The 57,671-nt window shown below is 40.1% G+C and carries 60 protein-coding genes and 1 tRNA gene (2 of these 61 only partly in view); 39 read left to right on the top strand and 22 right to left on the bottom strand.

The features are described from left to right. Positions 1-796 carry the 3' portion of a LytR/AlgR family response regulator transcription factor gene (locus ISP07_RS04025; protein ID WP_054554883.1) on the top strand. 29 nt of this gene lie to the left of the window's left edge, so only the last 796 of its 825 coding nucleotides appear in the window; the start codon falls outside the window, past its left edge; the stop codon is at positions 794-796. Between the two features lie 244 nt (positions 797-1,040). Here the strand turns inward: ISP07_RS04025 and pyk are convergent, their stop codons facing one another. Then, positions 1,041-2,474 (bottom strand): pyruvate kinase, encoded by a 1,434-nt coding sequence (gene pyk / locus ISP07_RS04020; RefSeq protein WP_138601084.1) that lies wholly within the window; start codon positions 2,472-2,474, stop codon positions 1,041-1,043. Between the two features lie 424 nt (positions 2,475-2,898). Between pyk and gndA the strand changes: the two genes are divergently transcribed. Next, a complete protein-coding gene (gene gndA / locus ISP07_RS04015; RefSeq protein WP_209326870.1) occupies positions 2,899-4,272 on the top strand; it encodes an NADP-dependent phosphogluconate dehydrogenase in 1,374 nt (457 codons plus the stop codon). A 54-nt stretch (positions 4,273-4,326) separates the two neighbouring features. Here the strand turns inward: gndA and ansA are convergent, their stop codons facing one another. Together ansA and sppA are read right to left on the bottom strand one after the other, a co-directional pair. Continuing rightward, a complete protein-coding gene (gene ansA, locus ISP07_RS04010; protein WP_054561413.1) occupies positions 4,327-5,337 on the bottom strand; it encodes an asparaginase in 1,011 nt (336 codons plus the stop codon). 59 nt (positions 5,338-5,396) lie between these two features. Beyond that, the gene (sppA, locus tag ISP07_RS04005) at positions 5,397-7,262 is read right to left on the bottom strand and encodes a signal peptide peptidase SppA (RefSeq protein ID WP_209326869.1); all 1,866 of its coding nucleotides are present in this window, start codon (positions 7,260-7,262) and stop codon (positions 5,397-5,399) included. A 199-nt stretch (positions 7,263-7,461) separates the two neighbouring features. On the opposite strand from sppA, the gene ISP07_RS04000 reads away from it, so the two are divergent. The 7 genes from ISP07_RS04000 to ISP07_RS03970 all read left to right on the top strand — a co-directional run bounded on the left by ISP07_RS04000 (position 7,462) and on the right by ISP07_RS03970 (position 12,693). Next, a complete protein-coding gene (locus ISP07_RS04000; RefSeq protein WP_209326868.1) occupies positions 7,462-9,423 on the top strand; it encodes an FAD-dependent oxidoreductase in 1,962 nt (653 codons plus the stop codon). A 61-nt stretch (positions 9,424-9,484) separates the two neighbouring features. Continuing rightward, on the top strand, positions 9,485-10,195 hold the full coding sequence (locus ISP07_RS03995) for a DoxX family protein (protein WP_209326867.1): 711 nt from the start codon (positions 9,485-9,487) through the stop codon (positions 10,193-10,195). A 63-nt stretch (positions 10,196-10,258) separates the two neighbouring features. After that, a complete protein-coding gene (locus ISP07_RS03990) occupies positions 10,259-10,807 on the top strand; it encodes an NAD(P)H nitroreductase (RefSeq protein ID WP_209326866.1) in 549 nt (182 codons plus the stop codon). A 199-nt stretch (positions 10,808-11,006) separates the two neighbouring features. Continuing rightward, complete coding sequence (locus ISP07_RS03985; protein ID WP_054553932.1) at positions 11,007-11,384, top strand: hypothetical protein; 378 nt, start codon at positions 11,007-11,009, stop codon at positions 11,382-11,384. 73 nt (positions 11,385-11,457) lie between these two features. Further along, positions 11,458-11,548, top strand: a tRNA-Ser gene (locus ISP07_RS03980). A gap of 52 nt (positions 11,549-11,600) precedes the next feature. After that, positions 11,601-12,002: a hypothetical protein gene (locus ISP07_RS03975; RefSeq protein ID WP_228290505.1), complete on the top strand. Its 402-nt coding sequence runs from the start codon at positions 11,601-11,603 to the stop codon at positions 12,000-12,002. Positions 12,003-12,075: 73 nt separating this feature from the next. Further along, positions 12,076-12,693 (top strand): FKBP-type peptidyl-prolyl cis-trans isomerase, encoded by a 618-nt coding sequence (locus tag ISP07_RS03970; protein ID WP_054561418.1) that lies wholly within the window; start codon positions 12,076-12,078, stop codon positions 12,691-12,693. 68 nt (positions 12,694-12,761) lie between these two features. On the opposite strand, the gene fur is transcribed toward ISP07_RS03970, so the two are convergent. The 5 genes from fur to ISP07_RS03945 all read right to left on the bottom strand — a co-directional run bounded on the left by fur (position 12,762) and on the right by ISP07_RS03945 (position 15,304). Beyond that, positions 12,762-13,205, bottom strand: coding sequence for a ferric iron uptake transcriptional regulator (fur, locus tag ISP07_RS03965; RefSeq protein ID WP_054561419.1), 444 nt, complete (start codon positions 13,203-13,205; stop codon positions 12,762-12,764). 190 nt (positions 13,206-13,395) lie between these two features. Then, positions 13,396-13,923, bottom strand: coding sequence for a flavodoxin FldA (fldA, locus tag ISP07_RS03960; RefSeq protein ID WP_054553928.1), 528 nt, complete (start codon positions 13,921-13,923; stop codon positions 13,396-13,398). 14 nt (positions 13,924-13,937) lie between these two features. Continuing rightward, positions 13,938-14,216, bottom strand: a complete 279-nt coding sequence (gene ybfE, locus ISP07_RS03955) for a LexA regulated protein (protein WP_004586673.1) — start codon at positions 14,214-14,216, stop codon at positions 13,938-13,940. Positions 14,217-14,218: 2 nt separating this feature from the next. After that, positions 14,219-14,440, bottom strand: a complete 222-nt coding sequence (locus ISP07_RS03950) for a DUF2788 domain-containing protein (RefSeq protein WP_036968243.1) — start codon at positions 14,438-14,440, stop codon at positions 14,219-14,221. A gap of 99 nt (positions 14,441-14,539) precedes the next feature. Then, positions 14,540-15,304 carry an alpha/beta fold hydrolase gene (locus ISP07_RS03945; RefSeq protein ID WP_209326865.1) on the bottom strand — a complete coding sequence of 255 codons (765 nt, stop codon included), beginning with the start codon at positions 15,302-15,304 and terminating at the stop codon, positions 14,540-14,542. A 131-nt stretch (positions 15,305-15,435) separates the two neighbouring features. Here ISP07_RS03945 and seqA point away from each other — a divergent pair, with 131 nt between their 5' ends. The 6 genes from seqA (at position 15,436) to ISP07_RS03915 (ending at position 22,868) form a co-directional block, all read left to right on the top strand. Continuing rightward, positions 15,436-16,038, top strand: a complete 603-nt coding sequence (gene seqA / locus ISP07_RS03940; RefSeq protein WP_054553926.1) for a replication initiation negative regulator SeqA — start codon at positions 15,436-15,438, stop codon at positions 16,036-16,038. A gap of 16 nt (positions 16,039-16,054) precedes the next feature. Next, the gene (pgm, locus tag ISP07_RS03935) at positions 16,055-17,692 is read left to right on the top strand and encodes a phosphoglucomutase (alpha-D-glucose-1,6-bisphosphate-dependent) (RefSeq protein ID WP_209326864.1); all 1,638 of its coding nucleotides are present in this window, start codon (positions 16,055-16,057) and stop codon (positions 17,690-17,692) included. A gap of 79 nt (positions 17,693-17,771) precedes the next feature. Further along, positions 17,772-18,827, top strand: a complete 1,056-nt coding sequence (gene astE, locus ISP07_RS03930) for a succinylglutamate desuccinylase (RefSeq protein WP_209326863.1) — start codon at positions 17,772-17,774, stop codon at positions 18,825-18,827. Positions 18,828-19,096: 269 nt separating this feature from the next. After that, positions 19,097-20,311, top strand: coding sequence for a thiamine pyrophosphate-dependent dehydrogenase E1 component subunit alpha (locus ISP07_RS03925; RefSeq protein ID WP_209326862.1), 1,215 nt, complete (start codon positions 19,097-19,099; stop codon positions 20,309-20,311). Then, on the top strand, positions 20,311-21,288 hold the full coding sequence (locus ISP07_RS03920) for an alpha-ketoacid dehydrogenase subunit beta (RefSeq protein WP_058584964.1): 978 nt from the start codon (positions 20,311-20,313) through the stop codon (positions 21,286-21,288). Before ISP07_RS03925 ends, ISP07_RS03920 begins: the two co-directional genes overlap by 1 nt. Positions 21,289-21,296: 8 nt before the next feature. Then, a complete protein-coding gene (locus ISP07_RS03915) occupies positions 21,297-22,868 on the top strand; it encodes a dihydrolipoyllysine-residue acetyltransferase (RefSeq protein WP_209326861.1) in 1,572 nt (523 codons plus the stop codon). Between the two features lie 60 nt (positions 22,869-22,928). On the opposite strand, the gene ISP07_RS03910 is transcribed toward ISP07_RS03915, so the two are convergent. After that, entirely contained in the window at positions 22,929-24,101 is a 1,173-nt protein-coding gene (locus ISP07_RS03910; protein ID WP_209326860.1) for a putative manganese transporter, read from the bottom strand. Positions 24,102-24,172: 71 nt separating this feature from the next. Then, positions 24,173-25,798 (bottom strand): M28 family metallopeptidase, encoded by a 1,626-nt coding sequence (locus tag ISP07_RS03905; protein ID WP_199529105.1) that lies wholly within the window; start codon positions 25,796-25,798, stop codon positions 24,173-24,175. A 110-nt stretch (positions 25,799-25,908) separates the two neighbouring features. On the opposite strand from ISP07_RS03905, the gene ISP07_RS03900 reads away from it, so the two are divergent. The 3 genes from ISP07_RS03900 to ISP07_RS03890 are packed head-to-tail and all read left to right on the top strand — an operon-like array spanning position 25,909 to position 28,707. Then, positions 25,909-26,721, top strand: coding sequence for a DUF3025 domain-containing protein (locus ISP07_RS03900; RefSeq protein ID WP_054553918.1), 813 nt, complete (start codon positions 25,909-25,911; stop codon positions 26,719-26,721). Then, positions 26,718-27,506, top strand: a complete 789-nt coding sequence (locus ISP07_RS03895; protein ID WP_054561430.1) for an ABC transporter ATP-binding protein — start codon at positions 26,718-26,720, stop codon at positions 27,504-27,506. The genes ISP07_RS03900 and ISP07_RS03895 overlap by 4 nt, the downstream gene beginning before the upstream one ends. Further along, entirely contained in the window at positions 27,499-28,707 is a 1,209-nt protein-coding gene (locus tag ISP07_RS03890; protein ID WP_209326859.1) for an ABC transporter permease subunit, read from the top strand. Before ISP07_RS03895 ends, ISP07_RS03890 begins: the two co-directional genes overlap by 8 nt. 49 nt (positions 28,708-28,756) lie before the next feature. Here the strand turns inward: ISP07_RS03890 and ISP07_RS03885 are convergent, their stop codons facing one another. From ISP07_RS03885 to ISP07_RS03860, 6 genes are all read right to left on the bottom strand, one after another. After that, a complete protein-coding gene (locus ISP07_RS03885; RefSeq protein ID WP_209326858.1) occupies positions 28,757-29,590 on the bottom strand; it encodes a UDP-2,3-diacylglucosamine diphosphatase in 834 nt (277 codons plus the stop codon). A 141-nt stretch (positions 29,591-29,731) separates the two neighbouring features. After that, positions 29,732-31,456 (bottom strand): proline--tRNA ligase, encoded by a 1,725-nt coding sequence (locus ISP07_RS03880; RefSeq protein WP_209326857.1) that lies wholly within the window; start codon positions 31,454-31,456, stop codon positions 29,732-29,734. A 113-nt stretch (positions 31,457-31,569) separates the two neighbouring features. Continuing rightward, complete coding sequence (gene tsaA / locus ISP07_RS03875; RefSeq protein ID WP_054553913.1) at positions 31,570-32,274, bottom strand: tRNA (N6-threonylcarbamoyladenosine(37)-N6)-methyltransferase TrmO; 705 nt, start codon at positions 32,272-32,274, stop codon at positions 31,570-31,572. A gap of 99 nt (positions 32,275-32,373) precedes the next feature. After that, positions 32,374-32,946, bottom strand: coding sequence for an outer membrane beta-barrel protein (locus ISP07_RS03870; RefSeq protein ID WP_055198360.1), 573 nt, complete (start codon positions 32,944-32,946; stop codon positions 32,374-32,376). Positions 32,947-33,177: 231 nt separating this feature from the next. Continuing rightward, complete coding sequence (locus ISP07_RS03865; protein ID WP_054561436.1) at positions 33,178-33,642, bottom strand: acyl-CoA thioesterase; 465 nt, start codon at positions 33,640-33,642, stop codon at positions 33,178-33,180. A gap of 103 nt (positions 33,643-33,745) precedes the next feature. Next, positions 33,746-35,392, bottom strand: coding sequence for an electron transfer flavoprotein-ubiquinone oxidoreductase (locus tag ISP07_RS03860; protein WP_209326856.1), 1,647 nt, complete (start codon positions 35,390-35,392; stop codon positions 33,746-33,748). A gap of 193 nt (positions 35,393-35,585) precedes the next feature. On the opposite strand from ISP07_RS03860, the gene ISP07_RS03855 reads away from it, so the two are divergent. Both ISP07_RS03855 and ISP07_RS03850 read left to right on the top strand, forming a co-directional pair. Next, on the top strand, positions 35,586-36,335 hold the full coding sequence (locus ISP07_RS03855; RefSeq protein WP_063705098.1) for an electron transfer flavoprotein subunit beta/FixA family protein: 750 nt from the start codon (positions 35,586-35,588) through the stop codon (positions 36,333-36,335). Continuing rightward, positions 36,336-37,262 (top strand): FAD-binding protein, encoded by a 927-nt coding sequence (locus ISP07_RS03850; protein WP_209326855.1) that lies wholly within the window; start codon positions 36,336-36,338, stop codon positions 37,260-37,262. A 69-nt stretch (positions 37,263-37,331) separates the two neighbouring features. Here the strand turns inward: ISP07_RS03850 and ISP07_RS03845 are convergent, their stop codons facing one another. Further along, positions 37,332-38,261: a PstS family phosphate ABC transporter substrate-binding protein gene (locus ISP07_RS03845; protein ID WP_209326854.1), complete on the bottom strand. Its 930-nt coding sequence runs from the start codon at positions 38,259-38,261 to the stop codon at positions 37,332-37,334. 150 nt (positions 38,262-38,411) lie between these two features. Then, the gene (asnS, locus tag ISP07_RS03840) at positions 38,412-39,809 is read right to left on the bottom strand and encodes an asparagine--tRNA ligase (protein ID WP_054553906.1); all 1,398 of its coding nucleotides are present in this window, start codon (positions 39,807-39,809) and stop codon (positions 38,412-38,414) included. 259 nt (positions 39,810-40,068) lie between these two features. On the opposite strand from asnS, the gene ISP07_RS03835 reads away from it, so the two are divergent. Beyond that, positions 40,069-40,503: an ATP-binding protein gene (locus ISP07_RS03835; RefSeq protein WP_054553905.1), complete on the top strand. Its 435-nt coding sequence runs from the start codon at positions 40,069-40,071 to the stop codon at positions 40,501-40,503. A 308-nt stretch (positions 40,504-40,811) separates the two neighbouring features. On the opposite strand, the gene bioA is transcribed toward ISP07_RS03835, so the two are convergent. Then, the gene (gene bioA, locus ISP07_RS03830; RefSeq protein WP_209326853.1) at positions 40,812-42,104 is read right to left on the bottom strand and encodes an adenosylmethionine--8-amino-7-oxononanoate transaminase; all 1,293 of its coding nucleotides are present in this window, start codon (positions 42,102-42,104) and stop codon (positions 40,812-40,814) included. A gap of 98 nt (positions 42,105-42,202) precedes the next feature. Between bioA and bioB the strand changes: the two genes are divergently transcribed. The 5 genes from bioB (at position 42,203) to htpX (ending at position 46,904) form a co-directional block, all read left to right on the top strand. Beyond that, positions 42,203-43,243 carry a biotin synthase BioB gene (bioB, locus tag ISP07_RS03825; RefSeq protein ID WP_054553903.1) on the top strand — a complete coding sequence of 347 codons (1,041 nt, stop codon included), beginning with the start codon at positions 42,203-42,205 and terminating at the stop codon, positions 43,241-43,243. A gap of 7 nt (positions 43,244-43,250) precedes the next feature. Continuing rightward, positions 43,251-44,384, top strand: coding sequence for an aminotransferase class I/II-fold pyridoxal phosphate-dependent enzyme (locus ISP07_RS03820; protein ID WP_209326852.1), 1,134 nt, complete (start codon positions 43,251-43,253; stop codon positions 44,382-44,384). Beyond that, entirely contained in the window at positions 44,381-45,172 is a 792-nt protein-coding gene (locus tag ISP07_RS03815) for a methyltransferase domain-containing protein (RefSeq protein ID WP_209326851.1), read from the top strand. Before ISP07_RS03820 ends, ISP07_RS03815 begins: the two co-directional genes overlap by 4 nt. Positions 45,173-45,185: 13 nt before the next feature. Further along, complete coding sequence (bioD, locus tag ISP07_RS03810) at positions 45,186-45,869, top strand: dethiobiotin synthase (protein WP_054553900.1); 684 nt, start codon at positions 45,186-45,188, stop codon at positions 45,867-45,869. A 174-nt stretch (positions 45,870-46,043) separates the two neighbouring features. Further along, positions 46,044-46,904, top strand: a complete 861-nt coding sequence (gene htpX / locus ISP07_RS03805) for a protease HtpX (RefSeq protein ID WP_135924457.1) — start codon at positions 46,044-46,046, stop codon at positions 46,902-46,904. Positions 46,905-46,944: 40 nt separating this feature from the next. Here htpX and ISP07_RS03800 read toward each other — a convergent pair whose 3' ends face one another. After that, complete coding sequence (locus tag ISP07_RS03800; RefSeq protein ID WP_054553898.1) at positions 46,945-47,145, bottom strand: hypothetical protein; 201 nt, start codon at positions 47,143-47,145, stop codon at positions 46,945-46,947. 80 nt (positions 47,146-47,225) lie between these two features. Between ISP07_RS03800 and ISP07_RS03795 the strand changes: the two genes are divergently transcribed. From ISP07_RS03795 to ISP07_RS03760, 8 genes are all read left to right on the top strand, one after another. Continuing rightward, positions 47,226-47,705: a GNAT family N-acetyltransferase gene (locus ISP07_RS03795; RefSeq protein ID WP_166340085.1), complete on the top strand. Its 480-nt coding sequence runs from the start codon at positions 47,226-47,228 to the stop codon at positions 47,703-47,705. An 82-nt stretch (positions 47,706-47,787) separates the two neighbouring features. Beyond that, positions 47,788-48,219 carry a DUF3859 domain-containing protein gene (locus tag ISP07_RS03790; RefSeq protein ID WP_209326850.1) on the top strand — a complete coding sequence of 144 codons (432 nt, stop codon included), beginning with the start codon at positions 47,788-47,790 and terminating at the stop codon, positions 48,217-48,219. Between the two features lie 21 nt (positions 48,220-48,240). After that, positions 48,241-48,651, top strand: coding sequence for a GFA family protein (locus ISP07_RS03785; RefSeq protein WP_138599572.1), 411 nt, complete (start codon positions 48,241-48,243; stop codon positions 48,649-48,651). Between the two features lie 5 nt (positions 48,652-48,656). Then, on the top strand, positions 48,657-48,968 hold the full coding sequence (locus tag ISP07_RS03780) for an antibiotic biosynthesis monooxygenase family protein (protein WP_209326849.1): 312 nt from the start codon (positions 48,657-48,659) through the stop codon (positions 48,966-48,968). Between the two features lie 287 nt (positions 48,969-49,255). Then, positions 49,256-49,615 (top strand): group I truncated hemoglobin, encoded by a 360-nt coding sequence (locus ISP07_RS03775; protein WP_063529751.1) that lies wholly within the window; start codon positions 49,256-49,258, stop codon positions 49,613-49,615. Further along, the gene (locus ISP07_RS03770) at positions 49,606-49,965 is read left to right on the top strand and encodes a hypothetical protein (RefSeq protein ID WP_209326848.1); all 360 of its coding nucleotides are present in this window, start codon (positions 49,606-49,608) and stop codon (positions 49,963-49,965) included. The genes ISP07_RS03775 and ISP07_RS03770 overlap by 10 nt, the downstream gene beginning before the upstream one ends. A gap of 17 nt (positions 49,966-49,982) precedes the next feature. Beyond that, positions 49,983-50,489, top strand: a complete 507-nt coding sequence (locus ISP07_RS03765; protein ID WP_209326847.1) for a GGDEF domain-containing protein — start codon at positions 49,983-49,985, stop codon at positions 50,487-50,489. 318 nt (positions 50,490-50,807) lie between these two features. Further along, positions 50,808-51,191 carry a nuclear transport factor 2 family protein gene (locus tag ISP07_RS03760; RefSeq protein ID WP_209326846.1) on the top strand — a complete coding sequence of 128 codons (384 nt, stop codon included), beginning with the start codon at positions 50,808-50,810 and terminating at the stop codon, positions 51,189-51,191. Positions 51,192-51,254: 63 nt separating this feature from the next. Here the strand turns inward: ISP07_RS03760 and ISP07_RS03755 are convergent, their stop codons facing one another. Beyond that, complete coding sequence (locus ISP07_RS03755; protein WP_209326845.1) at positions 51,255-52,463, bottom strand: porin; 1,209 nt, start codon at positions 52,461-52,463, stop codon at positions 51,255-51,257. Between the two features lie 171 nt (positions 52,464-52,634). Beyond that, the gene (locus ISP07_RS03750; RefSeq protein WP_054553889.1) at positions 52,635-53,156 is read right to left on the bottom strand and encodes a TetR/AcrR family transcriptional regulator; all 522 of its coding nucleotides are present in this window, start codon (positions 53,154-53,156) and stop codon (positions 52,635-52,637) included. Between the two features lie 205 nt (positions 53,157-53,361). On the opposite strand from ISP07_RS03750, the gene ISP07_RS03745 reads away from it, so the two are divergent. The 5 genes from ISP07_RS03745 to ISP07_RS03725 all read left to right on the top strand — a co-directional run. Continuing rightward, positions 53,362-54,948 carry an ABC-F family ATPase gene (locus ISP07_RS03745; protein WP_209326970.1) on the top strand — a complete coding sequence of 529 codons (1,587 nt, stop codon included), beginning with the start codon at positions 53,362-53,364 and terminating at the stop codon, positions 54,946-54,948. Positions 54,949-55,211: 263 nt separating this feature from the next. Then, on the top strand, positions 55,212-55,694 hold the full coding sequence (gene purE, locus ISP07_RS03740) for a 5-(carboxyamino)imidazole ribonucleotide mutase (RefSeq protein WP_054553887.1): 483 nt from the start codon (positions 55,212-55,214) through the stop codon (positions 55,692-55,694). A 1-nt stretch (position 55,695) separates the two neighbouring features. Next, the gene (locus tag ISP07_RS03735; RefSeq protein ID WP_209326844.1) at positions 55,696-56,844 is read left to right on the top strand and encodes a 5-(carboxyamino)imidazole ribonucleotide synthase; all 1,149 of its coding nucleotides are present in this window, start codon (positions 55,696-55,698) and stop codon (positions 56,842-56,844) included. A 144-nt stretch (positions 56,845-56,988) separates the two neighbouring features. Beyond that, positions 56,989-57,219, top strand: a complete 231-nt coding sequence (locus ISP07_RS03730) for a DUF2798 domain-containing protein (RefSeq protein WP_209326843.1) — start codon at positions 56,989-56,991, stop codon at positions 57,217-57,219. After that, on the top strand, positions 57,216-57,671 hold the 5' portion of the coding sequence (locus tag ISP07_RS03725) for a YeiH family protein (RefSeq protein WP_166340101.1). It continues 477 nt past the right edge of the window; 456 of the gene's 933 nt are visible here — the first part of the coding sequence; the start codon lies at positions 57,216-57,218; its stop codon lies off the right edge, out of view. Before ISP07_RS03730 ends, ISP07_RS03725 begins: the two co-directional genes overlap by 4 nt.

The raw sequence follows: 57,671 nt of genomic DNA, 5'->3' as shown, positions 1-57,671 counted from the left end.
CGATGAACCGCTAGCAAGAAAGGGCTTAGCTGTTCGACTTTCTGAATTTGACGATTTAGAAGTCATTCGTTTATGTAGCAATGGTCAAGAAGCAATTGATGAATGCTTATCGGGCAATATTCAATTGGTTTTCTTAGATATTCAAATGCCAAATATGAACGGTTTTGAAGTGGCAAGAGCACTTAGCGAGAGCGTTAATCCATTACCCGCTATTGTGTTTGTCACGGCTTTTGACCAGTTTGCAGTTAAAGCATTCGAGATTCATGCGTTGGATTATATTCTTAAACCAGTCGATGACAACAGACTAAAACAGGCGGTAGAAAAAGTGCATACCTATTTAAAAACGCAACAAGATAACGCCCATAAGAAAAAACTAGCGAGCTTTGTTGCAGGTATTACAGGCAATAATTGCGAAGAAATTTTAAAGAAGTTAGCAACGGGCGATAGCCTTGCTGACCGTCGTTATCCAGAATCATTAGCTGTAAAAGAGCAGGGGGAGATTGTTCGTGTGCCTGTTATTACAATTCAATGGGTTGATGCGGCTGGTGATTATATGTGCCTTCATTGCCAAGATGGGCAAACGCATATCCTTCGTAAAACAATGAAAGAGCTTGAACAAGAGCTTGATCCACAACTATTTGTGCGAGTTCATCGCAGTGCCATTGTGAATACTAAGCAAATTAGCAAACTTGTAACTCAAGTAAGTGGTGAGTATCTTTTAGTGCTAGATAACGGCCAAGAACTAAAAGTAAGCCGTAGCTATCGCGATAAAGTGAAAGCTGCTCTGGCGAGCTAATACCAACCCGCAATAATACTTAATCATTTTGAGGGATCAAACCTGTCGCTAACTGCGTTAAAAATTTCTCATTTAGAACAACTAAATAACGAAATTTTTGCCTTGTAATCAACGAGGTTTTATTGCCTCAAAATAGACTACTTAATTAAGCGTATTGGTATAATAGCTATTCAAAATTTAATAAGTTAAAAACAAAAAAGGCGCAATTATTAATTGCGCCTTTTTAATGAAAATTTGTAATAGTTTAAACTGTTACAATCTTCATAGTGTTAGTTGCACCAATCGTTTCCATTGCATCACCGTGAGTTAAAATCACAGTATCACCTGCTACTAGTGAGCCTTGCTCAACAAGAGTGTTTAATGCATCACGTACCATGCTTTCGTCTTCACACTTCGTTGAATCAAAGAATACAGGATAAACACCACGGTAAAGTGCTGTTTGGCCCAGCGTACTTGGATGACGTGATAATGAATAAATTGGTAAACCAGAGCTGATGCGTGACATCAATTTAGCTGTACTACCTGATTCAGTCAGAGTCACAATAGCTTTAACAGAATCTAAGTGGTTAGCTGCATACATCGCAGATAATGCAATTGATTCAGCATTTGATGAAAAACGGCTGTCTAAACGGTGTTTAGAAACGTGAGTTTCTTTTTGTGATTCAGCACCTAAACAAACGCGAGCCATAGTCGCTACTGTTTCTTCAGGGTAGTCACCAGCGGCTGTTTCAGCAGATAACATAACTGCATCAGTACCATCTAATACGGCGTTTGCTACGTCCATAACCTCTGCACGTGTTGGCATTGGGTTATCGATCATAGATTCCATCATTTGTGTTGCAGTAACAACAGTACGGTTAAGTGAACGAGCACGGCTAATGATAAGCTTTTGTTTACCAACAAGCGCTGCATCACCAATTTCAACACCTAAGTCACCACGCGCAACCATCACTGCGTCAGAAGCAAGTACGATATCATCAATTGCTTCAACAGTTTCAACGGCTTCTGCACGTTCGATTTTTGCTAATAGTTGTGCGTTTGAGCCAGCAGCTTCTGCTAAAGAGCGAACATAACGCATGTCATCACCACTGCGTGGGAACGAAACGGCAATATAATCAACACCGATTTCAGTCGCTGTGATTAAATCTTCTTTATCTTTATCAGTGAAAGCAGGGGCTGTTAAACCACCGCCTAAACGGTTGATACCTTTGTTATTTGAAAGTACGCCACCAACAGTAACAGTTGTGTGCACTAGGTCACCGTCAACGCTATCTACTGTCAATTGAATTAAACCGTCGTTTAATAACAGTAAGTCGCCTGTTTTAACGTCGTTAGGTAGCTCTTTATAGTCGATACCTACTGCATTAACGTCGCCTTGGCCTTTTTCCATTTTTGCATCAAGGGTAAATTTTGCGCCAACTTCTAGGTTTACTTTACCGTCTTTGAAGGTTGATACACGAATTTTAGGACCTTGTAAGTCTGCAAGGATAGCAACGTGTTTGCCTAAACGCTTAGCAATGCTGCGTACCGCTTCAGCGCGGTCTTTGTGATCTTGTGCTACGCCATGTGAGAAGTTCAAACGAACCACATTTGCACCTGCACGAATAATTTTTTCTAGGTTGTTATCGCGATCGGTTGCCGGTCCAAGGGTCGCAACAATTTTTGTGCGTCTTAGCATCAAATTCTCCTGTGCGCTCAAATATATTAAGCGAATTGATGGTTATCTATTAAAATGTCGTGCTACAAACCTTTAATATAGGCTTATACATAAGCACAATGTAGAACTCATAAGTAAAAAATGATTGTTTTTACTTATGAGAATCTGGCTCTTTGTATTAATTATAGAGTATACAAAGTGTGAATGACGTTATTATGACACCGGTGTCAGGTAGCGTCAATACACATACCTTTTTAAAGGGTATTATAAAAATCTGGTCCGATGCCTTGGTTATTTTGATATACTGGGGGCCAACGTCGCTTCATGATTTCGATGATTTATCTCAAGTTGGCTGTCAAGCTCGCATTTTTGGGCTGCTTGGGTATAATGCGCGCGTAATTATTTTGATTAACTAACCAATAGTTGTTACCGAGGAGGACACTAAATGCAAGTTGCATTAGTAGGGTTAGGCGTTATGGGTAAAAATCTTGCCCTCAACCTGATTGAAAAAGGGCTGACATTAGTAGCTTATGATAAAAACCCAGATGCGGGTGCCGAGTTACTAAGCTGTGCGAAAGCACTAGGTTTGGCAGACCGTTTACATATTGTGTCTGATTTAAATGATATGGTTAGACGCTTAGAGCCGCCTCGTTCGATTCTTCTTTTAGTTCCTGCTGGTGAATTGGTTGATAAAGTATGTACAGAGCTTGCAGAAGCTGGTGTTGACTGTGATGACATTATCGTAGATTGCGGCAACAGTAACTACAAAGATGGCATTAGCCGTAAACTTAAATATCAAAACAAATTTGAATTTGCCACTATGGGTATTTCTGGCGGTGCAGAAGGCGCACGTCACGGCCCTGCAATGATGGCAAGTGGTTCAGAAGGCGGCTGGGAGCGTGTTGAGCCGTGGTTTGAAAAAGTAGCGGCAAGCTACAAAGGTGAGTCGTGTTTTGCACGTGTAGGCCAATCTGCAAGTGGTCACTTTGTGAAAATGGTTCATAACGGTATTGAATATGCGTTAATGCAATTAATTGCAGAAATGTATCAACTATTACGTTTAGGTACTAATCGTTCACCAAAAGAAGTGGCTGACATTTTCAATGAATGGTCTGAAGGCACTTTAAATAGCTACTTACTGTCAATTTCAAGCCATATCTTAAGCCTTGAAACGACAGAAGGCGAGCCGCTAGTTGATTTAATCGACAATAAAGTTGGCGCGAAAGGCACGGGTTTATGGACTGCACAAAATGCTCTAGAGCTTGGTATTGCAGTGCCATCACTCGTTGCGGCTGTTCAAGCACGTCACTTAACAAATACCTGTGATACGCATGCTGCTAAAGAAATGACTTACGCTGCTAAAGCAACTGATACCGTTGATTTAGACTTAGCAGAGCTAAAAGATGCATTCACATTGGCAAGTTTACTTGCTTACCGTCAAGGTTTAGCCCTTATCAAAGGTGCATCTCGTGCGCATCAGTGGAAAGTAGATCTTTCTAAAACGCTACAAACGTGGCGCGCAGGTTGTATCATCCGTGCAGATTACTTAGACAATGTCGCTGAAGGTGTAGAATTTATTGATTCTATGCAGCGTGAATCAGCAGCATTACGTAAGGTAACGGGTGCAGCAGTTGCATCTGGTCTTGCATTCCCAGTGTTAACAGCAACGCAAACTTACATTGCGACGTTAACAACACCAAGTAATGGTCACCTTGTTCAAGCACAACGTGACTACTTCGGTGAGCATGGTATTAAAACTCACAGTGGTGAGCAATGCCACTTAACAGACTTAGTTGAGATTGACGAAAAAGTTCGTTAATTATCAAAAAGCATAAAAAAGGCACCAATTGGTGCCTTTTTTGTATTTGCTGCATTAACGACTTAGCTCACCGCGCAGGTTGTCTTGCATCAAGTGACGAATTGTTTCTACTTCAAGCTTTTGACTAAATAAGTAGTGTAACTTGGTCAAACAGGCTTCTAATGTCATATCGTAGCCACTGATCACACCACAATTCAATAAGGCATTACCGGTTGCATAACCGCCCATATTAACTTGGCCTTTTAAGCACTGTGTTAGATTAACAATCACCATACCGCGTTTACTTGCATCATTAAGTATGTCTAAGAACGCCGGATCTTGCGGGGCATTACCCACGCCAAAACTTAATAACACAAGAGCTTTGATGTCGTCATTAACTAGACTTTTCACCACTTTTGGGCTGATCCCAGGATAAAGATAAAGCACACCAATAGGTTGTGGCGTGATATTCGATACCTGTAGTTCGTTATCAACATATGGGCTAAGTTGCCCTTTGATCAGTTGAATATTAATTCCTGACAGTGCTAATGGTTCAAGGTTCGGTGATGCAAAGGCATCAAAGCCATCAGCATGGGCTTTTGTTGCACGGTTACCACGGAATAACTGGTTATTAAAAAACAGGCTTACTTCAGCAATTGGGTAATTTGCGGCTAAATACATGGCATTAAGTAAGTTTACTTGGCCATCAGAACGAAGTTGCGACAATGGAATTTGTGAGCCTGTCACAATCACAGGTTTTGTCAGGTTTTCGAACATGAAAGACAAAGCAGAAGCTGTATAGGCCATAGTATCGGTACCATGCAGAACCACAAAGCCATCATAGTCTTGGTATTTACTCTTAATATCGTCAGCAATTAATTGCCAGTGGGCAGGGGACATATCTGAAGAATCAATGAGCGGGCAATATTCGTGAATATCAAACAAAGGCATTTCATCACGATTAAACTCTGCATTATTGACCACTGTTTCGGTTAAAAAACCTTCTGCCGGAACATAGCCACGGCTCGATTTTTTCATACCGATAGTACCACCCGTATAGGCGATATATATACGTTTACGTTTCATAAAAAAAGCCCAGTTAAATAACTGGGCTTAGTATACCTAAAATCGCTTAGCTAAGTAACTTATTGAATTACATTACACACTAAACAACGAGCGTAAACGCCTTGTGGATCGTTGTAATCTTTTAGATTATCGATCTCACTACTTAACTGATTAATAAGGCTTTGTAAGTTAGCTTGTGTTGCGAGTACTGAGTGTGATGAATCAGACTTAGCAAAGAAGCTCTTAACAGCCGCGGTGCCAAAGATATCTTGCAGCATTTGCTCTTGTGGTGTTAATGACTGTTTGATGGTCTTAACATCATAATGATTAAGCTTAGCAAGCTCAGCTGCCGCCTTAATTGCATCTTGCTTATCGCCAAGCTTATCAACTAAACCTAGTTCTTTTGCTTGAGTTGCAATCCATACACGGCCTTGGGCAATTTTATCAACTTGCTCAGGCGTCATGTTACGTGCTTCAGCCACTACATTTAAAAAGCGTTTATATGCATTTTCAACGCTCATTTGAATGATGTCTGACATTTTCTCGTCAAGTGGGCGTGCAATAGAGAAGCCAGCAAGATCAGTTGTTGCAACACCATCTGAGTAAATACCTAATTCAGCCATGGTATTCTCAAACGTCATGAAAGTACCGAATACACCAATTGAACCTGTAATTGTGCTAGGGGCTGCCCAAATTTCATTGGCTGCAGATGCAATCCAGTAACCACCTGATGCTGCCACTGAGCTCATTGAAGCGATAACCGGTTTACCCGCTGCCTTAAGTGCTAATACTTCAGCGCGGATAACTTCAGAAGCAAACATACTACCGCCACCTGAATCGATGCGTAGTACAACGGCTTTCACTTTGTCATCAAGACGCGCTTTACGAAGTAGGGCTGCAGTAGAGTCACCACCAATTTCGCCCGCTTTACGCTCGCCATCGACAATGGTGCCTTTAGCTACAACGACAGCTACTTTTTCAGTAATTGGGTTATCGAACTCAACAGGCGGTTTTACCAGCGATAAATACTCACGGAAGCTTACTTGCTTAAAGGTTTTACCTGTTTCTTCTGCACCGACTAACTCAATAAGTTGTTGGCGAATTTGTTGTGATGTTTTTAAAGAATCAACCCACTGATTATTTAGCGCGTACTGACCCGAGTTACCATCCACTGCTTGCATTTTTGCAAGATAAACATCCATATCTTCATCGAAATTACTTTCATCGAATGGACGGCTTGCTGCAACGTCAGTTTTGTACTCGTTCCAAAGTGCAGTTAACCAAACACTATTCGCTTCTTTTGCCGCATCTGACATATCATTACGAATGAATGGTTCAACCGCTGATTTATAAGTACCCACACGGAAAATATGTTGAGTCACTTTTAACTTTTCAAGTGCATCTTTGAAGTAAAGCGGGAACATACCGTAGCCTTCAATGCTCACACCACCATATGGGTGCATAGACACTTCATTGGCATGGGCAGCAATATAATATTGTGCTTGTGTATAGTAGTAGCCCGTTGCAATAACTTGCTTGCCTGCATCTTTAAACGCATCAATTGCTTTCGTTATTTGTTTTAGCTTATTAATGTGCGCGCTTGGCATTTTTTGTAGGTCAAGAAGCATAACAGTGATGCGATCATCTTTAGTTGCTTCGTTGATCACTTCAATGACATCATCAAGAAGAATTTCTGATGGTGCTTCTTTACCCATAGTTGCATCGTTGATTGCTGCTTCTACAGGATCAACATAGGTTTTTTCTTCAACAATAGGGCCATTTAAGTTTAGGCGTAGCACGGTTCCGTCTGCTACTTTTACTTGGTCTTCTTCACCTGTGATGGCAACAAAGAAGAGTATTACTAGTAATAGAAATAATATGTTTAGGACCAAACGGCGGGAAAAATTAATCCCGGTCCAAATGCCTTTAAATATCTTTGCTAGCAAAATAAATCCTTAATTCAGTACAGCTTAGTAGTGATCTCATCTTAGCTTAGAATAACTTTAAAATTAACTGTTAAATAGTAACAGAGTGTTTAAAACGATAATTTGCTACCGATTAATTAGCAGTGAAAAGTTGATTATTCTAAGTTATTGCCGCAGAATCTATTTCAAATAGAGGTTCGACCAGTTAACGGGGCACACAATGTTAGAACAAAAATTACAATTACCGCATACCGAACTTCGTAATCGTTTGGTTATGGGATCAATGCATACTGGCTTAGAAGAAGGCTGGCATAACCGCAAACGCTTACGTGCATTCTACGAAGCACGTGCCAAAGGCGGCACGGGTTTAATCATTACAGGTGGCTACAGCCCAAATATTCGTGGCAAGCTATCTCCGTTCGCATCAACATTTAATTCATTTTATGATGTGATCAAACACAAAGCATATACTGATGCAGTGCATCAACATGGCGGAAAAATTTGCTTACAATTATTGCATGCAGGTCGCTATGCATATCATCCATTCAATCAAGCGCCAAGCTCAATTCAGGCACCTATTAATCCGTATAAACCTAAAGAAATGTCGTTTGGTTCAATCAAAAAAACCATCAAAGACTTTGCTAACTCAGCAAAAATGGCTGAAAAAGCAGGTTATGACGGTGTTGAAATCATGGGTTCTGAAGGTTATTTGATTAATGAATTCATGGCTAACCACACTAATAAAAGAACAGACAACTATGGCGGTAGTTTAGAAAACCGCATGCGCTTGGCTGTTGATATTGTTAAAGCTGTACGCGCTAAAGTCAGTCAAAAGTTCATTATTGTATTTCGTTTGTCTGTGATGGATTTAATTCCTAATGGATCAACGCCTGATGAAGTAAAACAACAAGCCCTAGCACTTGAACAAGCTGGCGTTGATATCTTTAATACCGGTATTGGTTGGCACGAAGCTCGTGTACCAACGATTGCCAGTATGGTACCACCAGGTGCATTTAAAGAAGCATCAAAACGCTTAAAAGATACGGTATCAGTGCCAGTTATCGCGGTTAACCGTATTAACACGCCAGAAATTGCCAATGGAATTTTAGAAGCAGGCGAGTCTGATTTAATTTCGATGGCACGTCCTTTATTAGCAGATCCAGAGTTTTTCAATAAATACGTTAATAATAAGTCTGAACAAATCAATATTTGTATTGGTTGTAATCAGGGCTGCTTAGACCATGTGTTTAAAAATAAACGTGCCACCTGTTTAGTTAACCCACAAGCGGCTTTTGAGTTAGATTACAGCCTTGAAAAAGCTCCATCTTCTCGATTAGTCCTGGTTGTGGGGGCTGGCCCTGCTGGCCTTGCTGCAAGTTGTTACTTAGCAGCGAAAGGTCATAAAGTAACCTTAATTGAACGTAAAGAACAAATGGGTGGCCAATTTAATTTAGCCATGCAAGTACCGGGTAAAGAAGACTTCAACCATACCCTTAACTACTTTACCAATGAGCTAAAGCGCTTAAATGTCGATTTACAGCTTGGTACTGAGTTTACCGACAATATGCTAAATCAATACGATGATGTGGTGTTTGCAACCGGTGTACGTCCGCGCGAAGCTAAAATCGAATGCAGTGATGGCAAACGTGTATTTGCTTACGATGAGGTCATTCGTGGTGAAGTAGAACTCGGTGAGAAAATTGCGATTCTAGGTGCCGGTGGTATCGGTTTTGATATGGTTGCCTTTTTAAGTGAACACAAAGGCCAAACAATTGAGCAATTCAAAACTCAATGGGGTATTGAATGCGAAGCTACGCCTGAAAAAGACCATCGCCAAATTTATATGCTTAAGCGAAGTGCAGGGCGTTTTGGTAGTGAACTGGGTAAAACAACGGGTTGGATCCACCGTCAAGTTGCCAAACAACACGGTGTTAAACAAATCGCTGAGTGCCAATATCTAAGCTTTGATAAGCAAGGCTTGAAGATAACGGTAAAAGGTGAAGAGCAAACTCTCGATGTTGATACTGTGATTGCTTGTATTGGTCAGGTGTCAAATACTGAAACGTTCGACAATCAAACCGAAAACGCTAAAGTACATGTTATTGGTGGCGCAAAACTAGCTGCTGCTATCGATGCTAAACGTGCGATTTTTGAAGCGTTACAAGTCGCTCGTAAAATTTAATTGAAAGAAAACTAGAAAACGTGCGGTCTATGTGATTAATCTATTTAGTCACGAGACCGCTATGTTGAACACACACCTAATACCCCTTTACCAACACACCTTAAAGAAATTGCAGTTTTTAGATGGACTACCGAGTCTATTAATTCGCTTGATTTTAGCCCCCGTGATGATCATTGCAGGCTTTAATAAGCTTGCTTTAAGCGGTGATGTTACTCATTTTTATCAATACTTTTTAGCATCTGAAGATATTGTTGCATGGTTTGGAAATAGTGACTGGGGTTTAGGCCTACCCATGCCCTCTGTATTAGCCTTTTTAGCTGCATGGACTGAGTTTTTAGGGGGGATCCTTATATTATTGGGTTTATTTACTCGTTTAACAGCAATCCCTTTAATGATCACCATGCTGGTTGCAGCAACAACAGTGCATGCCAGTAATGGCTGGTTTGCTGTAACACCTACCGATGCCAGTACCAGCCCAGCGAGAGTACTCAATTGGCTTGCAATACCTGGTAGTGAAGCTAGTCTAGTTAATTCTGATGAAGCCAGTGAGAGGTTAACCAAAATGCGTGAGTTGCTAGAAACGCATGGTTATACAGAGTACCTCTATGCGAAAGGAAAACCTGTGATCTTAAATAATGGTATTGAGTTTTCCGCAATATACTTTGTTATGTTATTGAGTTTATTTTTTGTAGGGGGCGGTCGTTACGTTAGTTTAGATTATTGGTTAACTAGAAAAGTATCGAATAGCTTTCTTGCTCATAAAGATAAATGATAAGCTTGGGTTTTCTGCCCCGACTATTAAGGGGCGTCGTACTTAAGCATTTACGGAATATTCATGGACGCTTTAACGTTATTACAAACTCGACAATCAGATCCTCGCCTTATCGCACCTGGACCTACTGCAGAACAACTTGAAATTATTAAGCGAGCGGCCATTAAAGTGCCTGATCATGGCTGTATTGCTCCTTGGCGATTTATTGTCGTTGAAGGCAATGCACGTAATATATTAGGCGATATCTATCATCAGGCCGCTGTTGCTGAAAACCAAGATGATAGAACCATTGAGCGCGCTAAAGAGCTACCGCTGCGATCTCCGATGATGATCATTGCCATTGCAGATGTAACTGAAAACCCAAAAGTGCCACGTATTGAACAAGTACAAAGTGCAGGCTGCGCTGTACTTGCAATGCAACAAGCGGCATTCGCCCAAGGTTTAGGGGGTATTTGGCGCACAGGTTATTTTGCACAGAGCCCTGCTGTTAAAGCGGCACTCGGTTGTAAAGAACAAGATGAGATTGTTGGTTACCTCTATTTAGGTACGCCAGAAGTAGACATTAAAAAACCAATCAGACACAAGCCAGAGACATTTTTTGAGAATTTATAAATAGTAGGAACTTTTTTGCAGTTAAGCAGTCAGACACTATTAAGCTTACTTATGTTAGTTTTTTTAGATTTAGCTTAGCTGTAAGAAGCGCACGGATGCAAAAAACAAAATAATTCTTCTTCAGTGTGTTTTTTAATCGGTTATTTTTTGTTAACGTATGGAAAGTCTTAAAAAAATAACGATAAAGAAGACGAGAACAATGGGAAACTTATTTTTACGTGAAAAAGAAAATTGGTTCGCTTGGTCAATTTGGGGCTTAGTTGGCGCTGTTGTCACATTTTTTGTTGCCATGTCTACAAAACAACCTCATTACCTTGGCTTGTCTGCTGTAGTGGTATTACTTCTATTGACATGGTGGATGCAAAGCACTAAACGTTTCGATTTCGGCCGCGCTTTTAAAATTTGTTGCTACGTTTTAACGATCACCTGCTTACCCGCCTTCGCATTAGTTATTGTACCGAGTTATAACCTCAATAAAATAGACGTAATAGTGCAGGGCTCAGGTTTTGCAATTGTTAGTTTAATTGTTTGTTTAGTTTGCTCTTTAATCGCAAAGCGTCCGAAGCAGTACTATTAAAAATACTTTTTTAAAGTTTTTTACATTTAAGGCTTTACAACGAACGCAGTAAACACTATTATGCGCGCCGTACGGAGAGATGGCAGAGTGGTCGAATGCACCGGTCTTGAAAACCGGCAGGGGTTTGTAGCCCCTCTAGGGTTCAAATCCCTATCTCTCCACCATTATTTAGAAAAACCGCCTTTAGGGCGGTTTTTTGCTATCTGGAGATAAGTAATGTCAGCAAGCGAGTCTTCTTCTACACTAATGCGCATTGTTAAACATGTTCTGCTTTGGTGTATCTTTTCTTATTTTTATCACAGCGGGATCAATGTACTTGTAGCTATGGCTCATGATGCCCAGCCTGATTACGGGCTAATATCTTCAATCGCTTATGGTATTGGGTTTAATGTGTTAGTAGGGCACCTTATTGGCAAATACGACAAGCATTGGCCTGTCATTGCTGCATGTGTGATTTCGATTGTGGGTCTTATTGCTGTGCCTTTAATTATGTTAGGCAAAGATGGTTTAATGAGCGGCTTTTTTATTGCTTCGATGATCGCTACATTACCTGTTGCGACATTTGTAATTGATAAAATAAAGCAGCGAATTAGTGCAAACACTGAGCAAACCCAGTAAAACTAGGCGATATTCGTTGTTTTTTTATGTTAGTATGAGCACGTCTTTTAACTAAATAAACGTGAATTAAAACATGTCAGATAATTTTACAACAGACGCTGAAAAAGCAAGTTACGGTATTGGTTTACAAATGGGTGAGCAATTAAAAGCGAATCCATTCGAAGGTTTAAACTTAAATTCTGTATTTGAAGGTATGAAAGACGCATACACTGGTAATGATTTCCAAGTTGAAATCCCAGAAATTCAAGCAGCTTTTGAGAAAATCAACGCTGAGATCCAAGCTCGTCGTGAAGAAGAAGCTAAAGTCCTTGCAGCTGAAGGTATTGCATTCTTAGAAGAAAATGCAAAACGTCCTGAAGTAACAGTAACTGAATCAGGTCTTCAATACGAAGTACTGACTGCAGGCGACGGTGAAAAACCAACTGCAGATTCAACAATCCGTGCACACTATCACGGTACACTAATCAACGGTACAGTATTTGACAGCTCATACGAGCGTGGTCAACCAGCTGAATTCCCAGTTGGCGGTGTAATCAAAGGTTGGACTGAAGCAGTGCAAATGATGGGTACTGGTTCTAAGTGGCGTTTATACGTACCACACGAACTTGCTTACGGTGAGCGCGGTGCTGGTGCAGCAATCGCTCCTTTCTCAACGTTAATCTTTGACGTTGAGCTATTAGAAATCATCTAATCGATTTCAAATAGACATAAAAAAACCTGCTTTAAGCAGGTTTTTTTATGTCTGAACCAAATAGCTAATTAGCTATTTGATTCAGCGTATTCTTTACACGCAGCAGTGTCTTCACATTCACCATATAGGTAAAGAGAGTGGTTCGTCAGTTTAATACCATTCTCAGTTGCGATTTCTTCTTGACGACGTTCAATAGTGTCGTCTTCAAACTCAACTACCTTGCCACATTTTAGGCACACTAAGTGGTCATGGTGAGTGCTACCTGATAATTCAAATACTGACTTGCCGCCTTCGAAGTGGTGGCGAGATACAATACCTGCATCATCAAATTGGTTAAGAACACGGTAGACAGTTGCAAGACCAATCTCTTCGCCTTTGTCTAAAAGAATTTTATAGACATCTTCAGCGCTGATGTGTTGGTTGTCTGGAGATTGTAGAATCTCTAAAATTTTAATACGTGGCAAGGTTACTTTTAACCCTGCTTTTTTTAATTCCAAGTTGTGATCAGTCATTCAATCTGTCTCAATTTTATTTAGTTATACTAGGCATCATCAAGATGCACACGACACATTAGCAACTATTAGAATAACGTGCCTAGTTACTAAGTGCAAAGAACAATTCGTCTATTTGCCGATTTTTCAAACAAAAATGAACTGGTTGTGCATCTTTACATCAGCTAGTAAATGCGAGTAGTACTTGTTATTAATCAGCAAGTTCCGCTAAACACATTTCGTCATAAACCTGAGCACACCAGTCTTTAACACGCTTTTCAGTAAGCTCTGGTTGACGGTCTTCATCAATACCAAGGCCAACAAAGTTGCTGTCATCTACGAGTGCTTTTGAAGCTTCAAAGTCGTAGCCTTCAGTTGACCAATGGCCCACTACGATTGCGCCACGCTCAGTAACGATATCGTTGATCATGCCCATTGCATCTAAGAAGTACTCTGCATAGTCTTCTTGGTCACCGCAGCCGAAAATAGCAACAAGTTTACCTTCGAAGTCAACTTCTTCTAATTCAGGGAAAAAATCATCCCAGTCACATTGAGCTTCACCGTAGTACCAAGTTGGAATACCGAATAACAATAAATCGAATTCAGCAATCTCTTCTTTAGAACTTTTTGCAATGTCGTGAACAGCTACAAGCTTTTTACCTAATTCTTTTTGAATCATTTTAGCTACGTGTTCAGTATTGCCTGTGTCACTTCCGAAAAAAATACCTACGCTTGACATGGATTTAAAACCTTCTATCTATCAATAGCCAATCTTTCTTGTAAAATTGTTTCAATCAACGCGCTACGGCTAATATTCTGCGCATCTGCCATATCGCTTAATGCTTGATATAACTGTGATGAAACCTTAAATTCTACACGCTTTAAACCACGTGCTTTATCTCGTTTTATTTGATTACGTTTATTTACTTTTAATTGCATATCGCGAGGTAGGGGATTTGTTTTCGGCCTACCAGGACGCTTTTCGTATTCAAATAAATCGGGTGTTGTTCTATCTGTTTCTGACTTTGCCATGTCTAGCCCACACCTGCGCCTTGCCAGAAGACTTGAATAAGTCCTTTCGCTATAAACCCAGAACAGCCTAAAAATAGCACTAACCAAACGATGTATCGGCCAAATCGTGGTACATCACCTTTTTTAAGGACGTCTTGAATTGCCATTCCAATAAAAAAGAAAATACCGGCTAAGCCAAAATACAACCCTAAGGTATCAAATTCGTTAATTAACTGACTGACCATCAACGTATAAACCTTTAAATTAAACGGCGCGTACTATATCACACAAATTTGTAATAATTTAGTGCGCACGATCAAAAACAGCGAATTTAATCAGCCCTATTAATGAGCTAAAAAATCGCTGATTGCTTTATTAACAGCAAGTGGTTTTTGGGCATGTAGCCAGTGACCAGCACCATGAATAATTTTTGCTTTTGCATTAGGGAACAACGCCATAATAGCAGGGCGGTGCTCTGCTAAAATGTAGTCAGAATCATTACCTTTAATGAACAAAGTATCACATAAACAAGAATCATTTTCACTAACTTGCGCTAAAATATTTTCATATTGCTGGTATAAAACAGCTAAATTAAAGCGCCATTTATAGTGACCTTCATCATTTTTAGCAAAGCTTTTTAATAAAAATTGACGTACGCCCATTTCATTAATGTGCTTGGCAAGTATTTCATCAGCCGCTTTTCTATCTGTGATATTAGACTGTGCAACTTCGTTTAGGCCTGCAAAAATGGCACTGTGGCGAGGGTTATTAGCGACAGGAGAAATATCTAACACGACAAGCTTATCGATAAGTGAAGGGTGATTAAGTGCTAATTGCATGGCCACTTTGCCACCCATTGAATGACCTATGATGTGCGCTTTACTAATAGTTAGATGTTCAAGTAACTCACTGACATCTTTAGCCATAGCATGATAATTCATGGTATCGCTATGGAATGATTTACCGTGGTTACGTAAATCGATATTCGTTACACGATAATTTTCAGCTAATGCTTTTGCGATTACATTGAGGTTTTCAAGTGAGCCAAACAAACCGTGGATCAATACAACGTCTGAACCTTGACCCATTTGTTGGTAGTTTAATAGCATTTTCAACTCCTATTTTTAATGGCAGTATTTTGCCTAGTGAAATTACAAAATGCAAAACATAGAGAATTGCTGCGAGCTTAGGTATAATCATTGAGAACTTTTAAAATGTGACCCGTAAAGACAGGAATAACATGAAAAAAATCGACATAGACGACGAGTTATATCAATACATTGCAAGCAACACGCAAAGTATTGGTGAAAGTGCATCAACCATTTTGCGTCGTTTATTAAACCTCTCTGATGGCACCAATGCCCCAGTTGAAACAACTACTAAAACTGAACAAGAAACCCCAGTTGTTGAAGTACAAGAACAAGCAGAACAAGAATCAAGCCCTGAACCTAGCAACGAAAATGTTGAAGAGGCTGCAGAAACTGTCACAGCATCGACACAAGTGAAAGGTAATGTGTTTAATGTATTAAACAAAGAAGAGCTGGCAATGCAAAAAGGTGTTGTTGGTCGATTCTTATTTATACTTGCTGCTTTATATAGAACGCATAAAAAAGATTTTGCTAACGTGCTTGAAATTAAAGGCCGTGATCGAGTTTATTTTGCCACAAGCAAAGAAGCACTTCTGGAAAGCGGTAGCAGCATGAATCCAAAAAATATCACTGATACTGAGTATTGGGTGATGACAAATTCAAATACAACCAGAAAAAAAATGATGCTTCACGAAGTAGCACTGTGCTTAGGTTACAGCGCAGATGAAGCAGAAAAAATTCGTGATTACTTATAATCCATAAGGAAATAATATGGCGATTCATCCAGATGCAGGTAAACCTGCACCGCAATCAAGCTTAGTGAATGTACCAAAACTGATCTCGGCTTATTACTTAAATGAACCAGACCTAGAACAAAACCCAGAGCATTGTGTTGCTTTTGGTACATCTGGCCATCGTGGTTGTTCGTTCGATGTAAAATTTAATGAATCGCATATTTTAGCGATCACTCAAGCAATTTGTGATTACCGTAAAGAAAACAATATTTTTGGCCCACTTTTCTTAGGTAAAGATACACATGCATTGAGTGAAGCGGCTTTTAACTCTGCTATTGAAGTACTTGTTGCAAACGAAGTGCAAGTCATTGCACAAGAAAATGACGATTACACGCCAACGCCGGTAATCAGTCATGCTGTTGTTTGCCATAACAAAGAAAATCCAAATGAACTTGCTGATGGTATTGTGGTAACACCTTCACATAACCCGCCAGAAGACGGTGGTTTTAAATATAACCCGCCAAATGGTGGCCCAGCAGATACTGATGTTACTAAGTGGATTGAAGACAGAGCAAATCAATTACTTTTAGAAGACTTAGTTGAAGTAGAGTTATTTCCATATGCTAAAGCATCACGTTCTGGTTTTATTAAGTACCAAGACTTAATTACCCCTTATGTTGATGACTTAGTTAATATCGTTAATCTAAAAGCAATTAGCGATGCGAAAATCAAAATTGGTGTGGATCCACTGGGTGGCTCTGGTATCAACTTTTGGCCAGTCATTGCAGAAAAATATAATTTAGACTTAACGGTCGTAAATAAATCTGTTGACCCAACATTTTCGTTCATGCCTTTAGATAAAGACGGCAAAATCCGTATGGATTGTTCATCTCCTTATGCAATGACAAACCTTATTGCATTAAAAGATGACTATGATATCGGTATTGGTAACGACCCTGATTATGACCGCCATGGTATTGTTACGCCTGACGGCTTAATGAATCCAAATCACTTTTTAGCAGTTGCAATTGACTACTTGTTAAATAACCGCGAATGGTCAAAAGAGGTCGAAATTGGTAAAACGCTGGTATCAAGCGGCATGATTGATAAAGTAGTTGCACGGAATAACCGCGAAGTAAAAGAAGTACCGGTAGGCTTTAAATGGTTTGTTGAAGGCTTAAGCAAAGGTACCCTTGCTTTTGGTGGTGAAGAAAGTGCAGGGGCGTCATTCTTACGCTTTGATGGTACAGTTTGGAACACTGATAAAGATGGTTTCATCTTAGGTCTACTTGCTGCAGAGATTTTAGCTGTAACAGGTAAAACACCATCACAGCTTTATAAAGAACTTGAGCAAGAGTTCGGTGCGCCTATTTATAAACGTATTGATGCGCCAGCTAATGCAGAACAAAAATCACGTTTAAAAGCGTTATCAGCGGATGATGTAACTGCAAGTACCTTAGCGGGTGATGCCATTACGCAAAAACTAACCCATGCTCCTGGTAATAACGCTGCTATCGGCGGTTTAAAAGTTGTTACTGAAAATGGTTGGTTTGCTGCACGCCCATCTGGCACTGAAGATATCTATAAAATTTACCTTGAATCATTCAAAGGTGAAGAACATCTAGCATTATTAGAAAAAGAAGCGAAAAAGCTGGTTGATTCAGTAATTAGCTAATTCCTTTTTTACCTATTACAACGGCTGAGATTCTCAGCCGTTTTTGTATTCTACTCTCACGCATTTTTAGGATAGAACAATGAGCTATTCAACTCCTTCATATCTCGAACAATTAAAAAGTACTGGCGACTTTTTAACCCTGACCCGTAACAATGAATTTTCACTTGAACCTTGTGCATTTACCCTTGAAAACGGTACTGATGTCACTGTTCACGACACGGGTATCATTGAGTTTCAACCTGCGCAGCAGACAAACAAAGATATTGTACTTTCAAGTGCGGTACATGGTAACGAAACTGCGCCAATTGAAATCTGCGATCAATTAATCAAGTCAATCGTTACAGAACAACTTACCTTGCAGCAGCGTGTACTGTTTATTTATGGTAATCCTAAATCTATTAATATCGGTAAGCGTTTTGTAGATGAAAACTTAAATCGTTTGTTTAATGGTCATCATACTGTAGAAGGCATTGCTTCAAACCCTGAGCGAGTTCGTGCAAAGCTACTTGAAGACGTGGTTACTGATTTCTTTGCTAGAGGCAACCAGGACAGTGAGCGTTTTCATTATGATCTTCACACAGCAATTCGTGGCTCTAAAAATGAAAAGTTCGCAGTGTATCCTTTCTTACATGGTAAACCGTGGAAAAAATCACAACTACAATTTTTACTTAGCTGTGGCGTAAACACGGTACTAATGATGAAATCAGCGGCAACTACCTTCAGTTACTACTCGTCGTTTGTACATGGAGCTGACTCATTTACGGTAGAACTTGGCCAAGTAAAACCATTTGGCGAAAACGACATGTCGCGATTTGAGAAAACCAAACAAACCTTAATTGCATTAGTTAGTCAAAAATCTGTTGAATATAAAGAATTCAATGCAGATGATTTCGAGTTGTTTTCTGTATATAGAACAATAAACCGTACTTGCGAAGACTTTAGTTTTCCATTTGCTGATGATGTGGAAAATTTCACCGGTTTCGCAAAGGGCGAATTAATGGCAACTGATGGTCAGACCAGATATGAAGCGGAAGTGGACGGTGAAGCTATTATCTTCCCAAACGCTGATGTAGCCTTAGGTCAGCGCGCTTTGCTTACCGTTATTCCAATGCAAGTTGATAGCAACTTTATTTAAATTCTCTGCATTAACACCCATCTAAATTTAGTTAACTATATGACTATAAAGAACTTATCTTGTTGTATAGTTAACTTTCCATGCGTTTTTAGCCATTTGTCATCTATTCGTCTATGATTAGTTGAATAACAACTTACGTTAACGTAAAGTGACGGCAGTTTAATTTAATTAGATTGAATATTGCGCAAACTTTATCCTTACAGCTCATGCTGATAAAAATATAATTAAGGGCAGTTGCGTAAGTTTCTGACAACGAAAGAAGGTAGGTTATGAGTAATCCAAATAACGTATCGCTAAACATTAATCATGAACTGTCATTTATTGATGGTCACGCATTAACGATCCCTACATTAAGTATTCTTAATGAGGAAGGCGACATCTACGAAGGTGCAACCGCACCTGATATCGACAAAGCAACGGCAATCCGTCTATATGAAACAATGCGTTTTATTAGAGCACTTGATGAGCGTATGCAAGCAGCACAGCGTCAAGGCCGTGTTAGCTTTTATATGCAGTGTCTAGGCGAAGAAGCGGCTGTAACAGCTTCAGCTGCAGCTCTTGATCAAAACGATATGATCATGGCCCAATACCGTGAGCAAGCAGCTTTACGTTATCGTGGTTTTAGCCTTGACCAATTCATGAATCAAATGTTCTCAAATGAAAAAGATTTGGGTAAAGGTCGCCAAATGCCAATTCACTATGGCTCACGCGAACTTAACTACATGACTATTTCATCACCGCTTGGTACACAAATTCCGCAAGCAACAGGTTATGCATATGGTCAAAAAGTTCGTCATATTGATGCCCAAACCGGTGAGTTAAACAGCACTATTGATAACATCACTATTTGTTACTTTGGTGAAGGCGCTGCGTCTGAAGGTGATTTCCATGCTGGTTTAAATATGGCCGCAGTTCATGAAGCACCGGTAATTTTCTTTGCTCGTAACAATGGTTATGCGATTTCTACACCAGCTGATGAGCAATTTAAAGGTGATGGTATTGCATCACGTGGTGTTGGCTATGGCATTAAAACAATCCGTGTTGACGGTGCTGATGCACTTGCTGTTTATGCAGCAACGAAAAAAGCCCGTGAAATTGCGACGACTAAAGGTGAACCTGTTTTAATTGAATCGATTGCCTATCGTTTAGGTGCTCACTCAACCAGTGACGACCCAAGCGGCTACCGTACAAAAGACGAAGAAGCAAAGCACAAAGGCTGTCCAATCGAGCGTTTCCGTAAGTGGCTATTAAAGCAAGGTTGGTTAGACGAAGCACAAGACGCGAAAGACAAAGAAACAATTCGTGAAGAAATCTTAGCAGCGCTTAAACGCGCTGAAAAAATTGAAAAGCCAGCATTAGAAGACCTTATTTCTGATGTGTACGATAAGCCAATCCCATCACTGCAAAAACAATATGAAGAACTAAAAGAGCACATTTTGCAGCATCCTGATGCTTATCCAACAACTGCAGGGAGATTAAAGTAATGGCTAAAATGAACATGCTTCATGCAATTAACTCTGCTCTTGATATCACCATGGCAGAGCATCCAAATGCATGTATTTTTGGTGAAGACGTTGGTTATTTTGGTGGTGTATTCCGTGCTACATCTGGCTTACAAGAAAAATATGGTAAGCATCGTGTGTTCAATACTCCGTTAACTGAGCAAGGTATTTTAGGTTTTGCTAATGGTTTAGCGGCGTTTGGTGCACCTGCTTTAGCTGAAATTCAGTTTGCAGATTATATTTTCCCTGCATTTGACCAAATCGTGAATGAATCAGCAAAATTCCGTTACCGTAGTGGTAATGAATTTAATGTTGGTAATCTAACAATCCGTACTCCATACGGTGGTGGTATTGCAGGTGGTTTATATCACTCACAATCACCAGAAGCTTATTTTGCTCATACACCGGGTTTGAAGTTGGTTGTGCCACGTAACCCATACCAAGCAAAAGGTTTGCTTCGTGCATCGATTAAAGATGATAACCCTGTTATTTTCTTTGAGCCGAAACGTTTATACCGTGCATCAACAGGTGAAGTTCCAGAAGAAGATTACAGCATCGAGCTTGGCAAAGCTGAAATCGTGCAAGAAGGCACTGATGTCACTGTACTTGCTTGGGGTGCTCAGATGGAAATCATCGAAGACGCCGCTAAAAAAGCTGCAGAGCAAGGTATTAGCTGTGAAGTGATCGACTTACGTACCATTTTACCATGGGATGTTGAGACCATTGCTAAATCAGTGACTAAAACAGGTCGTTTAGTGGTAAGCCACGAGGCACCAATCACGAATGGTTTTGGTGCAGAAATCGTTGCAACAATTCAACAAGAGTGTTTCTTACACCTTGAATCGCCAATTGCTCGCGTGTGTGGCTTAGATACGCCATACCCATTAGCACTTGAAAAAGAATATGTGCCGGATGCACTTAAAGTGCTTGCTGCGATTAAGCAATCAGTAGAGTTTTAGGAGTCAGTATGTCTAAAGATTTTATCTTGCCAGATATCGGCGAAGGCATCGTAGAGTGTGAAATTGTTGAATGGTTAGTTGCAGAAGGCGATTCTGTAAAAGAAGACCAGCCTATTTGTGATGTTATGACTGACAAGGCGCTTGTGCAAATTCCTGCTGTTCATGATGGTGTGATCAGTAAGCTTTATTATGCAAAAGGGGATATTGCGAAAGTACATGCACCATTATTTGCAATGGATGTTGATGGCGAAGCACCAACACAAAGCGAAGAAGTTCAAGCTCCTGCAACTCCAACTGAAGCATCATCTGAGACTGGTGAGCACTTAGAAGATTTCATTTTACCAGATATCGGTGAAGGTATCGTTGAGTGTGAAATCGTTGAGTGGTTAGTGAGTGAAGGCGATGAAATCGTTGAAGACCAAGCTGTGTGTGATGTAATGACAGACAAAGCATTGGTGCAAATTCCGGCTAAATACACAGGTAAAGTTGAAAAGCTTTATTATCAAAAAGGTGATATTGCAGCGGTTCACAGCCCATTATTCCAAATGAGCATTGCAGGGCAAAGCGCAGAGCCAGATGTAAGTTCTGCGGTAGTTAAAGCACAAACAAATGCAGCAACTAAACCAGCACAGAAACCTGCGGCTTCAGCAAACTCTAGCAAACAACTTAATAAGAAAGCGGTTGCTTCACCTGCTGTTCGTCGTAAAGCCCGCGAGCTTGATGTTGATTTAACGCAAGTACCAGGGTCTGGTAAAAATGGCCGTATTTACAAACAAGATATCGAAGATTTCTTGAATGAAACACCAAGCCAAGTAGCATCACAACAAGCTGCGCCAAAAGCGGCAGAGCCTGTATCAACTGTGGCGTCTTCTGGTGGCAGTCGCGTAGAGCCTATTAAAGGCATTAAAGCGGCAATGGCTAAGCAAATGGTTGCTTCAGTTTCGACAATTCCTCACTTTACTTTCTGTGATGAAATAGACCTAACTAAACTGATTGCAATGCGCAGTGAGCTTAAAGAGCAGTATAAGCAGCAGGGCGTTAAGCTCACTATGATGCCGTTCTTTATCAAAGCACTGTCGTTAGCTATTAAACAATTCCCAGTACTAAACTCGCAAGTAAATGATGATTGCAGTGAGTTAACTTACTTTGATGACCATAACATCGGTATGGCGGTTGATTCTAAGATTGGTTTACTGGTACCAAACATTAAATCATGCCAGTCAAAGAGCATTGTAGATGTTGCAAACGAAGTGACTCGTTTAACTGAAGCAGCACGTGATGGTCGTGTTTCACCGGATGATTTGAAAGGCGGCACTATTAGCATTTCTAACATCGGTGCGATTGGTGGCACAATTGCAACCCCGATCATCAATAAACCTGAAGTAGCGATTGTTGCTTTAGGTAAACTGCAACATTTACCTCGCTTTGATGCACAAGGTAATGTGATTTCAGCAGCAATTATGCAAGTAAGCTGGTCTGGAGACCACCGAGTGATTGATGGCGGAACAATTGCCCGCTTCAATAACTTATGGAAGTCTTACTTAGAAGACCCTGCAAAAATGATGATGGCGATGAGCTAACATTAGTAAGCATTAAAAAACCAGCCTCGGCTGGTTTTTTAATTGTAAATATTGTATTTGCTATTTACCGTAAAAATACAACCCATAACCGAGTAACAGCGCAGGTATTGTTGAATACACCGTCGCGATTAAGGCCGCTTTTGGTGCTAATGCGATAGCTGGGAATAGGGCATCGCCGTCATTTGAAATTGCATTGGCTGCCATCGCACTAAATGGAATAATACCCTGAATATAGAGTGTCATTACGACGATTTGTGGCCCGCAGCCAGGTAATAAGCCGATAGCCACAGCCACCAGCGGTGCAAGATAAGCATACTCAGAAAACCACGCTGTTAAATCAACACCAACTAGGTTAACGAGAATTTCAAACAGCATAAAACTGGCAACAACCCAGGCCGTAACAAAGTGCGTGTCCATTAACACTTTCGTTAGTTTTGAAGGAGGTGTGCAAGGTGCTTCTTCACTGGTTACTTGCTTATAACTGCTGCCTTTAGAAGACAGTGCCCACACAACCACAGTGAACAGGGCCATGATTGAGCCAAATACAGTAATGCCATCATTAATACCACTGCCAAATACACTTAAGTCGGTATTGGTGGCGATAACAAAAGCAACAATCAAGCTCGGTACTAAAGTAAATTTCCAAATAGGTCGGCTAAACTTCAAAGCCCTTGGTTGGCATTGTGGCTGCTCGCTGTATTCACCTGCTTCATCAGGTTGAAATTGATTGGGGTTATGAAAGGTATTAACTATCTGACCGCTAATAATACCCACAGCAACACCGATTAACATCATTAATAAGCCATCAAGCGGACGGGTTGCTAACAGTAAAAAGGCGGCATCACCCATGGTTGCGGTTAAGACAGCAACAACAGAGCCAAAGCTAGCCTGCTTTTTAGTAAATTGGGTTACCACAATAATGGCACCCCCACAGCCAGGTAAAGCACCTAAAATTGAGGCAAAACTCACCTCTAGAATGCCTGATTTAGCGCGTAGATAGCTCAGCTGTAACTGAGGAAGTTTATCAATAAGGTAGTAATAGATTAATAAGGTGGCTGCAACAAATACAGATACTTGAAAAAAAGCATCACTAAGCGCTTGTAGGGTGAATTCTCGGCTTGCAGGTACCGCCAAAGAAATTAGTAATAAAAGGGGTAAAAATAAGCGTTTATTGTCCGTAATGTAACACCTCGCTTTGTTAGGAATAAACCTCGTTTGTGTTAGTGAGAGCATACAGTGCAACCTTAAAATTAATCAGGTTACACTGTAGTACGATTTTAAATGAAAATCAATCTCATTTGTATCTATTTGCGTTGGAACTCAGAAGTGGCATTCCAGGTCGGCCATTCTTTTCGTTCTGAGATATCAAAACCTACTTGATAGAATAACTGAAGGTCCTGAACGGCACCTGATAAATCCCATTCATCTCGGTAACGGTCGCAAGGCTGATGATAACAACCACGAAGCACTAGGCTCATACGCTTACGGTAATTTGCCGTTTCTTCATCAAGGGCTTCACTACCACCACCGGCATACATTGCTGGTACACCCATGTTTGCAAATGCAAAGTGATCAGAGCGGTAGTAACCACCTGAAGACGGTTTAGGGTCGCCAGATACTGTACGGCCTTGCGCTTTTGCAGCTGTTTCTAGTAGGTTATCCATTTCAGATTTGCCAATACCAACAACACTGATGTCTTTTACTTTACCTAATAGGTTTAAGCTATCCATATTAATGTTTGCAACCGTTTGTGATGCTGGGATCACTGGATTTGCAGCATAATATTTCGAGCCAAGTAAACCTTGTTCTTCAGCAGTAACGGCTAAGAAAGTCATTGAACGGCTAGGGTGCTCAGGTAAGGTAGCGAATGCTTCAGCAACTTCGATTAAGCCAGCAGTACCCGTTGCATTATCGTGGGCGCCATTATAGATTTGGTCGCCTTTGCGGGTTTTATCAGTACCAAGGTGATCCCAGTGAGCTGAATAAATGATGTGCTCATCAGGCTTTTCGCTACCCGGTAACGTCGCGATAAAGTTATACGAAATTGATTTTTTAATTGTGTTATTTACTTCAACACTTGCAGTTAGGTCGCCCATATCAACATGGTAAGCGCCTTTTGCCGCATTCGCTTTCATGGTATCGAAATCTAAGCCTGCTTTTGTGAAAAGCTCTTTAGCAACATCAGTTGTTACCCAGCCTTCGACAGCAACACGGTCCATGTTGTTATTTTCTTTTTGGAAACCAAATTGCTCACCGCTCCAAGAGTTTTCAACAACTGACCATGGGTAAGAAGCCGGTGCTGTTTCGTGGATGATAATCGCACCTGCTGCACCTTGACGGCTTGCTTCTTCATATTTGTATGTCCAACGACCGTAATAGGTCATGGCATCGCCGGTGAATAAATCAGGGTTTTTCGTCGCAAAACCAGGATCGTTTACCAGCATAACAACGGTTTTACCTTTAACATCTAGGCCTTCGTAGTCGTTCCAGTTGTACTCTGGTGCATTAACACCGTAACCAACGAATACTAATTCAGAATCTTTAATGCTTTGCTTAGCACTAATACGGCTACTACCCATTACCATATCTTTTTTGTATTGGTAATCTTTGCCGCCAATGGTAAGTACCATGTCTGAATCAGCTTCTAATGAAACAAGCGGTACTTCTTGTAAGAAGCTATCACCGTTACCCGGCTCAAAACCCAATGCTTTAAATTGGTCGGTTAAATAGGCAAGCGTTAGCTCTTCACCTTTCGATGAGGGTGCACGGCCACCGAACTCATCAGAGGCAAGCACTTTAATATGCTCTGCTAGTTGCTCTGAGTTAATACTTTGATAGGCTTTTTCGACATCACTTGATGTGATACTTGTTGAAGCACAGCCCGCAAGAATAGCACTTGCAAGGACTGTCATTGGAAAATAGCGTTTCATAATAGCTCTTTTTTTGTTTTATGGTGGCGTTAGTATATGAGGTTCTATTAATGAGAACCAGTTTTTACGGTAAACTACCCACAATACATCAATAAGTTAAAAAATAAGCAATGAAACGATTTACTGCTCCCGAGCAATGGTCAACGCAATACCTTACAACGGGTGCCTTTAGTGACCTAGCAACGCTATTTAATATTGATAAACTCTCAGATTGGCCATCTTGCCAGTGGTTTAATCAATATCTAAATGCGAAAACTACACAGGGCAAAGCCATAACCTTTGTTGAAGATGAAAAGTTTGCAGATGAAACCCGTTATTATGAGCAAATCATATTTGAGACAGGGCAAGTACCAACAAGACAACAAAATTGGCATGACCTTTTTGGTGGCTTTATTTGGTGTTTATTCCCAAAAACCAAAGCACTGATTAATCATCAGCACATTGAAGAAATTAAACTGCATGGTCTAAAAGAGCGTAGTAAACACCGAAATGCACTTACCTTATTTGATGAATGCGGCGTGGTGCTGGCAATTACTGAACAAAGCTGGCAGCAGCAATTACGTGACCACCAATGGCAGCAAGCCTTTGTAGAACAGCGTGAACAGTGGGGTAAAAGCATTAGACCATTTATGTTTGGCCATGCTAACTACGAAATGCTCACACAGCCTTATATTGGTTTAACGGGTAAAGCATTATTTGTAATTGTTCCTGATGACATATTTTGTAAAGATTTAACCGAGCAATATGCGTATCTAGATCAGCGTCTTTATGAGATGATTAAGCATGATGATTGTTTGCGTGATAATAAAAATTTATCACCCTTACCCTTGTTAGGCGTACCGGGATGGTGGACTGACAATGAAAATCCAGAATTTTACAGTAACACTGATTACTTTAGACCGAAACGAAGGAAACGCACATGATTGAAGTGGCAGGGCTTAAAAAGAAGTTTAAGCTAACAAAAGATCATAAAAAAAATAAAACGGATAACGTAGACCCCCGTGAAGATAAAGAGTTTTTTCATTCTGTAAGAGACGTCAGCTTTCAATGTAACAAAGGTGAAGTACTCGGGTTACTCGGCCCAAATGGTGCCGGTAAAACAACTACCCTTAGAATGATTTCAACAGCCTTAAAACCAGATGAAGGCAGCATTACCATCTCTGGTCACGATATCGTTAAAAAGCCATTGGTTGGCCGCAAATCAATTGGATTTCTGTCAGGTAGTACCGGCTTATATGGGCGTTTAACAGTTAAAGAAAACGTTGAATACTTTGCCCGTTTACATGGCATGAGTAAAAAAGCGGTAGCCGCTCGTTGTGATGAGCTATTCACCTTACTTGATATGCACAGCTTTATTGATAAACGCGCCGAAAACCTTTCAACAGGTATGAAGCAAAAAGCCAATATTGCCCGTGCTGTTGTTCATCATCCTGATGTGGTTATTCTTGATGAGCCGACAACTGGTTTAGATATTATGACTACGCAAACCGTAATTAACTTTATTCGCGGCCTTAAAGAGCAGGGCACACCAGTTATTTTCTCAACGCACCATTTAGATGAAGTTGCCTTACTTTGTGACCGTGTTGCAGTGATAAACCAAGGAATTAGTTGCTTTGATGGCACCTTAGATGAGTTTAAACAAACAGGTCAAAGTGAAGAATTAAACCAAGCGTTTATGAATATTTTAACGGAGAGCCGTGATGTTTGAAGTATTTAAAAAGGAATTAAAAGAGCTATTACGTGACCGTAAAACATTGATATTCGTTGTTGCATTACCGGTTGCTATCTTCCCACTGTTATTTGCTGTTATGGCCTTTATTAGTTCACAAGCGGCGTTAGAGGCAGAACAAGAGGTCCATACTTACGCTATTATCAATGGTAATTACGCGCAAGATTTTACAGATAAGGTGTTTTACCATAAGAGCTTTGCTTTATATAAAGGTGATGAAACCTTTAATACAGTAGAAGATCTCACTAAAGCGGTAAAAGCAGGTACCATAGACATGGGCATCTATTTACCGTCAGACGCTAAGCAAACGTTAGATGATGCAAAGCAAAGTGAATGGCAAGTTGTGTATAACGACGCAAAAGCAATTAACTTCCTATTTGACCGTGTAAAAGAACTGGCAAAAGAATATGGCGATACGCTGCGTACAAACAAACTATTAAGCTTTGGTGTATCACAAGAGCAACAAGCTGCCATTATCGAGCCTATTAAAGTGGTGAAGGTCGACACTGCAGATAAACGTGAAAATCTGGGTGAGAAAATTGGTGGGTTTATTCCTTATCTACTTATTCCTCTGGTATTGATGGGCGCAACGTATCCGGCGATTGATTTAGGAGCTGGTGAAAAAGAGCGTGGTACGCTCGAAACCCTTCTACTTACACCAATCACCCGTACACAGCTGGTGTTAGGTAAGTTTGTAACCTTACTTGCTTCTTCTATTGCGACAACCACCATTACTGTACTGAGTATGGGTGTGTGGATATCAGTGGCCATTGCATTTGTAGATTTAGCAGTTGTTAAAAACGCATTTAGCTCTTTAACCGTATTAGATTTAGGGCTGATTTTTGTGTTGTTATTACCTATTGCTGCAATCTTCTCATCATTAGCGTTGGCCATTTCTATCTATGCGCGAACCTTTAAAGAAGCGCAAAACTACATGGCACCACTTAGCATGGGTGTAATTTTTCCAATTATGGTTGCCTTGATGCCGAATGTTGAACTGACGAGCAAAACTGCTTTTATTCCTGTTACAAATGTAGCTTTGGCAATCAAAGAAATCATTAAAGGTACAGTCGATTATACACTTGTGGGTTTAATTTTCTTAGCGACTGTGATTGTGGCAGGTGCATTACTCGCGTTTTGTGTTAAATGGTTCAATAAAGAAGATGTACTATTTAGATAGTAAATTACAATAAATTTAAGCCCCGAGTAGGGGCTTTTTACGTTTAGGTCTAGGCTGCATCTTGGTTTTTATCATAAGCAGTCTTTGGTGTAAGTTTGCTAATGTCTGCCGAGTGAATCACTTTTTGTGTTTCACTCCAGTGCAATAACTCAATACGCCCAGAGCTGTTCTCTACTAATGCAGTGCAGCTTTCTATCCAGTCGCCATCATTGCAATACAAAATACCATCAACCACTTTAACGGCTGGGTGATGAATATGCCCGCAAATGATGCCATCGACAGCCTGTTTTTTTGCCTCGTGGATGGCCGCTTTTTCAAATGCATCAATTGCTTCACGTGCTTTATGCACGCGTGCTTTTATCCAAGAGGCCAATGACCAATAATTACCACCAAATAAACGGCGAATGCGATTAGTCCAGCGATTTAAAAATAGTAAAAAATCGTACCCTGCATCACCAGCAATACTGATTAATTTGTTGTAACGCGTGGCTGAGTCAAAATCGTCGCCATGTAAAAGTAAAAACCGTTTGTTGGCTTTTGTGGTATGAATATATTGCTTGTGTACTTCGATACCGAATAATGAATCATTAGCATAATGGCGAAAGGTTTCGTCGTGGTTACCCGGTATATAGATCACTCGTGTGCCATCTTTTGCTTTTTGTTGAATAAGCGCTAATACATCATAATGACTAGGATGCCAAAAAAACTGTCGTTTCATTGACCATAAATCGACAATATCACCGACCAAATAAAGTACGTCGCATTCAATCGAATTTAAAAAGTCTAATAGATACTGCGCTTGGCAGTCTTTATAACCTAAGTGAACGTCGGAAATCCAAACGGCAGGATAGTGGGTTTTACTACTGCAAGTGGTGTTATTCATGGCATTTACTCATGGTGTAATAAAGTAAATGCTAGGCAGAATCAATGACAGTTAAAAGACGCTTTAGCGAAACATCTATGACAATTAATAAAACAAAAAAACCGCCGAAGCGGTTTTTTAAATTTTGTTGAGAAGACTTAATTAGCCTTTAACAAGTGCGGCAATTTCAGAAGCGGCACTGTCTAAATCAAGCATTAGCTTTTCGCCAGTACGACGGTTTTTAAGCTCAACCTTGTTTTCATCAATGTTACGCTCACCAATTACTAATGTGAAAGGCACACCTAGTAATTCCATATCGTTAAACATAACACCTGGGCGCTCTTTACGGTCATCAAACAACACATCTAAACCGGCATCTTTCAAGCCTTTGTAAAGGTTATCAGCAATATCAGGAATACGATGAGACTTATGCATGTTCATTGGCACAATCGCTAAATCAAATGGTGCGATAGGTTGCGGCCATTTAATACCGTATTGGTCATTGTTTTGCTCAATAGCTGCAGCTACGATACGTGATACACCAATACCGTAACAACCCATTGTCATTACTTGGTTTTTACCTGTTTCACTTAATACGCCTGCTTTCATTGCTTCTGAGTATTTAGTACCAAGTTGGAAAATATGACCTACTTCAATACCACGTTTGATTTGCAGTGAACCTTGACCACATGGGCTTGGGTCGCCTTCAACGATATTACGGATATCAGCCACTTCGTAGTTTTCTACATCGCGATCCCAGTTGATACCGCTGAAATGTTCACCATCTTTATTAGCACCTGCTACAAAGTCAGCCAAAACGTTAGCTGTGCGATCGACAATAATTGGCATTGATAGACCGACTGGGCCTAATGAACCTGGTTTTGCGCCAATAGCAGCAACGATGTCTTCTTCTTTTGCCATTTCAAGCGGTGAGTCTACAAGCGGATGCTTCTCAGCTTTTAACTCGTTTAATTCATGGTCGCCACGTAATACAAGGGCAACTAAACCACGTTGTTCGTTTTCATCTGGTGCGCCATACACGATTAATGTTTTCACGCCGCGATGAGGTTTAACACCATAGTGCTCTTTAAGCTCAGCAATTGATTTTGCATCAGGCGTTGGGAACGCTTTTAACTCTTTACTTGCTGCTGGGCGCTCTTCAGTCGGTGCTAATGCTTCTGCTTTTTCGATATTTGCAGCGTAATCACTTGCATCACTAAATGCGATTGCATCTTCGCCTGATTCTGCAAGTACATGGAACTCATGTGACACGCTACCACCAATTGAACCTGTATCAGCGATAACAGGGCGGTAATCAAGACCAAGGCGCTCGAAGATGTTGCAGTATGCTTTGTGCATTACTTGGTATGTTTTCTCTAAACACTCATCACTTAAGTGAAAAGAGTACGCATCTTTCATGGTAAATTCACGGGCACGCATCACACCAAAACGAGGGCGAACTTCGTCACGAACTTTTGTTTGTACTTGGTAAAGAGTAAGCGGTAATTGCTTATAAGAGCTCACTTCTTTACGTACAAAATCTGTGATCACTTCTTCGTGTGTTGGGCCAAGTGCAAATGGGCGGTTGTGACGGTCATTAATACGCAGTAATTCAGGGCCGAATTGCTCCCAACGACCAGACTCTTCCCAAAGATCAGCTGGTTGAATAATAGGCATTAACATTTCGATAGCGCCTGCTTTATCCATTTCTTCACGTACGATGTTTTCTACTTTTTTAAGTACGCGTAGACCAGAGGGCAACCATGTATACAAACCCGACGCAACGCGGCGGATCATGCCTGCTCGTAGCATTAATTGATGAGAAACAATTTCTGCATCAGACGGAGTTTCTTTAAGTGTTGCGAGTATATATTGACTGGTACGCATCTCTATTCCAAGTAGTGTTAAAATTATTATCGTTTACTCAAGACGTTTGAGTAATAACAAGGCGCTAAGTTTACCAGTGGAAGCACTGACACTAAAGCGCTATATGCTAAAAACTAGCATTTTTCAATGCTGGTCACTGTATTATGATTGTCCTGAACATGCCACCTAATATTAAAATCATATAAGGTCATGCCGTAGCTTTGCTCTGAGTCACGTTGCTTTTTATAAGCAGGGCGAGGATCTTGCTTTAATACATTGCTTATAAACGCTTTTAATTCAGGTTGCTCAGTTTGCTTTGCAATAAACGCAAGCGCTTCTTCACTAAACTCAACGCTCATATCGGTTTCTGGTCTGGTATCGGCAAAACCTGCGGTGGCATCGGTCATTGCGTCTGAGTAGGGCAAATATGGCTTAATGTCTAAAATAGGTGTGCCATCGAGTAAATCGATACCTGAAAGCAATAAGCTTAACTGACCATTTTTATATTCAATGCCTTCAAGTTTTACAGCACTCATGCCTATAGCATTTGGGCGAAAGGTTGCACGTGTTGCAAATACACCTTTACGTTCATTACCGCCTAGGCGAGGGGGTCTCACCATTGCTGAGTAACCTTTATCTGCGGTTTCATGAAATCTAAATAACAGCCAAATATGGCTAAATTCATCGAGGCCGCGTACAAACTCTTCACGATTAAAATCGCTGCTGAATACCAGCTTTGCTTTAGCCTCAGGAACCAAACGAGGTTGGCGAGGTATGGCAAACTTTTGTTTATAAGGAGATTGAATATGGCCGACGGCAGTTAATTGGTATTCGCTCATTGTGCATTGTCGTTAAGAAAATCTGCCGACATTCTACATGCAAACGTAAAAAAAGGCAGTCGAGACTGCCTTTTAAATATTTAGACTGTATAGTCTAAATTAAAACATGTATTGGAATGATACAGACGCAACGTCCATATCTGGGTCAATATCATCTTCTAATTTATAACGCTCATACTCTAAACGTACTTGCATGTTTGTTGTGAAAGCATATTCTACACCAGCACCATAAAATACATCACCGCCATCAGAGTCAGCACTGATGCTGCCAAGCTCGCCTAGGTCTTGCTCAATTTCAGCATCCCACTCTAGCCAACCACCTTTGGCATAAACAGAAAAGCTATCTGTAATTGGGGCTGCTAAGCGTGCTGCTAGTGAAACACCGTCAATTTCAGCTTTAGAATCGATATCGCTTACTTCATCAAAATTTTGATAAGCAAGTTCAAGGCTTAAGTACTTGTTAAACTGAGTACCAATATAACCTTTTAGCATTTGTGAATCGTCATCGAAGTCAGTGTCATTTTCACTGTCTTCAAACTCAAAAGAATATTGGCCGTAGCCGATACCGGTATAAATACGCGGAGAATCCATTTCGGTAATATCTGCATGTGCAGCATTATTAAAACCTAGTAGTGCTAAAGAAAGTGCAGAAAGTGAAATTGCTTTAATCATTTAATAGCTCCTTTATAAAATAAATAAACGAATGTTTCGCGTCATTCACAAGGAGTATTGCAATGGCAATGCCAAGCTGAAAATAAAGCCTAAAGTATTGTTTTTAGGCTTCATTAAGTGGTTTTTTAAACAGTTTGTTGAAACTGTAATCAGGCATTCAGTTTGGCGGTCGTAACAATTTCAGGGTGCTCTGTAGAAGTTACTAGGTGCAGTTTTTAAATCGGCTTAGTTTTATGCTTTTTGTAATAGGGTTTCTGTTTCTATCGCGATCTCTTTCATTTTTATCGCATAGTTTTCGATTTTCTTTTCTTCGTCTGTTACGGCTGTATATGAAGGTACTTCAATTGGGTAGCCTGCTTCATCCATTGCGATAAAACTTATAACACAATGATTGGTTTCAACTAGATTTTGTGTTTTAGGGTCGCCGCAGCGTACTTGAATAAAGATTTGCATACTGGTTTTACCCGTGTGGGCGATACTGGCTTTCACTTCGACTATTTGGCCAACCAAAATAGGGCGCTGAAACTTTACACCCGCAACTGAGACCGTTACGCAGTAGTGACCGCTCCAACCTGCAGCACAGGCGTAACCAGCTTGGTCAATCCACTTCATTACCACACCACCATGAACTTTACCGCCAAAATTGACATCGGTAGGCTCAGCTAAAAAACGAAAGGTTACACTTGAAGACGGCATACTTTACTCACTTTTATAAAACACGACACTTTCAGCATAGCCTAAAAAAGGGGCCGAAGCCCCTGCAATTTAGGATAAATTTTAATTAAATGAGTAACGTGCGTTACATATTAGGGTAGTTTGGCCCGCCTGCTCCTTCAGGTGTTACCCAAGTAATGTTTTGACTTGGGTCTTTAATGTCGCAGGTTTTACAGTGCACACAGTTTTGTGAGTTGATCACAAACTCTTTCTCACCTTCAACTTCTTGTACTTCGTACACACCTGCAGGGCAGTAGCGTTGTGCTGGCTCATCGAATTGCGGTAAATTCACTGCAATAGGAATCGAGTTATCTTTAAGCTTTAAATGGCATGGCTGCGATTCTTCATGATTGGTATTTGATAAAAATACCGATGAAAGTTTATCGAAGCTAAGTTTGCCATCTGCTTTTGGGTAGTCGATTTTTTCAGCCTGATCAGCTGCAACTAATGTGGCATGATCTGGCATGTTGTCTTCAAAGTTAAATGGTAAGTTACCACCAAATAGGTTTTGATCGATTGTGTTATAAGCACCACCTAAGAACTTACCAAGTTTATGCATTACAGGGCCAAAGTTACGTGATTGATAGAGCTCTTTGTACGCCCAGCTTTGTTCAAAGGCTGATTTATATTCTACTAAATCGGCATTCTCTTTACCGTCGGTAAGGGCTGCAACGATTACATCAGCGGCAACCATACCCGATTTCATGGCTGTGTGGTTACCTTTGATCTTGGCAAAGTTCAATGTGCCCGCATCACAACCTACAAGTAAACCACCCGGGAAGTGCATTTTCGGTAAAGAGCGCAGGCCACCTTTGGCAATAGCTCTTGCGCCATAGGCTATGCGTTCACCGCCTTCTAAAACATCTTTAAAAACAGGGTGATGTTTCATGCGCTGGAATTCATCAAACGGGCTTAAATGGGGGTTTGAATAGTTAAGATCGACAATTAAGCCAACCACAACTTGATTATTATCGCTGTGATACATAAATGCACCACCACTGGTATCACCAGTTAAAGGCCAGCCTGTACCATGTACTACAGTGCCTTCTTTGTGTTTACTCGGGTCGATTTGCCAAATTTCTTTGAACCCTAAACCGTAATGCTGTGGAGACGCATCTTTATCAAGGGCAAAGTGTTTGATTAGCTCTTTACCTAAATGACCGCGGCAGCCTTCAGCAAATACCGTGTATTTAGCTCTAAGCTCCATACCCGGCATGTAACCATCTTTTTCGTTGCCGTCTTTATCAAGGCCCATATCGCCAGTGATAATGCCTTTCACTGTGTCGTCTTCAATAATCAAAGAATGCGCACTAAAGCCAGGGAATATTTCTACCCCTAAGTTTTCCGCTTGCTCTGCTAAAAAGCGACATACATTACCCATAGAGACAATGTAATTGTCTTCGTTATGGAATGTTTTAGGGCTAGCAAAGTGGGGGATGCTGGTGGCTTTTTCACTGTTATTGAACCAGTAAATATCATCTTGCGTTACTTTAGTGGTAACTGGTGCGCCTAATGACTGCCAATCAGGTAATAATTCATCCAGCGCTTTGGTTTCGAAAACCGCACCCGATAAAATGTGTGCGCCCACCTCAGAGCCTTTTTCTACCACACAGATCATTAATTCTTGTTGTTTTTCTTGTGCTTGTTGAGCCAATCTAATCGCAGTTGATAAACCTGCTGGGCCTGCGCCTACGATGACTACATCAAATTCCATGGTTTCGCGTTCGACCATATAAACCTCTTCTCGGTGACGGACCTGCTGTAAAGAACCATATTTCATACTTGCAAATGAAACGTTACAGGCTGTGAATACTTTAAGGTTATTTTAGGTTGACGTTTACGTCAACAGGAAGTAGTCTGAATTCATAAAATAAATAAGTTGACGCCAAGGTCAACTTTGAGAACACACAATTGATGGAGTCACGATGAAAGTCCTCGTTCCAATTAAAAGAGTAATTGACTACAATGTCAAAGCACGCGTTAAAGCCGATAAAACGGATGTTGATCTAGCTAATGTAAAAATGGCGATGAACCCGTTTTGTGAAATTGCAATTGAAGAAGCTATTCGTTTAAAAGAAGCAGGAACGGCCACTGAGGTTGTTGCTGTAACTATTGGTAATAAATCATCTCAAGAGCAATTACGTACGGCCTTAGCACTCGGTGCCGATAAAGCCATTCATATTGAAACAGAAGAAAAGCTTGAATCTTTACATGTTGCTAAATTACTTAGCAAGATTGTAGAGCAAGAATCACCTGAGCTGGTTATTTTAGGTAAGCAATCGATTGACTCTGACAACAATCAAACCGGTCAAATGCTTGCAGCTTTAACGGGTCGTGGTCAAGGTACTTTTGCATCTAAAGTCGATGTTCAAGCGGGTACGGTTAATGTAACGCGTGAAGTAGACGGTGGCTTACAAACAGTTGCTCTTAAACTACCTGCTATCGTAACCACAGACTTACGTTTAAATGAACCACGCTATGCTTCATTGCCAAACATTATGAAGGCAAAACGCAAGCCTCTTGATGTAATTGCTGCTGACAGCCTAGGTGTAGACCTTGCGCCTCGCGTACAGCTGGTAGAAGTAAATGAGCCAGAAAAACGCAGTGGCGGCATCATCGTAGAAGATGTAGCAACATTGGTAGAAAAGTTAAAAACAGAAGCGAAGGTGATCTAAATGAAAACATTAGTGATAGCCGAACACGATAAAGGTGTTCTAAAGCCTGAAACCAATAAAACGATTACAGCTGCTGTTAAACTAGGCTTTGATGTAGATTTACTACTTGCAGGCGAAAACTTATCAGCAATGAGCGAGCAAGCAGCGTCAATTGCAGGTGTTAGCAATGTACTGATTGCCGATGATGTAGCTTATGCTCATCAGCTTGCAGAAAACCTAGCGGATTTGGTTTTATCTTTAGCAGATAACTATTCACACATTGTCGCGAGCGCTACAACAACGGGTAAAAACTTTATGCCACGTGTTGCAGCACTTTTAGATGTTGCGCAAATCTCTGAAATCATCGACGTTATTGATGCAGATACTTTTAAGCGTCCTATTTATGCAGGTAATGCAATTGCGACAGTTAAATCACTAGATAGCAAAAAAGTGATTACTGTTCGTGCAAGTAGTTTTGATATTGCACAAGAGCAAGCGCCAGTAGCTGTATCGAGTGTTACAGGAAAAGGTTCTGTTGGCCTGAGTGAGTTTGTATCAGAACAACAAACTGAGTCAGAACGTCCTGAGCTAACTGCAGCACCTGTGGTTATTTCAGGTGGTCGTGGTATGCAAAATGGTGAAAACTTTGCGTTATTAAATGGTATTGCCGATAAACTAGGTGCAGCGATTGGTGCTTCACGTGCCGCTGTTGATGCGGGCTTTGTACCAAACGATATGCAAGTCGGTCAAACAGGTAAAATTGTTGCGCCAGATTTATATATTGCTGTAGGTATTAGTGGTGCGATTCAACACTTAGCGGGTATGAAAGACTCAAAAGTGATTGTTGCCATCAACAAAGACCCTGATGCGCCAATTTTCCAAGTTGCTGACTATGGTTTAGTTGCTGATTTATTTGATGTGTTACCAGAGCTTGAAAGCGCTCTGTAATTCATAACGATTCTGGTTGTTAAAAGCTGTTCACCTTTTAGGTGCGCAGCTTTTTTTATATTTACGAAGCTATTTTACTGGAAGGTAGCCAATATCGAACATTTTTTGTTGTATCTTTTTTGACTTAACAATCACAGCTAATTTGTCACCTATTTTCTTTGAACGCGGTGATTGTGTATTAACTATCAATACCAATGGGCGAACAAATGCGTACTCTCCACTTTGAATGGTTTCGATAGACGGGCTAACACCATCAATTGCCAATAAAGTCACTTTATTAATTCTTCTATCGTTTTCAAGCTTTGTTATTGCTCCATATGAATCATAAGCAATAGCATTTTGTATTCGTTGTACGATTCCCAGCGCTTGATTAAATTGATCATATAATTCAACTTTTTGTTCAGAAAATAGGCCTCTATTTCCGGCATTTTTTAGACGAATAAAATTACTGTCTGGCTCTTTAATGTAATCAAGCTGTAAGTATTCTAAAAATACATCAAAACTGCCGTGCGTAGTGCCTTTACTGAAAAGCAAAATTTCATCATTTTTATTACTCAGCTTTGGAGTATGCGGAGAAACATCTGACCACTTAGTTAACTTACCTTGGTAAATAGCACTGAGTTTATTAGTTGATAATTCGTCGATATTGAGGTTTTTATTCACAAAAAAAGTAATGGCATCTTGTGCTATAACAATTTGCCGTAAAAAGGGCCATCTTTGCTGTTCATCTTTAGTGAGGTATCGGGAGCTAGTGCCGATATCGATGACATTATCTGCAATTGCGATAATTCCTTTATCGCTACCCATTGGTCTTATTTGTATACTATTACCAAATTCTTGGCTTAATTCGCTCTTAAGATCTATTAATAATGAAGAAACAGAAGTTGAACCAGCAATAAAAATAGGCTTTGCGTTTAAGTCTTCTTCTAGTGCCGTGACTTTGCATGCGATTAATGATGAGGTTACTAGTAAAATGGTCTGAATAGCGCGAAAGTGCATAATAAAATGAGCTCTTAATTATTAGACTACTTTCACTATAGGCTATTTATTTATGTTTGCTAAACCTCTACCAGATTTTTTATATATTATAGTGTGTTAGCAATAAAAAAGCCGCTCGAAAGCGGCTTTTAAATTGTATAGCGTTGCTTATTAGTAAGTCGCGCTGCCTTTTGTACGTGGGAAAGCGATAACGTCACGTACGTTACCCATACCGGTAACATATGCAACTAAACGCTCAAAACCTAGACCAAAACCTGAGTGCGGTACAGTGCCGTATTTACGTAGGTCGCGGTACCAGCTGTAATCTTCTTTGTTTAAGCCCATTTCTTCTAGACGCTTATCTAATACATCAAGACGCTCTTCACGTTGAGAGCCACCGATGATTTCACCAATACCTGGTGCAACTACGTCCATTGCAGCGACTGTTTTACCGTCTTCGTTTTGACGCATGTAGAAGGCTTTAATATCACGCGGGTAGTTTTTAATAACTACTGGCGCATTAAAATGCTCTTCAGCAAGGTAACGTTCGTGCTCAGATTGTAAATCTACACCCCATTCAACAGGGTATTCGAATTTCTTGCCACACGCTTTTAAGATTTCGATAGCATCTGTGTAATCAACTTGTGCGAAATCTTTAGTTACGAACTCTTCTAAGCGTGAGATAGCTGTTTTCTCAACACGTTGTGCAAAGAATTCCATATCATCACGACGCTCAGTTAATACTGCATTGAAAACGTATTTCAGCATGTCTTCAGCAAGTTTTGCGATATCTTCTAAATCTGCGAATGCAACTTCAGGTTCAACCATCCAAAACTCTGCTAAATGACGAGATGTGTTTGAGTTTTCAGCACGGAAAGTCGGGCCAAAGGTATAGATTTTTGACATTGCAGATGCGTATGTCTCACCATTTAACTGACCAGATACTGTTAAGAATGCTTCTTTACCGAAGAAATCTTCACTGTAATCGATGTCGCCTTTATCTGTGCGTGGCAAGTTTTGCATATCTAAAGTAGATACACGGAACATTTCACCGGCGCCTTCACAGTCACTTGCAGTGATGATCGGTGTGCTGATCCAATAGTAACCTTGCTCGTGATAAAAACGGTGAATCGCTTGTGCTAAACAGTTACGTACACGTGTTACCGCACCCATGATGTTAGTACGAGGGCGAAGGTGTGCGTGCTCACGTAAATATTCAATGCTATGACGCTTCGCAGACATAGGGTAGGTGTCTGGGTTCTCAACCCAACCTAATACTTCTACAGAGTTAGCTTGGATTTCGAAAGACTGACCTTGACCTGCAGATGGCACAAGAACGCCGGTTACAGATACAGAACAACCTGCAGTTAAACGTGTTACTTCATCATAATTATTGAGTGAATTAGGTACTACCGCTTGAATAGGATCAAAACACGAACCGTCATGAACGGCTAAAAATGAAATTCCTGCTTTTGAATCGCGGCGTGTACGGATCCAGCCTTTTACTGTTACTTGGCTGTCTACCGCAACCTTGCCTTTTAATAGCTCTGAAATCGCTAAATGGCTCATCTTCACTCCAATGATATAAGTTGCCTAATATAATAATGCTGTGCATTGCACTTGAATCGACTATCTTACCCTCGTAAATCAAATAAAAAAACTATTGTGGCGCACTCTTTAGTAGTTTTTCTTCAATTGAGTAAAATAGCAGCAATATTTTGCGTAAAATTTGCGTTTATTTAAATTCTCGCTGCGCTAATTGGTTATTTTGTGGCATTATTAACAATTACTGTCCTTTAATCTTTAATTAAATTGTATAACAGGTGCTATGAAACAAGTTTTTATTCTTCGCGGCTTACCCGGCTCAGGTAAATCATATTACGCACAAAGCCTTGCTGATGAGTTGGTAGCTGGTAATGAAAGTGATTATGTCGTGTGCGCAACAGATGATTATTTTTACAATAGCGAAGGTGAGTATCAATTTGATAAGTACAAGTTACCTGAGTATCACAATCTAAACCTTGCACGCTTTATTAATGCCTTAGCAGAAGAAATCCCGTTAGTAATTGTTGATAACACTAATATTAAAAAGTGGGAATTTATCGCCTACGCACAAGCGGCTACAGCACTGGGTTATCAAGTAAAAGAAGTGATCGTTGGTGAAATTAAAGATAAATCATTACAGCATCTTTACGCTAAGCGCTGCGAACATAAAGTACCGCTTCGCATGATCAGTAAAATGGCATATATGTTTGAGTGGTAAAGTTGAAAGGAAAAGGAAGCATCAGCTTCCTTTTTTATGTCTAGAGGGCGTGTTGACCTTTGTGGATTAAAATTTGTTCACTCTAGGGGCGATTTAATCGCGGCGCGAGATTTGTAACCTATTGGGCTAAGTAAAAATCGAGCAACAAAGAGTTAATCGCCCCTAGGAAGAACCCGAAGGGCTGCGCGTGTTTGGCATTGATGCTGCGTTATCGCCTATTTATGTGGAACAACCACACTACATAGGCTCTGTCTTGCCTAAATACCAAACACACTGCTGCAAAATTAATCACAAAGGGTCAACACGCCCTAATACGCCTGTTGTTCAATGGCTGCATAAATAGCATTGCATAACTTAGTTAAGCTTTGTTCGTCGCTTATGTAAGGCGGCATCAAATAAATTAAATTACCAAACGGGCGTATCCACACACCTTGCTCGATAAAAAAGCGTTGAATTTTTGCTACATCTACACTTCGCTTAAGCTCAACAACACCAATTGCCCCCAATGTTCGCACATCAGCGACTGCATCGAGCTGCTTACATTTAGCAAGCTGGGTTGTTAGAACATCATTTATATGTTCAATTTGCTCTTGCCACGGTTGATCGAGCAGTAAATCAATACTCGCACAAGCTGTGGCACAGGCAAGTGGGTTACCCATAAAAGTTGGGCCATGCATTAATACGCCGGCTTCACCTTCACTAATACCAACAGCGACGTTGCTGGTGGTTAATGTCGCTGAGAGCGTCATCATGCCGCCCGTTAATGCTTTGCCAATACATAAAATATCAGGCTCTATGTTGGCGTGCTCAACAGCGAACAAGGTGCCAGTGCGGCCAAAGCCTGTGGCAATTTCATCACAAATAAGTAAAACATCATACTTATCACACAGAATGCGTAGGTGCTTTAAGTAATCAGGGTGGTAAAAATTCATTCCCCCAGCATTTTGTACAATGGGTTCAATGATAAATGCAGCAACATCTTGGTGGTGAGCTGCAAAGTAGCTTTCAAGCGTATCAGCTTCAGCAGGGCTAAACTCGCCATTAAATTTAGCACTCGGCGCAGGTACAAAAACATGTTCAGGTAAAAATCCTGAGTACATACTGTGCATTGAATTAACCGGATCGCAAACGCTCATCGCTGCAAAGGTATCGCCATGGTAGCCCTTAAGCGGCGTCATTAACTTTTGTTTACTGGTGTAACCTTGGCTAAGCCAGTACTGCAAGGCCATTTTTATCGCAACTTCAACACTCACAGAGCCACTGTCGGCTAAGAACACCTTATCGAGTGACTCAGGTGTGATACTGACTAGCTTTTTACATAGCTCAACAGCAGGCTCATGAGTTAAACCACCAAACATGACATGGCTCATTTTGCTAACTTGTGCTGATATTGCTTCATTTAAAACAGGGTGGCAGTAACCATGGATGGCACTCCACCAAGAGGCCATACCATCTATTAGGCTTTCGCCTGTTTCTAAGAAAATACGATTTGCATTGGCATGACTGACTGGGTAAACGGGAAGGGGCTGAGTCATAGAAGTATAAGGGTGCCAAATATGCTCACGATCAAAATCTAAATCTATTGGTTGTTTATTAATCATATGTAAACTTTTTATCACTTCGATTCGTTGACAATGTTACGTCAAGTCGTAGACTAAGCCAATCAAACCGTCCCAATAATTTAAAAAAAGAGACTATTATGGAGCACGCAGTTGTCCGTCACGATTGGACTCACCAAGAAGTAAAAGCATTATTCGAAATGCCGTTCAATGATTTGTTATTTAAAGCGGCCAGTGTGCATCGTGAAAACTTCAATCCAAATGAAGTACAAATTTCTACTTTGTTATCGATTAAAACCGGTGCTTGCCCAGAAGATTGCAAATATTGTCCTCAGTCAGGTCATTATAAAACAGACTTAGACCGTGAACGCCTTATGGAAGTAGAAAAAGTGGTCGAGCAAGCGCGTGTTGCCAAAGAAAAAGGCGCTACCCGTTTTTGTATGGGTGCTGCGTGGTCTGATCCGAAAGAGCGTGACATGCCTTATATTTCAAAAATGGTAAAAGAGGTTAAAGAGCTCGGCCTTGAAACCTGTATGACGCTTGGCATGCTAGATAACGAAAAAGCCCATGCATTAAAAGACGCGGGCCTTGATTATTACAACCATAACCTAGATACATCACCTGAGTATTACCAGCAGATCATTACAACACGTACTTACCAAGACCGTTTAAACACCATCGATAACGTGCGTGATGCCGGTATGAAAGTGTGTTCTGGCGGCATTGTAGGTATGGGCGAGCAGGCTGCTGACCGTTTTGGTTTATTAATGCAATTAGCTAATTTGCCGCAGCAGCCAGAGAGTGTGCCAATTAATATGTTGGTTAAGGTTAAAGGCACGCCACTTGAAGATGTCGAAGACTTAGACCATTTTGAGTTTATTCGTACCATTGCTGTTGCACGTATCATGATGCCGAAAAGTTATGTTCGGTTATCTGCTGGCCGTACGGCGATGAATGAACAAATGCAATCTATGTGTTTCTTTGCTGGTGCTAATTCAATTTTCTACGGTGATAAACTACTGACTACAGAAAACCCTGAAGCAGACGCAGACATGATGCTGATTAAAAAATTAGGCATGAACCCAGAAACTCGTGAAGATTATTCTGATGAAGCGGTTGCAGCATCACTTTCATCAAAAGTTGCTGATAAAGCAACATCAGAACTATTTTACGAAGCGTAGCAATTAAATGGCTTTTGATTTTATTGCCGAGCATCTTGTTGAGCGACAAGCAGATGCATTACTGAGAAAGCGCCAACTTGTTGAGCAATCAAGCGGGCGCTTTATTCAGGTTGCAGGCAAACAGTATTTAAATTTTGCCAGTAATGACTACCTTGGCTTTGCTGATGATTTTATTGAAATACAAGCGCAGCAACTAGGTAGCCACAGTTCAGCATTAGTGAATGGTTATAATAAACCACAACAACAGCTTGAGCAGCGTTTATGCGAGATATTAGGCTACGAAAGCGCCATGTTATTTAATAGCGGATTTAGTGCTAATAGCAGCGTATTAAAAGCGTTGTTTCAAGATAAAAGTGAGGCGCAATCATCGGCAATTTTTCAGGATAAGCTTAATCATGCCAGCCTAATTGATGGTGGTCTTCATTCTGCCGCTGCTATGGTGCGCTTTAATCATAACGACCTTAGGCACTTAGAATCTCGGTTACAAAAGTCAAAAGCCAAGCATAAGCTCATAGTGAGCGAAGGGGTGTTTTCGATGGATGGCGATCAAGCCCCCATTGAAGCACTCTGTAAAGTTGCTAAACAATACAATGCGTGGCTGATGATTGATGATGCCCATGGCTTTGGTGTGTTAGGCGAGCAAGGCTTAGGCAGTTGTGAGGCAATCAAGCCTGATTTACTGATCATAACCTTTGGCAAGGCACTGGCAAGTAGTGGCGCTTGCCTGCTTACATCAAAGCAAATGATTGATTACATGTTGCAGTTTAATCGCGAATACATTTATTCAACGGCGATGTCACCACTGATGGCAAGTTGTACTCTAGAGCGACTCGAAAAGTTATTAAAGGCGGATAAGAGACGGGCTAAGCTGACAGAGAATATTGCCTACTTTAGAGCACTTGCCAAAGAGCATAACTTAGCATTAATGGAATCATCAACGGCTATTCAGCCTTTAGTATTGGGCGATGCAGAACACACGCTTGCCGTTGCTAATAAGCTTAAAGAGAAAGGCGTGTGGTTAACCGCTATTAGACCGCCAACGGTTCCTTTTAATACCGCACGACTTAGGGTAACCATAAGTAGCGCGCATCAAGCTGACGATATAAAACAGCTTGTTGATTCGCTAGTGGAGTGTTTATGAGTGTTCAACTGCAAGCGCCTTTAAGCTTTCAACACAGTAATAAGCTAACAACACAAACTAAGTTCTCTAAAGCGGCTGCAAATTACGCGAGCCATGCGAATGTACAAAAACAAGCAGCTGCGCACTTATTTAAAATGATGGCAAGTAAACATCAGCAGGGAACTTGCCTTGATTTAGGTGCTGGGCCTTTAGTTAACACGGCAATGCTTAAAACACACTTTGATACTATATTGGCAATGGACTTAAGTCATTCCATGCTCAGCACAGAACAAAACCCGCATTGTTTAAAAGTGTGTGCTGATATGGACAACCTACCATTACAGCAAAACTCACTTGATTGTGTGTTTAGTAATTTTGCAATGCAATGGTCTGCTGATTTAAAAGGGCTACTTAAAAGTCTTTTTTACTCCCTAAAAGCAGGCGGCAAGGTTTATTTAAGCTGTGTGGTAGATGGATCCCTTAAAGAAATCAAACAGGCTTTTGCTTGTTTAGATGAGCAAAACCATATTAATCAGTTTCATTGTGCTAGTCACATTATTGAGTATGCAAAATTAGCAGGGTTTAAGCTCAATTTTGCAGCCGATAGATGTTATATAGATGCCTATAACTCTCCCTTAGATGCTCTGCGCTCAATAAAAGCGATTGGTGCTACCTCATTGCAAACTAAGCAAAAACGCAAAGGGTTATTAACAAGACAGGCACTTAATAGTGTTTGTAAGGCTTACCCTCTGGTTGATGGGCATGCTAGAGTGAGCTATCAAGTTGTCCTTTTAGAACTAGAAAAATAGAATTAACTAAAAAATGAAAGAATTTTTTATCACGGGTACAGACACCGATGCCGGAAAAACCCATGTCACCAGTTTATTATTAAACTTACTGGCGCAACATAAACAGCGTGCGGTTGGTTTTAAACCTATTGCAGCAGGCGCAGAAGAAGCATTTGGTCAGCTAGTGAATGATGATGCATTAACCTTAATGGAAAGCTCATCAATTGGGGTTAAATATAACATAGTTAACCCCTTTACCTATGAGCCACCCATTGCACCGCATATTGCAGCTGCCCAAGTAGGTGACAGACTGACATTTGATAAGCTCGATGCTGCTTATGCGAATGTAAAAGCACTCAATACCGATTATATTCTTACAGAAGGTGCCGGCGGTTGGTGTTTACCTATCAACGAAACTGATTTACTGTGCGATTGGGTTAAATCACAAAACCTTGATGTTGTTTTAGTAGTAGGCATGAAGCTTGGTTGCCTTAATCACGCACTATTGACAGCTGCTCACTTTAAAGCGCTCGGTGTAAATTGTGTGGGTTGGATTGCAAATCATGTAGACCCAAACATGCGTGAACAAGAGGCCAATTTAGAAACCTTAAAATCCGCATTACCATTCCCGCTTTTAGCGATTAGTCCTTATACAGACGGCACCCCTAAATTAAAAATTTACAAAACCTTACTTGAAATTTTATCTATTAACCCATAATAATTGAGTTGTTACTTTTGACATACTCTGTCACAATTGGTTGCAATTAGTTCCTTGTAACCAATTGCATTAGCCCTAAACTGAGTTAGTAGAACACCCAGATAATTTTATTAACTAACGATTTTTAACCATGTCGTTAGTTAATACAATTGGTATGTTTATTCTGAGGTTTTTATGAAGCGTGTATTTTTGTTTCTACTTACAAACTTAGCGGTAATGCTAGTGTTAGGTATTGTGTTGTCTATTGTGATGAGCGTACTGGGTATTAGCCATCGCAGTCTAGGCGGCATTTTAGTTATTTCGACCGTATTTGGTTTTGGTGGCTCGTTTATTTCGTTATTTATGTCGAAATGGATGGCAAAAAAATCAACTGGTGCACATGTTATTGAACAACCTCGTTCTGAAACAGAACAATGGTTAGTTTCGACGGTAGCAGCGCAAGCTAAAAAAGCAGGTATCGCGATGCCAGAAGTAGCTATTTATGATAGCCCTGAAATGAACGCATTTGCGACCGGCCCAAGTAAGAACAACTCGCTGGTGGCTGTGAGCACAGGTTTATTACACAACATGAATCAAGATCAAGCTGAGGCGGTATTGGCTCATGAGGTATCTCACATTGCAAATGGTGACATGGTTACGCTTACTCTTATTCAAGGTGTAGTGAATACCTTTGTTATCTTTATAGCGAAAGTATTAGCAGGTATTGTTGATAACTTCCTTAATAGTGATGAAGAAGAGGGTGGTAGTAGCTGGACTTACTTCTTGTTCGATATGATTTTCCAAATGTTATTTGGTGTTCTAGCAAGTATGATAGTTGCTTACTATAGCCGTAAACGCGAATTCTCTGCGGATGCCGGTGCAGCAAAACTAGTAGGTGCAGACAAAATGCGTAGCGCGCTTGAGCGTTTAAAACAAAACCACCCATCACAACTTGAAGGTTCAATGATGGCATTTGGTATTGCAAGCGGTAAAGGTGTTGCTGAGTTATTCTCATCACACCCACCACTTGATGAGCGTATTAACGCATTACGTTAATTTAAAACACGAAAAAGCCAGCTGATGCTGGCTTTTTTTATTATTGGTTTTTCTCTCGCTCGAGTTGTTGTGGCAATAATACCTCAACAATTTCACGGGCCGGTAAGGTATACCTTACGCCATCAAACATCACAGAAGTATGTTCATCAATACTTGTTATCCCTGTTAAGGTCCAGCCTTCACCGCGTTCTTTACAGTATACTGTGGTGGTAGGTTGAATTACTTTAAATTCTTCACTCATCGAACTTAATCTAATTGCTTGAAATTGCGTTTATAGTAAGACAATAATGCCAGCTCATAAAGCAAAAAGAAGAAATTAACGTGTCTAGCCACGATGACTTAGCCTTTGACTTACGCCCAATTCGTCATAGAGATTGCCAAGCGATATGGGATATTTTAAAAGATCCGCAAGTACAAACGTTTAATGATTACGGCGCTGATATAACGAAAGGTGACGTGTACGACTTTATTCAAGGCGACATAGAACGTTTTTATAATCAACAAGGCATTCGTTTAGTTATTGTTTTACGAAGTAGTGGGCAGGTTATTGGCAGCGTAGGCATATTTAACATAATTGACGGGCAGGGCATGTTGGGGTTTGAGTTGTCGTCACAATACTTTGGCAAAGGAATAATGCAAAAGGTACTAGATATGCTATTTGAAAAACTTACGACCTTTGTACCTGCTCCGCTAAACAGTGTGTTAGCTTTAGTTAACCCAAATAATAGCGCAAGTATTAAACTTTTAACTAAATGTGGCTTTCAACAACATGACACTCACTGGGTAAAATACGTTAGCTAATTACTATAATAGTACAATTTTGTTCTGCTAGGGTTGCTACTATAAAATAGCGCCTCATTTTTAAAAAGGAGCGCTTGCAGCTATGGCAAAAGCAAAGCCAATTACCACTATTGAAAGTTACGGCATTTACAGTCATTGGGATGCAAAAGAGAAAGACCTGCCACAAATCACCGAGTTTACAACAGACGTTCCTGCACAGTTAGATATTGAATTTGGCTTTATAGTTAACATTAAAAAGGCCAAAGGACAAAAAATTAAATTTTGCGTTTACCACCCAGATATTCCGGATGAAGATGGCGAGATTATGCCACCGTTTGAGGGCGAACAGTACGTTAAAACAAACGATTGGCAGTTTTATTTAGGTGATAAGATATGGGCACCTGTTGACAATAAAGTAGGTATTTGGCGCATGACTATTGAGTTAAATGGCCATATAATTGCTGATAAATCCTTTAACTTATTAAAGGAAGGCGAAGGCACTGCCACTGAATTTTGGAAGCATCGCGGTTATTAATCTTTAAACCTGAGAGGGACTATGTATCAAGGAAGTTGTTTATGCAGCAAAGTAAAAGTAACTATTGCTGGTGGTATAGACTCAATTATTCATTGTCATTGCTCCTTATGTCGTAAAAACTCAGGCACAGCCTACGCAACTAATGGCTTTATTCAACGAGATGGTTTTAACCTCACAGAAGGTAAGCAGCATCTAAGCGCGTTTGAATTTAAACCCGGCAGAATTCGTTATTTTTGTAGCTATTGTGGCTCACCTATTTATAGCGAGAATAAAGATGACCCAAGCCGCTTACGTATTCGCTTAGGTTTATTAGATAGCGATATAAATGAGCGCCCGATCAGCCATAACTTTGTAAGCTCTAAAGCAAATTGGGATACATTTGACGAAAAAATTCCATGTTATGATGGTTTTGAACCAAGTAGGGGGAAGTAACAGCCATGATAGCGAATACACCAAAACCGCCATATTACGCCGTGATTTTTACGAATACCTTATCTGACGATACCACCGGTTATGAAGACGTGGCTAATAGAATGGTTGAGCTTGCAGAGCAACAACCTGGGTATTTAGGTATGGAGTCTGTTCGTGATGGTTTGGGTATTACGGTGTCGTATTGGCAAAACTTAGGTGCGATAAAAGCCTGGAAACAAAACGTTGAGCACTTAAACGCCCAGCAGCTCGGCAGAGACAAATGGTACAGTGCGTTTACAACGCGTATTGCTAAGGTAGAACGTGATTATTCGTTGTGATAGTCATTAATCATAAAAAAGAACACATCATACTGTTTTGGGGTTTATTTCAATCTCGGCAAATATCTTTGAATTTAAGATTTTTAAATCTACAGATATAGTGTGTAAGAGGGGCTAATAATATTCACGTGCAACAAATGAGAATAATCGTATTATTGTTTATTCAAAAAATGCAAAATCTCTTTTCCTTTCTATAATTTAAATATCAATGGCTTGCAAATTTGATTGACCTCTTTTGTGGTGCCTCATTAGCTATTCAAATATTTATCGATAATACAGGACTCGGTGTGGAATCTTCTTTGTTTATCAAATACGGTGGTTTTTCTCGAATTTATACAGTAATCGAAAAGTTTTATGACAATATTTTAAAGTCAGAAACCCTTAATGCACATTTTAAAAATACCAACATGGAAAGGCTGATCCATCATCAAACAAGTTTTATCTCTTCTTTAATGGGTGGACCTGATTACATCAGTGATGAACAGCTAGCACAAGCCCATAAAAATTTAGGTATTAATCTTAAAGATTGGCAAGAAATGATAAATATCTTGTCGCTTACATTTTCTGAACAAGGAATATCAGAAGACGACGCGAAGCAAGTCATAGCTAAGCTTGAAACAAAACGAGACTTTATCGTATGTCATTAGAACAAAACAACGCGGATTATTCTGTTTTAAATTATTTGCAGTTACCTGTCGTTGTTTTGTCGGCTAATGAACACAAGGAAGTATTTCAAAACAACTCATTTCAACTTGTTGCACAGCATTACCTAAATGCATCTAATAACCTAGCCAATAGACACTTAGCGCAATTAATTAGCTCAAAATTATTAAAAAACGATACAGATAAGCTTGAAGTGGAAATTAATGATGCCTCATATCGTCATATATTTAGATTTACTGCCAATGTAGTGGGTGAGCACGTCATTGTTGAAGGTGAGGATATAACCGAACTTAAGAGAAACCAGTTTTATTTAACAGAACAAACTCATTGTTAGAAGACTACAGTAAGCAAATGTTTGAACTTGCTCATACAGACCAATTAACAAATGTGCCAAATAGGCGAGCCTTGTTTGCAAAATTCAATCAATTACAATCAAATCATGAAGAATTTAGTTGTATTGTTTCACTTATCGATCTTGATCACTTTAAGCGTTTTAATGATTCATTTGGCCATGATTTTGGCGACCAAGTATTAGTCACATTTGCGAAGCATGTAAAAGATAGCATTGATGATACGTGTTATTTTGCAAGACTTGGCGGTGAAGAGTTTTGCCTTATTCAAATAAACATTAAAGACACGTTTTGTTTTGCCAATACAGAAAAACTACTTCAAACAACTAAGACCATAAAGCTAATGACACCTGATAATTCAAATATAGGCATGTCGTTTAGCGCAGGTGTTGCTGTGTATGGTAAAGACGGTATTTCACTTGATGAGCTTTTGAATAATGCTGATAAAGCACTTTATATTGCTAAAGAGAATGGCCGTTCGCGTGTAGTAAAGTTTGAAGGTGTTTAAAACGCTAAATTGATTACTGATACTTAATACATTTTAGATTCGCTAAAAGATTAATAGCTTACTTTTATGCTAACACGTACCTATTCCAATATACGTAACATATAAGCTATTTCCTAAAGTGAAGTGAAACCGTCATTCGTTTTTATCGGAAATTTGAACGCTCCATTGCTAACTTTTCTGGCTAGTTATTTGTGAATGGCTCTGGTAGAAATAGCATATTCAGAAAATGAACTATTATGCTTTAGTAAAATGTGTAATTAGCTTGTCTTACATTTCTTAAATACAAGCATAATCAACAAATTTGTGAAGAGGTGCTAAATGTCGGTTGATTTAGAATTAAATAAGAGAAATGCTATTGAGTTTTACAAAACCGCTTATCTAGGAAATCCATCTCTGGCGGTTGAAAAGTATGTAGGCGAAGTATACATACAACATAATCCTTTAGTTGGTGATGGAACAGCCTCATTCATTGCCTATTTTGAAAAAATGCATAATGAATATCCAGATAAGAAAATTGATTTTGTTCGTGCCATAGCAGAAGGTAATCTTGTTGCGCTTCATACTCACCAAATATGGCCCGAGAATGACCTATATGTCACTATGGATTTCTTTCTGTTTGATGAAAATGGCAAGATTGTTGAACACTGGGATTCAATACAACAGATCCCACAAGAGACTTTGAATGGTAACGCAATGTATTGAATATGTACGTAAGTGACTTATCGCGGTAAAGCCCACAAAAGTGGGCTTTAGTGTTAATGGTAACTACAAAGTATAATTAAATCCGATAGCTATACCGTCATCTTCGGTCTGAGACATCTGTGCTTCTTGCTCTGCGTCATTACTTGAAAAGTCACTAAAATCCTTACGAGCTTCGATATATAAAATGGTATCTTCAGCCATAAAGTAGTGCACACCTAAAACTGCAAATTGGCGTTTAAACACATCTTCAGGGTCGGCATTAAAATTAGGCTGAATAACATAGTCACTACCTGCATCAAATACGTTATAGGCAACAAAAGTACGAATGTCATTATCAAAGCGATAACTTAGAATTGACTCTAAACCAACGGCATCTTTGATTAAGCGTCCTAAATTGTCGGTGTCGTGGTTTTCGTTTTTATTTATATTTGCTGATGCATACCAGCCTGGTTTATAAAAATCACCATAAGTAACACCAACACCATAGATAAGATCTGTAACGAGTTGATCGCGACCGTTTGCATAAACAATATCAAATTCGCCGCGGTTAACCCCTGCAGTAAATTTTAAATTATTTGTTGCATTGTAGGTGATAGCCGCACCATAGGTTGAATTAAACTCTACTCTTTGTGCTGCGGCATTACCTTGATTAAATAACAGTTCACATGAACTTCGTGATATGTCTGCAATGTCGCAGGTATAAAAGTCATCTGATTTTAGTTGCGCTTGTAGGGCAAGATGAAATTTTCCCCACGTATTACGATACTGTAGTACTTTATCACCGCGACCAGTACCATTTACTGCACCGTCATCTTTATTGTAGGTATAAACACCCGCGGCGTTACCATCCCACACTAAACTGTAGTTGGTGTTATAAACAACGTCATACCATGCACCCCATTGTTTGCCTAGTGTAATTTGACCATAGTCTTCATGTTTAAGGCCAACATAGCCAAGTCGGTTATATAAAAACTCATCTTGAATTGATTCAAAGCGATTGCTGTAAACGATGTCACTACTACCAACAGGGTTTACACCCCATTCTAATAATGCCAAGGCTTGCCAGCCATTTTTTAATTGACGCTTAAAATCTAAATTGATCCGTGATGCACCATTAACTACCTCTGTTTCACCTTGTGTATTAATAACCCTTGCATCTATAAAGCCACCTATAGTGACACTATTGGTTTGATCGTTGTAGATCTCGATGGCATTCGCTGTAGGCATGGTTATCATGCCCGCAACAAAAAAGGCAGCGTGTGTTCTTTTCATAATGTACCTTGATTAAATATTGTCCCTAATAGGTATAATTTAGTTAAGACTCGGAGATTATCAAAGCTAAAATTGGGTAAAAAGTGAAAAATTATCATGCAACAAACCTTGTTTGAGGAAAAATTATTCACTTTAGGTTCACAATATCGAATTATCAATGAGTTATTGAGCTTAAAATATAGACACTTTCTGACTCAGCGTTCTCAGCATTAATTTTGTATTCGGAGTTTCAGCGCCCAATCCATACAATAAGGTCATAAAATAGCAGTCGAGTAATATAGCTGCTTTAACTTTATTAAATTGGGGTTGATCGGCAAATACTAATGATTGAATTAGTTCCATGTGTTGTTGTTGAAAGGTTTTGCAGAACAAGCGTTGGCTAAAAAGCACTTTATAAAAGCGGTGATGTAAACAGTAAAATTGATAAAAGTATTGAGCATAATGATTGATTTTAAGGCGAGGAGGGCGGTGAATGTCGGTTTCTTTGGCAAGTTCTAATACGTCATGAAACCTTAGATCAAGACATGCTTCTAAAATCGCAATCTTACTATCAAAATGTTTAAACAAAGTACCGATTGCAATACCACAAGTAGAAGATATTTGCCGTGTAGAGGTTTCATTGAACCCATGTTTAGAAAAAAGTTGCCAAGCAACATTTAAAATATGCTGATGTGTCTTATCGTAATTACCCATAGCTAATATCTTAATTTTTATAGTTAAATTTAAAAGTGAGCGCGTTCACTAATAAAAGTGAGCGTGTTCACTAAATGTAGACCTAACAATTTAAGTTGTAAATTGAGGAATTGATTTAACTAATCTTTCATGGCGTGCCAAGCGGCTTTAGTTTAAAATTGCCCGCAGTTTCGTTTTTACTTTTTACCCGCTGGAGGGTACCGCTATCATTAGTACAGCTAATATCACCATGCAATTTGGTGCTAAACCTTTATTCGAAAATATCTCAGCAAAATTTGGCGATGGTAACCGTTACGGTTTAATCGGTGCGAATGGCTGTGGTAAATCAACCTTCATGAAAATCCTAAGTGGTGAACTAGAGCCATCTTCAGGTAATGTCAGCACAGATCCAAACGAGCGTATTGCTAAACTAAACCAAGACCAGTTTGCTTACGAAGAGTTTTCTGTAATCGACACAGTGATCATGGGTCATAAAGAGCTGTGGGAAGTAAAAAAAGAACGTGACCGTATTTATAGCTTACCTGAGATGAGCGAAGAAGACGGTATGCGTGTTGCAGACCTAGAAACAGAGTTTGCCGAAATGGATGGTTACTCGGCAGAAGCTAAAGCAGGTGAGTTACTAATTGGTGTAGGTATTGGCACAGAGCAACACTACGGCCCTATGTCTGAAATCGCGCCAGGTTTTAAACTGCGTGTGTTACTTGCGCAAGTGCTGTTTTCTGATCCAGATATCATGCTACTTGATGAGCCTACCAATAACTTGGACATTTACACCATTAAATGGTTAGAAGACGTTCTAAACCAGCGCGACTGTACCATGATCATCATTTCGCACGACCGTCACTTCTTAAACTCAGTATGTACACACATGGCTGACATCGATTACGGAGAGCTTCGTATTTACCCTGGTAATTACGATGAGTACATGTTTGCAGCAACGCAAGCTCGTGAGCGTCTACTAAGCGAAAATGCCAAGAAGAAAAGCCAAATTGCCGAACTTCAACAGTTCGTATCTCGCTTCTCTGCGAACGCTTCAAAAGCAAAACAAGCCACATCTCGTGCTAAACAAATTGACAAAATTCAGCTTGAAGAAGTTAAAGCATCTTCGCGTCAAAGCCCGTTTATTCGCTTTGAACAAGAAAAGCAGCTATTCCGTAATGCCTTAGAGTTAACAAACTTAGCGCAAGGGTTTGACGAAATGCTTTTCAGCGGCCTTGAAGGCCTAGTTGAAGTAGGCGAGCGCATTGCAATTATCGGTGAGAACGGTGTTGGTAAAACCACACTATTAAATACCCTTGCTGGTCGTTTAGCACCGAAGCAAGGTGAATTTAAATGGTCTGATAACGCTAATATAGGTTATTACGCTCAAGACCATGCTGACGAGTTCGAACAAGACATGAACTTATTTGAGTGGATGGAACAATGGCAACAAGAAGGTGACGACGAACAAGTTGTTCGTAGTTTCTTAGGTCGTATGCTGTTTTCACAAAACGATATCAAAAAGTCAGTAAAAGTGATTTCAGGCGGTGAGCAAGGCCGTATGCTGTTTGGCAAAATTATGATGCATAAACCAAACATCTTATTAATGGATGAGCCAACCAACCACATGGATATGGAATCTATCGAAGCGCTTAACTTAGCACTTGAAGCATACGAAGGGACATTATTGTTCGTATCACACGATAGACAATTTGTATCATCGCTTGCAAACCGTATTTGGGAAATCAAAGACGGTAAAGTTATCGACTTTAAAGGTACATACACTGAGTACTTAGCAAGCAAAGAAGCTTAATTAGCTGATGAGTGATTAAAAGCCATGCATGTCATGGCTTTTTTGTGCTTCTAGAGTCGCATCTTGATGTGGTTTAAAAGCGATTTATACTGTGTTTTTGATTTTAACAATAGAGCCACAATTATTTGCAATCAATGCCTTGCCTAAATCACTTTTAATTCCAACTGAAACTCGCATCTTGATGTTACTTAGGTATATAATACCCGCCACAAAATAAGGACAAAAGTCCGCTTTTTAGAAAACTATTTAACTGAGGTGTATTTATGACTGTTGGCATTATTATGGGTTCCAAATCAGACTGGCCAACGATGGAACATGCGGCGTTAATGCTAGAAAAATTCGGCATTGAATACGAAACTAAAGTTGTTTCTGCTCACCGTACCCCTCAATTACTTGCTGACTATGCAAGCTCAGCTGCAGATCGTGGCATTAAAATTATTATTGCAGGTGCCGGTGGTGCTGCGCACCTACCAGGTATGGCTGCGGCGTTTACATCACTGCCAGTTTTAGGTGTACCAGTTAAGTCTAAAACACTTAATGGTGTTGATTCATTATTATCTATTTGCCAAATGCCTAAAGGTGTTGCGGTAGGTACTCTTGCTATTGGTGAAGCAGGCGCTGCAAATGCTGGCCTTTTAGCGGCACAAATTTTAGGTTGCCAACAGCCTGAAATCTTCGCAAAAGTTGAAGCTTTCCGTAAAGAACAAACAGACACTATCTTAGCTAACCCTAATCCTGCAGAGTAATATGAATATTCTAATTTTAGGTGCAGGTCAGTTAGCTCGCATGATGAGCTTAGCGGGTGCACCGCTTGATTTAAATGTTGTTGCCTACGATGTGGGTAGTGAAAAAATCATTCATCCATTAACAGGTGAAGTTCATAACAGCACATTACAACAAGCTATTGATAAAGCAGACGCAATTACAGCTGAGTTTGAACACATTCCTGATGATGTACTTACACTATGTTGTCAAAGCAATAAGTTTTATCCGGGTAAAGCGGCAATTAAAACAGGTGGCGATCGCGCACTTGAAAAAGCATTACTTGATAAAACTAATGTTGAATGCGCGCCTTACCAGCTAATTACAGAAAAAGCGCACCTTGTTGCTGCCGTAGAGCGTTTAGGCAAGCCGCTTGTGATCAAAACTTGCCAAGCAGGTTACGATGGTAAAGGTCAGTGGCGCTTAAAGTCTGATGATCAAATTGACCAAATCTGGTCAGAAATGGCAGATTTCATTGCATCAGGTACCGAAACTGCGCCGCATTCTATTATCGCTGAAAAGATGATCCCATTTGACCGTGAAGTATCTATCATTGGTGCACGCGACAAAGCGGGTAACACTGTTATTTATCCATTGACTGAAAACCAACACACCAATGGTGTGCTTACGCTTTCAGTTGCGGGTAAAGAAAAAGCAGCAATTCAAGAACAAGCAGAGCTTGCTTTTAACAAGCTTGCGCAAGAGCTTGACTATGTAGGTGTATTAGCAATTGAGTTTTTTGATGTACAAGGTACGTTATTAGTTAACGAAATTGCGCCACGCGTTCATAACTCTGGTCACTGGACACAGCAGGGTACACATTGCTCACAGTTCGAAAACCACATGCGCGCTGTTGCAGGTTTACCATTAGGTAGTACAGCGTGTCTTCGTCCTACCGCTATGATCAACGTACTTGGTCAGCCTTCAATTCCACACTCAGTACTGGCAACGCAAGACGTTACAAGTCACTGGTATGGTAAAACGGCTAAACCAGGTCGTAAGATGGGTCATATCAATGTATCGGCTGATAACCTTCACCAATTAGGTGAACGTTTAGCGGCACTGGCCGAAATCTTGCCTGAGCAAGACTACCCAGGTGTAGCAGCTACCAGCACTCAACTTATTTTAAACTAATCAGTTTAAATTCTTAAAAGCCGAGTTTATCTCGGCTTTTTAATTACCCGCAAACTTCGCTAATTTTGTACCTCTTGTCTCAAAGCACTTGCGTCAGGGTCATCTTGCTATAGACTAATATTTTTATATTAATATTAGATCGTTATGTTACATCCTCGATTAAGAACAGTCGTATTTGCGTTCTTTATGGCGCTGTTTATGTCTGGATTTATGTCTTTAGTGATCAGCATTTTTAACGTTGGTTTAATCGATAACATTACAACCATTTGGCTTAAAGCATGGGCTTTTGCATTTTGCGTGGCATTTCCTACCGTTATTTTTGTTGCGCCTGTGGTGCATAAGCTAACCAATAAACTTATCAGAGCACCGTTGTGATTGCCGAACGCCCAAAGCAGTTTCTATTTATTGCACTATTTTTAGTATCAGCATTACCATTTGTTGGCTCTGCTACAGCACTTGTCGTCGGTGCTTTATTTGCCATGATATTAGGCAACCCATTTGCAGTGCAGTCACAAAAAATAAGTAAATGGATGCTAAAGTTGGCGGTGATTGGCTTAGGCTTTGCTGTTGATTTTAATCAAGTTATAGAAGTAGGGCGCAGCTCTATTGTGCTTACTATTGTCAGTATTACCGCTATTATTGGCCTTGGTGAAATTTTATCTCAGCTATTTAAGTTAAATAAAAACACCGGTGTGCTCATTTCATTTGGTACCGCCATTTGTGGTGGTAGCGCCATAGCTGCAATGGCACCGGTTATAAAGGCCAAAGATCACGAAGTAGCCATATCACTCGCTGTGGTGTTTTTATTAAACGCCCTTGGCTTAGTG

The organism is Pseudoalteromonas sp. PA2MD11 (assembly GCF_017808125.1).
Taxonomy (GTDB): Bacteria; Pseudomonadota; Gammaproteobacteria; order Enterobacterales; family Alteromonadaceae; genus Pseudoalteromonas; species Pseudoalteromonas simplex.
Note: the sequence above shows the minus strand (reverse complement) of the source record. Positions and strands in the feature narration are given on the sequence as shown.

Excerpts from the sequence above, each read along its gene's own strand:
- ISP07_RS03855 (WP_063705098.1), top strand. The coding sequence starts at position 35,586 with ATGAAAGTCCTCGTTCCAATTAAAAGAGTAATTGACTACAATGTCAAA.
- bioB (WP_054553903.1), top strand. The coding sequence starts at position 42,203 with ATGGAGCACGCAGTTGTCCGTCACGATTGGACTCACCAAGAAGTAAAA.
- htpX (WP_135924457.1), top strand. The coding sequence starts at position 46,044 with ATGAAGCGTGTATTTTTGTTTCTACTTACAAACTTAGCGGTAATGCTA.
- ISP07_RS03835 (WP_054553905.1), top strand. The coding sequence starts at position 40,069 with ATGAAACAAGTTTTTATTCTTCGCGGCTTACCCGGCTCAGGTAAATCA.
- pyk (WP_138601084.1), bottom strand. The coding sequence starts at position 2,474 with ATGCTAAGACGCACAAAAATTGTTGCGACCCTTGGACCGGCAACCGAT.
- ISP07_RS03900 (WP_054553918.1), top strand. The coding sequence starts at position 25,909 with ATGAAACGATTTACTGCTCCCGAGCAATGGTCAACGCAATACCTTACA.
- ISP07_RS03800 (WP_054553898.1), bottom strand. The coding sequence starts at position 47,145 with ATGAGTGAAGAATTTAAAGTAATTCAACCTACCACCACAGTATACTGT.
- ybfE (WP_004586673.1), bottom strand. The coding sequence starts at position 14,216 with ATGGCAAAGTCAGAAACAGATAGAACAACACCCGATTTATTTGAATAC.
- asnS (WP_054553906.1), bottom strand. The coding sequence starts at position 39,809 with ATGAGCCATTTAGCGATTTCAGAGCTATTAAAAGGCAAGGTTGCGGTA.
- ISP07_RS03865 (WP_054561436.1), bottom strand. The coding sequence starts at position 33,642 with ATGCCGTCTTCAAGTGTAACCTTTCGTTTTTTAGCTGAGCCTACCGAT.
- ISP07_RS03780 (WP_209326849.1), top strand. The coding sequence starts at position 48,657 with ATGATAGCGAATACACCAAAACCGCCATATTACGCCGTGATTTTTACG.
- ansA (WP_054561413.1), bottom strand. The coding sequence starts at position 5,337 with ATGAAACGTAAACGTATATATATCGCCTATACGGGTGGTACTATCGGT.
- ISP07_RS03920 (WP_058584964.1), top strand. The coding sequence starts at position 20,311 with ATGGCTAAAATGAACATGCTTCATGCAATTAACTCTGCTCTTGATATC.
- ISP07_RS03885 (WP_209326858.1), bottom strand. The coding sequence starts at position 29,590 with ATGAATAACACCACTTGCAGTAGTAAAACCCACTATCCTGCCGTTTGG.
- astE (WP_209326863.1), top strand. The coding sequence starts at position 17,772 with ATGAGCTATTCAACTCCTTCATATCTCGAACAATTAAAAAGTACTGGC.
- ISP07_RS04000 (WP_209326868.1), top strand. The coding sequence starts at position 7,462 with ATGTTAGAACAAAAATTACAATTACCGCATACCGAACTTCGTAATCGT.
- seqA (WP_054553926.1), top strand. The coding sequence starts at position 15,436 with ATGAAAAAAATCGACATAGACGACGAGTTATATCAATACATTGCAAGC.
- bioD (WP_054553900.1), top strand. The coding sequence starts at position 45,186 with ATGAAAGAATTTTTTATCACGGGTACAGACACCGATGCCGGAAAAACC.
- ISP07_RS03790 (WP_209326850.1), top strand. The coding sequence starts at position 47,788 with ATGGCAAAAGCAAAGCCAATTACCACTATTGAAAGTTACGGCATTTAC.
- ISP07_RS03915 (WP_209326861.1), top strand. The coding sequence starts at position 21,297 with ATGTCTAAAGATTTTATCTTGCCAGATATCGGCGAAGGCATCGTAGAG.
- ISP07_RS03985 (WP_054553932.1), top strand. The coding sequence starts at position 11,007 with ATGGGAAACTTATTTTTACGTGAAAAAGAAAATTGGTTCGCTTGGTCA.
- pgm (WP_209326864.1), top strand. The coding sequence starts at position 16,055 with ATGGCGATTCATCCAGATGCAGGTAAACCTGCACCGCAATCAAGCTTA.
- ISP07_RS03870 (WP_055198360.1), bottom strand. The coding sequence starts at position 32,946 with ATGATTAAAGCAATTTCACTTTCTGCACTTTCTTTAGCACTACTAGGT.
- ISP07_RS03760 (WP_209326846.1), top strand. The coding sequence starts at position 50,808 with ATGTCGGTTGATTTAGAATTAAATAAGAGAAATGCTATTGAGTTTTAC.
- ISP07_RS03970 (WP_054561418.1), top strand. The coding sequence starts at position 12,076 with ATGTCAGATAATTTTACAACAGACGCTGAAAAAGCAAGTTACGGTATT.
- ISP07_RS03815 (WP_209326851.1), top strand. The coding sequence starts at position 44,381 with ATGAGTGTTCAACTGCAAGCGCCTTTAAGCTTTCAACACAGTAATAAG.
- ISP07_RS03820 (WP_209326852.1), top strand. The coding sequence starts at position 43,251 with ATGGCTTTTGATTTTATTGCCGAGCATCTTGTTGAGCGACAAGCAGAT.
- ISP07_RS03990 (WP_209326866.1), top strand. The coding sequence starts at position 10,259 with ATGGACGCTTTAACGTTATTACAAACTCGACAATCAGATCCTCGCCTT.
- tsaA (WP_054553913.1), bottom strand. The coding sequence starts at position 32,274 with ATGAGCGAATACCAATTAACTGCCGTCGGCCATATTCAATCTCCTTAT.
- ISP07_RS03750 (WP_054553889.1), bottom strand. The coding sequence starts at position 53,156 with ATGGGTAATTACGATAAGACACATCAGCATATTTTAAATGTTGCTTGG.
- ISP07_RS03770 (WP_209326848.1), top strand. The coding sequence starts at position 49,606 with ATGTCATTAGAACAAAACAACGCGGATTATTCTGTTTTAAATTATTTG.
- ISP07_RS03850 (WP_209326855.1), top strand. The coding sequence starts at position 36,336 with ATGAAAACATTAGTGATAGCCGAACACGATAAAGGTGTTCTAAAGCCT.
- ISP07_RS03765 (WP_209326847.1), top strand. The coding sequence starts at position 49,983 with ATGTTTGAACTTGCTCATACAGACCAATTAACAAATGTGCCAAATAGG.
- ISP07_RS03755 (WP_209326845.1), bottom strand. The coding sequence starts at position 52,463 with ATGAAAAGAACACACGCTGCCTTTTTTGTTGCGGGCATGATAACCATG.
- fldA (WP_054553928.1), bottom strand. The coding sequence starts at position 13,923 with ATGTCAAGCGTAGGTATTTTTTTCGGAAGTGACACAGGCAATACTGAA.
- ISP07_RS03785 (WP_138599572.1), top strand. The coding sequence starts at position 48,241 with ATGTATCAAGGAAGTTGTTTATGCAGCAAAGTAAAAGTAACTATTGCT.
- ISP07_RS03890 (WP_209326859.1), top strand. The coding sequence starts at position 27,499 with ATGTTTGAAGTATTTAAAAAGGAATTAAAAGAGCTATTACGTGACCGT.
- fur (WP_054561419.1), bottom strand. The coding sequence starts at position 13,205 with ATGACTGATCACAACTTGGAATTAAAAAAAGCAGGGTTAAAAGTAACC.
- ISP07_RS03895 (WP_054561430.1), top strand. The coding sequence starts at position 26,718 with ATGATTGAAGTGGCAGGGCTTAAAAAGAAGTTTAAGCTAACAAAAGAT.
- ISP07_RS03925 (WP_209326862.1), top strand. The coding sequence starts at position 19,097 with ATGAGTAATCCAAATAACGTATCGCTAAACATTAATCATGAACTGTCA.
- ISP07_RS03735 (WP_209326844.1), top strand. The coding sequence starts at position 55,696 with ATGAATATTCTAATTTTAGGTGCAGGTCAGTTAGCTCGCATGATGAGC.
- gndA (WP_209326870.1), top strand. The coding sequence starts at position 2,899 with ATGCAAGTTGCATTAGTAGGGTTAGGCGTTATGGGTAAAAATCTTGCC.
- ISP07_RS03945 (WP_209326865.1), bottom strand. The coding sequence starts at position 15,304 with ATGCTATTAAACTACCAACAAATGGGTCAAGGTTCAGACGTTGTATTG.
- ISP07_RS03730 (WP_209326843.1), top strand. The coding sequence starts at position 56,989 with ATGTTACATCCTCGATTAAGAACAGTCGTATTTGCGTTCTTTATGGCG.
- bioA (WP_209326853.1), bottom strand. The coding sequence starts at position 42,104 with ATGATTAATAAACAACCAATAGATTTAGATTTTGATCGTGAGCATATT.
- ISP07_RS03995 (WP_209326867.1), top strand. The coding sequence starts at position 9,485 with ATGTTGAACACACACCTAATACCCCTTTACCAACACACCTTAAAGAAA.
- purE (WP_054553887.1), top strand. The coding sequence starts at position 55,212 with ATGACTGTTGGCATTATTATGGGTTCCAAATCAGACTGGCCAACGATG.
- ISP07_RS03860 (WP_209326856.1), bottom strand. The coding sequence starts at position 35,392 with ATGGTCGAACGCGAAACCATGGAATTTGATGTAGTCATCGTAGGCGCA.
- ISP07_RS03880 (WP_209326857.1), bottom strand. The coding sequence starts at position 31,456 with ATGCGTACCAGTCAATATATACTCGCAACACTTAAAGAAACTCCGTCT.
- ISP07_RS03910 (WP_209326860.1), bottom strand. The coding sequence starts at position 24,101 with ATGCTCTCACTAACACAAACGAGGTTTATTCCTAACAAAGCGAGGTGT.
- ISP07_RS03975 (WP_228290505.1), top strand. The coding sequence starts at position 11,601 with ATGTCAGCAAGCGAGTCTTCTTCTACACTAATGCGCATTGTTAAACAT.
- ISP07_RS03950 (WP_036968243.1), bottom strand. The coding sequence starts at position 14,440 with ATGGTCAGTCAGTTAATTAACGAATTTGATACCTTAGGGTTGTATTTT.
- ISP07_RS03845 (WP_209326854.1), bottom strand. The coding sequence starts at position 38,261 with ATGCACTTTCGCGCTATTCAGACCATTTTACTAGTAACCTCATCATTA.
- ISP07_RS03905 (WP_199529105.1), bottom strand. The coding sequence starts at position 25,798 with ATGAAACGCTATTTTCCAATGACAGTCCTTGCAAGTGCTATTCTTGCG.